This is a genomic window from Methanobacterium sp. (genome assembly GCA_030017655.1).
Lineage (GTDB): Archaea > Methanobacteriota > Methanobacteria > Methanobacteriales > Methanobacteriaceae > Methanobacterium_D.
In genome coordinates this window covers 58,093-114,648 of the sequence record JASEIM010000003.1, presented here as the reverse complement: position 1 = coordinate 114,648, position 56,556 = coordinate 58,093, and the positions used below count along the sequence as shown (strand labels likewise).

The window sequence follows — 56,556 nt, the reverse complement described above, 5'->3', positions numbered from 1 at the left end:
GAAATAATGGTTTGATCTCCTTCTGGAGCTACCTTTATAATTTGAGCTATTATATGATTATTTGTTATTCTTGCCACCATTCGAGCTTTATCCAATTCAATGAGCTTAAATCTCGCCCCATAATCTGTTTTTCCTTCTCTTCTTCTTCTAAATGCTACCTTGTATCTTGATCCGTGTGCCAATTATATTCCTCCTTTTACCTAAGCAGACCATGATCCCTGGCATAGGTTTTCATATAGGATTTACTTCTAAATGCGCCACCTTTAGCCATTTTATAGAGTTTCCTGTAGGTAGTCTTATTAATTTCCCTATTATCTCTCATGTCTTTTAGATCTGTTCTTAAAGCCCTTATAGTAGTCATCCATGCTTTTTTCTTTGGATTTCTAGCTCCTTTAGCTCCTTTTGTACTACCATGGCCTTTTCTTCTGCCTTTCTTTTTCTGTGCAGCTATTTTCTTTGATCTGTAGCTGCTTATTCCTTTTTGTGGCTTTGCTTTTATTGCTTTATTATTTATAAGTTGTTTAACACTTTCTCGAGTTATGGCTCTTGATACTTCCTCAGCCCTTTCAGGATCTATCCATATCCTGTTTTCCCCGACTTTCAGAATATCTGCAGCCAATCTCCTTTGAGTAGTAAGATTCATGAAGAAACCTCCTACGACCTTCACTTAAAAACATTCTTTGCTTAATTTTTCAAAGGTCGATCCAAAAACCTGTTTCAGGTTTTTAAAATTTTAATGCAATTGCAAATTTTGTCAGATAAACTGACTTTAAGTACCCTGCATTGAATACTTAAATCCCTTTGTTAAGAATTTTAATTCCTAATTCTTTCGCTTTTTCAAGCATGACTTCTTTTTTTCTTTTTCCAACTGTAGCACTGATTCTACCTGCTTGTGTAGCTGGATCAAGGTTTTCAAGTTCAGCAATATTACTTACAAGCACGTCTTTATATCCTGAAGGATGAAGTCCTCTTGTAGCTCTTGGAGAACCATAACCAATAGAAGGCATCGCAGGTTTTCCTTTTTCGTATCTTCTTGTTTTGCTTGTCTTTCCCTTTGGCTTTCTCCATTTTTCTCCAAGTTTTTTGTATCTGAACCATTCCTGTCTTTTAAAATTTGGTTTTTTCATCCTGCCACCGCCTTATTCCCTACTTACAAAGTATATTCCATCCTGGAATACCCTTGGATCTCTTCCCTTTATTTTAGTGGCCTGTTCCAAATTGGCCATTGTCTGTCCAACATCTTCTTTGTTAATTCCTGTAACAATCACTTCATCGCCCTTTACCTGGACTTTAGCATCCCCTACAATCTTTGCAGTTCTGGGATACCTTTCACCAAGGAAATTTTCTATTGTAACTTTATTCCCGGCAGCTTTAACAGTCATTGGGAAGTGAGCATAAACTATTTTCATATTATAGGTAAAACCATCTGTTAATCCTATAATCATGTTATTTATATGGGATTTTATGGTTCCGAGCATTGCTTTATCTCTTTTTTTAGGAAAATTGCTCTCTAATACCAATTTATCATCTTCTTTTTTTATGATAACATTAGGATAGTTAAACTTCCTGTTGAGCTGACCCTTTGATCCTTTAACAGTTACTCCGTCATCTAAATTGACATTTATCCCCTCTGGAATTTCTATTTCCTCTCTAAGGACTACTGCTTGAGCCATTTTATCACCTGTAAAAATTCCTCAAAAAGTCTGTGAAAATCTTTGATTTTCACGCCACAAAAACAAGGTTTTTGTTGGCTTAGATTTTTTGGGACGCAAAACTTTAGTTTTGCAAGTTTTGATTTTTACGGTTCAGAAAACCTTTGATTTTCATCACCTTTAAGTTTAATATATATACGCTAAGAGTCTACCGCCTATTCCTTTATCCTTTGCCTCTTTATGGGTCATGATACCTTCAGGTGTGGTGAGTATCATAATTCCAAAGGCTTTAGATGGTAAATATCTCTTTTCAAATTTTTCAAATTCATCTCTTTTTACTGCGTGTCTTGGCTTTATAACACCGCATTTGTTAATATTACCTTCAAGTTCTACTATGAACTGTCCGGCCTTGTTATCATCGACAAATTCAAATTCACCGATGTAACCTTCTTTTTGCATTGTTCTTAAAACGCGCCCTATCATTTTGGATGCAGGTACAATTTTACATCTCTTGTTTCCCTGCATTTCATTGTTTCTCATATTTGTGAGTGCGTTTGCTAGAGGATCCATAAGCACGAATAACACCTCTTAATTGTATTTTCTAAATCCTATTTTGTGTGCGAGTTCTCTGAAGCATTGTCTACATAACATAAGCCCGTATCTTCTAACCAGTGCAGAATGATCGCCGCATCTTCTACATTTTCTTGATGCTTTTCCATATTTTCTTGGCAAATATATCACCTATAAAAACTTTTCATTAATATTCGGAATCATCTGTTTCCTTTAATCCCCTAATCTTTACCTGGAAATTATTTTTCATAAACTCCATAGTCTCCTCTGGAGTTATTTTATGTTTATTATGAATTTTTTTCCTCTGGATTTTCCTTCTTTTTATCCTGTAACCTGGTTTTTCAAATGTTATGGATATATTCATCCCAAATATACCAATATCCGGGTCATAACGCATTCCAGGAATATCTATATGTTCTTCGATTCCAAATGAAACATTACCCTGAGCATCGAATTGTTTTTCTTTAAGTCTGTTTTCAATACCGTCAAGTATCATTTTAATAGCTTTATCAGCTTTTTCTCCCCTTAAGGTAACTTTACATGCTATGGGTTGTCCTTTTCTAATACCGAATTCAGGATTTGTGACTTTAGAATAAGTACGTACTGGCTGCTGGCCTGTAATGCTTTCAATTAACTTTTCAGCTCTTGCAAGCCTTTCTCCAGCTTCACCAACACCTATATTAATGGTTGCCTTGGCTATTTTTACTTCTTCCATAGGGTTCATTTATTTACCTCCTGGAAGTGTGATTGCTGGTTTTTCTTTACCAATTACAAAAACATAATCTTTTAAGGTAAGGAATATCTTTTTATCTTCTGTTTCCATTTCAACAGTGTTTGGCATTGAAGATTTTGTTATATTAATTTCTTTAATTCTACCAATTTCACCAATGTGTTTTCCACCAGTAATAAGGCCAATTGTGCCGTTTTCGAATTTTATTACTTCATTAATTTTCTGTTCTGGAACTTTAAGGATAACCACATCTCCAACTTTGTATTCATCTTTTTCTACCAGACAATTTCTTCCGTCATGAAGATTAAGTTGAGTTTTTCCACCTTTTACTGTGGTTTTATCTGTAATTTTACAGAGCTTGAATTCCTTGTTCTCTGCAGTTATCGGATGAAGTATTAATCTACCTTTTTCATCTGGTAGAACTCTGTAGACGCTTTCTGTTTTTGGTATTTCTATTACGTCCATGAATCCAACAGGATATTTGTAGTCCTTCCTGATTCTTCCATCAACAAGAATATCTCCATTGTTTATAATTCTTTTTGCTTCTCTGGAGTTATCTGCAACGCCAAGAATGTCACGAACTATAAGCATTAATGGTAATGATTCTTCTATAGCATGAGGACCTGCATTTGGTTTTACAGTCCACTTATTCTCTTTTGGATGGATTGGCCAGTGCTTAGGCGCTTTATAACGCTTGAGATGTTTTCTAGATCCCATTATTGCCATATTATCCCTTCCTCTCCATTATTTCATTTCTCTCATCATCATCCAGATCCAGCTCTACTATCATGAGTTTGGATGGATGTATTGAATGGTAAACCGGATTTCCGTCTGGTTTTTGTACTGAAGCTCCTTCAACCATGACCTTGTAATTTTTAAGGTCTACTTTTTCCACTTTACCTTCGTGATCTTTAAAATCGCCGCGCATTACTTGTACAGTGTCTCCTTTCCTTACAGGAATGGATCTTTTCCCATATTGTTCTCTGAGTTCTTTGCTCAGCATAACACTCATAAATTTACGGCGTACGTGTAAAGGTGCGTTGTGAAGGAATTTCCTTTGTTTTCTTGGTTGTTTTGACATATTAATCACCATAAAAATCTTTAACAAATTACACAATTACGCTTGCAGCACTTCCAATACTGGGCCATCTTTCAGCTGCTTCCTTTGCAACAGGGCCTCTTATCTCAGAACCCTTTAATGTACCCTCAGGGCTTACTATAACCGCTGCATTGTCTTCAAATTTAACTCTTAAGCCGTCTGCCCTTTTGAATTCTTTTTTCTGTCTTACAACTACTGCAGTCATGACTTCTTTTCTCATGTCTACAGTCCCTTTTTTAACGGTTATTATAATCATATCGCCTACGCCGGCAGTTGCAAGTCTTCTTCTTACACCCTTGTATCCTTTAACAGACACAATTTCAACTTCCCTTGCACCAGTGTTATCGATACACTGTAGTCTTGCGCCTATTGGTAAAACTCTGGTAACATTTGAACTGATAGCTTTCATCTTATTTATCTCCTTTAACCTCTACAAGCACAAAATGTTTTGTTTTACTTAATGGTCTGCATTCTGCAATTTTAACTGCATCTCCAAGATTTACATCAATACAATCAGGCTTATGTACATTTATTTTAGATTTTCTCTTTTCATATCTCTCATATTTTCGTATAAACTTGTAAAAACTTCTTTCTACTGTAATAGTCCTATCTGCCTTATTGCTTGTAACTATGCCTTCTAAAATCTGGCCTCTTACTGGAAGAGTCCCATGAAATGGGCAGTTAGGATCATTACATTTTTCTTTAGGTTCTTGAACGTCGATACCTATCATGTTATCACCAAAATTTCCTGAATTTCTTTTTTATCCTATCTTCAGGGCGAGCAATTATAATTTTACCCTCTATTTCAACAATTCTGCCGTCAGGCAAATTAAAATGAAAAGTTGCAACCCTCTTAGGGATCATTTTTTCAGTTTTATCCTTCTGCTCAATTAAGATAGTGTTTTTTGTTTCATCAACAACTTTTCCTTCTATTCCAATTAATCCCTCATGAGTACTGTCTGCAACTTTAACATGAAGCCCCACTAACTCATGACGAAAAATATTGTTTGGAGTTATCATTCTTAGTAACGTTTGAAAGTCATATTACTGGTATTAGTGATCTATTAATCTCGAATGGAGATGGATATATCTATACTGAATACCTGTGATTAATCTCTAATTTCTGCAAAATTACCTTATTTCAATTGTATCTGAAGAAAAGCCCATATTAGCCAGGACCTGTTTGACCTTTCGTTTATGATCCCCTTGAAGTTCAATTTGACCCTTTTTGGCAGTTCCTCCACAGGCACATTTTGCCTTGAGTTCCTTTGTTAATTCCCTTATATCAATATCGTGCTCATCAATACCTTCTACGATGGTCATAAGTTTTCCGAATCTTCTTCTTACTGTGTATACTTTAACTTTTTGAATTTCTCGGGCTATTTCCTCACAGACGCAAAGTTCTTCTGGAAGACCACATATCTCACAGACTTTCATCTATTTTCATTTCTCCTGCTTTTTTTCGTTCATTATGGTAAGGACACGTGCAATTGTTCTTTTAAGTTCCTTGATTTTTCCAGGGTTTTCGTTAATCCCTGATGCAGAACTTTTTGAAATATTTTTTGCATATTCCGCTTTTAGTTCATCCAGTTTCTTCTGGATGTCCTCGATTTCCATTTCACGTATTTCTTTGCTCCTTAATATTACCATGTTATTCCATCCTTTTTATATTTATGTATATCCAGTATTTCTATTCTGGCTTTTCTGACTCTTCACTTGCTTCTTTTGAATTTTCTTTCTTGTTTTCAGCTTCTTCTGTATTCTCTGGCTCTTCGGTTGTTTCTTCGTCTTCTGTTTCTTCTGACTCTTCAAGTGTTTCTTCTTTGTCTTCTTCTGTAGCTTCTGATGGTTCTTCAGCTGTTTCTTCTTCAGCTTCGGTAATGGAATCTTCTGCTGGTTCTTCCTCAACTTCTATTTCGCTGAGTTCTGTATCTTCAATCTCCTCTGCTTGAGGTTCTTCAGCTTCCTCTGTTTCAAGGGTGTCCATAATTGTATCAACTGCTGGCTCTTCCACTGCAGCCTTTAATATATCAACTTTATCCGGTAAAATCATTCCTGGAGGCATGATTCTAACATATATCCCTAAAACTCCTGGTTTCAGTTGTACTGTTGCAAATCCTTCTTTAACGAATCTTGTGGATGGTTCACCACATTTTTTTATGTAACCATCATTGAATTTGGCAGTTGCTGATCTTGCACCTCTTATTTTACCAGAAATTGTTACTTCTACACCCTGTGCACCGGCGCCCATTATTCTCCTTAGTGCTGTGTATGCTACTCTTCTGAAGTGCATGCCACGCTGCAGCATAGCTGCAATTTTATGGGCCATTATTTTAGGGTTAAGTTCAGGGACGTCCACTTCTTTAACTTCTACCTGTGGGTTTTCCAAGCCATAGTTAGTTTTTAAGGTTTGGGTTATGTTTCGGACGGTTTTTCCACCTCTTCCTATAACCATTCCAGGACGTTCAGCGTAAACAACAATCATTGTACCTAAAGGAGTTAATTGAATTTCCATTCCACCGTAACCTGCTCTTTCAAGCTCGTTTTCAAGGTATTCATCAATTCTTGTTCTTTTAAGACCTTCTGTGACAAAATCTTTTTCAATCATGTAAATCTATGCCTCCCCTAGGACTATCTGTATGTGGGTGGTTGGTGTGTTAAATGGGCTTGCTCTTCCAAATGCTCTTGGAGTCCATCCGCGTATTACATATCCCTTATGGCTGGATATATGCATTATCCTGAGATTTTCTGAATCAAGTCCTTTGTATTCAGCGTTTGCTTCAGCGTTATTAAGCACGTTAAGGATCTGAGCTGCAGCTTTAACTGGATATCTTCCAGTTGGCCATCCTTCCAGTCCTCTCCTGTGGCCTACTTTTTTGTTATGCTTTTTGAATGGAACTGCTTTTTTCATTTCAATTACGTCTTCAAGGTAATTTTTGGCGTTTTCTACCTTCATTCCCCTTATTTTATTACATATCTCAATAGCATGTTTTGGAGAGATCTTAAGAGATCTTCCAAGAGCCTTTGCTGTTTTAGTTTTATCGCCGTCTGTAAAAGCGTATTTAATCTTTGCCATTGTATTCTCTCCTTATTTAAGAGGTACGAACATAGATGACCTTGTAGCACCCATTCCGGGATCTCCGTGTTCTACTCGTTTTCTTGTAGGTGCAAATTCTCCAAAGTAGCATCCAATCATTTCTGGCTGCATTGTAACTTCGGTGAATTCTTTTCCATTGTAAATTCCAAAGGTTAATCCAATCATTTCTGGAAGTACAATCATATCCCTGCAATGGGTTTTAATTATTTGAGGTCTTCCGCCTTTTTTCCCTTCTTTTTTCAGTTTTCTAATTTTTTCAAGTACCTTTTTCTGTCTTGGAAGAAATCCCTTTTTTAGGGATCTTCTCTGCCTTGATGGAAACAGTTGTATAACATTATCCAAAGGCATTTGTTGTAATTCTTCTAAGGTATAACCGCGATATTTAAATACTTTTCTTGCCAATTAGTCGCCTCCTTATCTTCTTTTCCCTGTTCTTTTTGCAGCAATTGACCCAACTTTTCTTCCTGGTGGTGCATGCCTTGATACTGTGGTTGGCCTTCCTGGATGCTGTCTGTTTCCTCCACCGTGTGGGTGATCTACTGCATTCATTGCCACTCCTCTAACACTAACATTCTTTTTACCCTTCGCGTTTAAAGCGTAGAATCTATTTCCTGCTTTAAGGAATGGTTTTTCCTTTCTTCCTCCTCCAGCAACAACTCCTATTGTTGCCCTGCAGGCAGGGTTAAATGCTTTCAATTCTCCTGAAGGCAATTCTACAATTGCCTTTCCTACATCATGGGTTATTAAAGAAGCGTAAGTACCTGAAGATTTAACGAATTTTCCGCCATCTCCTGGATTTTTTTCAAGATTATATAATGGTGTACCTTCTGGAATCTGGGCAAGTGGTAATGCATTTCCAGCTTTTATTGGTGCTGAAGCTCCAAATTCTATTTCATCATTTATCTGTATGCTTTCAGGTGCTAATACAAGTAAATCTTCACCATTTTCAAATTTAATTAATGCTACTGGCGCAGTACGTCCAGGATCATGAATTATATCGGCAACTTTTCCTTTTAAACTGCCTTCTTTTTCTATATTATCATATGATCTGTATTCGATCTTTCCTTTAAAACGGTGCGATGCACTCTTGTAAGTGGGAGTTCCTCTCCCTCTTCTTTGTGATTTTAAACGTTTTCCCATTTATATTCCTCCATACATGACCTTAAAAGGTATTTGCGGATATTAATCTAATTGCAGCGATGAGTATTAGAATACACCCATTTTAACTGCTATATCCTCTGCGCTGTGTTCAGCTGCAAGTTTAATGTAAGCTACTTTCTCACCCTTTGAAGTAATCTGAGTGTTAACTCTTTCAACTTTTACAGCGTAAAGGTCTTCAAATGCACTTTTAATCTCAGATTTTTTTGCAGTTCGCAGTACGGTGAAAGTAAGTTCATTATTTTGATCAATTGCATTCATGCTTTTTTCTGTTAAGTGTGGTTTTATTATTATTGCATAAGGATCCATTTTTACACGTCCTCTTTATTATTGGAATAATTCACCTAACCTTTCAATTGCAGATCGGGTATATATTGTAAACCTTCCGGGATGTGTACCTGGAGCTAAAAGTTCTGTGTTCAGGTTTTCAACGGATACTATATCAACACCAGGATGATTTCTAGCACCTAAGCTTATTCCCTTATCTTCCCCAACAACTATGAGTGGTCCTTTTGGTACTTTGTATTTTCGGCCCCTCATTTTACCTTTTCCAGCTCTTATTTTCTTACCTGTTTTTGCTCTGACAATATCATCCATTATTCCAAGTTTTTTGAATATTTCTCTTGTTTCTTTGGTGCTTTTGATTTTTGCAAATTCATCGTCAACTACAAATGGAACCTGAGGTACGTTTTCGATTTTATGACCTCTGTTTTCTACCAGTTCTCTGTTTGTAGTTGCAGCAATAGCTGATCTTATTGCCAATCTTCTTTCTTTCCTGTTTATTTTTTCATGATAAACTTTCTGAGCCCTTGGTGGATGTGCTCTCCTACCACCTACAGCTTGGGGCACAAAAGCTGCCTTTGAACCTGCAGGGTGTCTGCTTCCCTTTACACGAGGTACCATTGCTGCACCACGGCCGGAACCATAAGATTCTGCAGTTGTTCTTTTTCCAGCCATAGGATCTGTCCCCCATGGTTGAATTCTTGCTGTTTGTGAGGAAATTACTGCTCTTTTAATGATATCTGGTCTGAATTCTTCGTTGAAAATATCAGGCAGCTTGATTTCATCAATGACTTCGCCTTCTAATGAATAAACTTTGATTTTTTTCATCTAATATCCCTCTTTAATTAATTCCAAATATGACTCAGACTCCCTGTTTTGAGGCAGTTGAGATAAATGATATTACAGGTGCATCGTTATGCTTTCTGTGAGGTCTCATTGCTTTTCTTAATATTACAAGTCTTTTTGAAGGACCTGGAAGTGATCCTTTAACTATAATATAGTTGTTTTTCACAAGACCATATTTAACAAATCCACCGTCGGGATTAACAGCGTCTGCTTCAGATGCATCGCCTATTTTAAGAATTTTTTTATTATATTCAGTTCTTTTATGATATCCCATCTGACCAGCTTGTGGAACAGTCCACATTGTTCTTTCCGGTGACCATGGACCTAAAGAACCAACATGCCTTCCTTTACTACTTCTTGCTGCTTTTCCATATTGTATTCTGACTCCCCACCTTTTAACTGGTCCCTGGAATCCTTTACCCTTGGTAATTGCTATAGAATCAACATGTTCTCCATCAGAAAAAACATCCGCTGCATTTATTTCTGTTCCAAGAATACTTGCAGCATACTCAAGTTTTTCTTCGACTGTAGATCCACCAACGCCGCATTCAATTATTTCAGGTTTCTTTTTAGGTACACTGGTCATTTTAGGGTTGGTATGTAATAAAACTCTTATATCATCAATATTTTCAATATTTTCTTTTAATTTATTTAAATTAGAATCAGTATCATATTTTTCTGGCAGAGGTATTTTCCGCCATAGGTCTTCACTCAATTCACTTGCCATGACATCCATCATGGTTTTAAGTCCGCGAGTGGTTTTTTTGTAAGCTCTTATACCCATTACAACAACAGGGGGAACTTCCAATATAGTCACAGGAGTTGAAATATCCATTCCTTCTGTTGGTGAGTTTTTTCTGTTGTCTGTCATTATTACATGAGTCATTCCCACTTTATATCCTGCAAATCCCAACAAACCCGTTTCTTCGGAAGTTGGCCAGGACTTGATCCTGGGGGATTGTTTGGAAGCTCTCTTTCGAGGGCTAAATGCAACTGATCCTTTTCGTGGTTGGTGATGTCTAGTCATTTTTAATATACCTCCTTACTTCACAATTCTTTCAATTTTCCGAGTTACTCTGCATCTAAAAATAGATTAAATGCAGATAAAGTTATTAAAACCGCCTCTTCAGTCCTTATAGTCTTAGTTCCTTGTGATGGGACTGTATTGACTTCAAGATCTATTATGTTTTTTCGGCCCTGAATAAGTTCATGCAAGCCTGAATAAGGACCACCAAACAAAATAGCCAGATGTCTGGCATCTTTTATCTTGCGCTTTACTTCATCTAAAATAGAAGTGATGGGCTGTGCATATCTGGAAGTACCAATAACAATATCTGGTTTTACTTCCAAAACGCTTTCATACAAGTCCTTATAAGTAGATAAAACCTCATAACCCCAGTAAAAATCGGGTTTATCTGGTTCTATTAATATATCTTTTTTTGAAAGCTTTACAATTCGAAAGCTAAATACCTTATTTATGCTGAGTTTTTCACGACAAAGCGCGGGTCTATCCGCTCCAATATCAACTATTGTACCTTTCTTTGTCCTTTTTAAAGTAAATCCCTGTCTGTAATCCCCCACAGCAGGTTCACCTGTAGGATGGTGGGGAGTTCTGAGTGGTGGAAGAATTCCAACGTTTTTTAATTCCTTTGAGATGGGAAATACCTTTTTTCTAAGGTATTGAGGTGTATTCATATAAGTGAGAACATCACTAATAAACTTTACCTCTTTCTCATCTGAATTATCGTTATAAATGACGATCTTGTCAGCTTTGAAGATAGCTGCAGATCTACCAATAAGCCCTACCTTGTAAGTTTTTATTCTTAAATCCTTGGTCTCAGCAATTATTGAGGCAGGTATAAAAATGGATAAATGTCTTAATGCCATTTTCCATTATCTGTTTTTATCTTCTTATATATATTGTGTATAACTTTTTTAGATTTGGTTAAAGTAGTATATAAATACAGAAGATAAAATTTCCCTAATTTTACCTTTTAAATATATCTTAAATATTTATGATCTAATTGTTTATAATATTTTTTGGTTATGGAATATAAATAAAGATTTGATTTCATATACTAATCATCCATATAATTAATTAATCACTCTTATTCATCTGCTTCAACTCTTAATACCACAACATCAATATTTATCTTTTCTTTTTGATGAAAATGATAAATGTGAGGTATGTAAAAGGTATAATAAAACTTGTGAGTTATGTTACCATTTAGTGATTTAAAATATTTATAAACAAATTCTTCAGTTTCACCCATATGGAGCGAATATATAACTGGAGCGGTTTCAACAGCTTTTTTCATGAATAATCTATCCGCATTTTTTGTTCCGGCTTTTTGAGCTCCAAAGGGAGGATTTTGAATTACGGTGTCTGCTCTCAGATTAAAGCTCTGAATGTCTCCACTCATAAATTCTGTTGTTTCATCAACACCCATTTTAGATGCATAGGTTTTTGCAGTTTTTATTACCTCATTATCTATATCTAAACCTATTACTTTCTCTGCTCCGAGTAATGCTGCTCCAATTGCAAATATACCTGTTCCACAGCCGAGATCAGCGACTATCTTACCATTTATATCATTTAAAGCATGTGCATTCCAGAGAATATCAGATGCTATGCTTGCCGGAGTTGTATATTGCTCTAAATGAACTTTTGGATCTTCATGAGGAGGTATATTTTGAAGCATCATTTCAAGATGTCTTTTTTTGGTAATATTTCCTTTTTTATTCATTTTAACAACACTATTTTTTGAATATTATAATATTTTTATTTAATTAATGAAATATAATGAAATAAATATAGGTTAGAATAATAATTATAATTAGAAATAAATGTTAAAAATAAATAAATTTGTTTAAAAATGATTTCAAAGTTTATCTTAAACCCAGTGAAATAGTAGAGGCGATATCATGTTTAATAAAATCCTGATTGCCAATCGTGGTGAAATAGCAATAAGAGTCATGAGAGCTTGTAAAGAACTCGGAGTGAAAAGTGTTGCAGTGTATTCTGATGCAGATAAAAATTCCCTTTTTGCAAAATATGCTGATGAAGCATATAATATTGGAAAACCAAGCCCTTCGGAAAGTTATTTAAGTATTGAGAAGATAATTGATGTTGCAGAAAAATGTGGCGCTGAGGGAATTCACCCAGGATATGGATTTTTAGCCGAAAACCCTAAACTTGGAGAAGAATGTGAAAAACATGGAATCAAATTAATAGGACCCAAAGGATCTGTTATAGAATCTATGGGGAGTAAAATTGAATCTAAAAAGTTAATGCGTGCTGCAGGAGTACCTGTTATCCCAGGTACTGCTAAAGGAGTAACTGAACTTGAAGATGCGGTTGATATAGCAGAGTCTATAGGATACCCTGTTATTGTGAAAGCTTCAGCTGGAGGGGGAGGAATTGGAATGCGTACAGTTTATGAAGAAGATGAGCTTGTACGTGCAATTGAATCCACACAATCAGTTGCAGCCTCAGCATTTGGAGATTCAACCATTTATATTGAAAAATATGTGGAAGAGCCCCGTCATATAGAATTCCAGATCCTTGCTGATGAGCATGGGAACACCATCCATGTTGCAGATCGTGAATGTTCAATTCAGCGAAGACATCAAAAACTCATTGAAGAATCACCATCTCCCATTATGACCGAAGAATTGAGGGAAGAAATGGGAGGGGCAGCAGTTAGAGCTGCTTCTTCTATAGGATATACAAATGCTGGAACTGTGGAATTTTTGTATTCAGATGGTGATTATTACTTCCTTGAGATGAATACCCGTATACAGGTTGAGCATCCGATTACAGAGGTTGTAACAGGAATCGATCTGGTAAAACAACAGTTGAATATTGCTTCTGGTGAAGAACTCTGTTGCTCTCAAGAAGATATTAAAGTAAGGGGCCATGCCATAGAATGCAGAATAAATGCTGAAGATCCCCTTAATGATTTCGCTCCAAATCCTGGAAAAATAACAGGTTACCGGTCTCCAGGAGGAATAGGAGTAAGAGTTGATAGTGGAGTTTACATGAACTATGTTATTCCCCCATATTATGATTCAATGATATCTAAACTCATTGTATGGGGAATGACAAGAAATGAAGCCATAGCACGTATGAGAAGGGCCCTGAATGAATACATCATTCTTGGAGTTAAGACAACAATACCTTTCCATAAATCAATGATGCTGAGTGAACATTTCAGAAAGGGAAAACTGCATACCCATTTTGTTGACCAGTATCGTGATGAAATCATGGGACATATGGCCGAAGTAATTAAGGCAGATGAAGAAACAGCAGCGAGACTTAGATCAACATTTAAACCATCTCCAAAAGTTGCAGCAGTTTCTGCTGCTGTAAACAGTTACATGGCAAATTCATTATCTAAAAAATCCCAATAAATATCATTTCAATCATTATATATTGAAATGCAGGTGTTAAAATGAAAAATAAAGTATTGGAAACACTTTATGAAAAAAAGGGAAAATATATCTCTATTGATGAAATCTCTTCAGAACTTGAAATTCCGGCATCCAGCGTATATGAACATATTAAATCACTTATAAATGAAGGATATAGTATTGAATCATATTCAGACAATGAATTTAAGCTTGATGAGGAATTAACCCTAATTTTACCCAATAAACTAAAAAATGAACTCAATACCACCTATATTGGAAAAGAAATTCATTATTTTAGAGAAGTTGATTCTACAAATGAAGTTGCAAAAAGGCTTGCCCAGGAAGGAGCTGCTGAAGGAGTTGTGGTAATAGCTGAAAGTCAGAAAAGAGGGAGAGGTAGGCGTGGAAAACCATGGATTTCCCCACTGGGCGGTGCATGGATGTCTATTATTCTAAGACCAGACACATTACCAATAAACGCCCCCCAACTAACATTTACTGCAGGTGTTGCTGCCGCAGATACTATTAAAGAAGAATATGGGCTTGATGTAGGCATTAAATGGCCTAATGATATTTTAATTGAAAATAAAAAGGTTTGCGGCATATTGACAGAGATAAGCACTGCAATAGACTCAATTGACTATATCATTGCTGGAATTGGAATTGATGCAAATGTTGATTTAGATTTACTACCTCCAGAACTGAGAGAAAATACAACATCCCTTAAAAATGAACTGGAAAAAGACATCTCCCGTATGATACTTGTAAGAAAATTCCTTGAGAACTTCGAAGAAATGTACAATGAATTTAATAAAGGAAATTTCAGGAATATATTAAATAGATGGCGTAAATACTCCAAAACAATTGGAAGCAAAGTAGAAGTTCGTACTGGCACAAAAATTGTAAAAGGCGAAGCTGTAGGAGTAAATAGTGAAGGAGCATTGATTCTAGAACTTAAGGATGGCTCACTTAAAAAGATGATTTCAGGGGAATGCAGGCATGTTGAGGACCTAAACAGAACCATTTAAATCTTTAACATTACATTCAGAGCATGAAAATTTAAGATAATTTAAATCAACCAATTTTTATAATTGCAGTTTTTCCAGGACTGCCCTCTATTTTAAACTTTTTTTTCATTATTTTTTCAGCCACATAAATGTTTGTAAGTGTATGATCTGTTAATTCTGCCGTTTGTACCATTGAATTACCGGCAATTGCCATATATGGGATTATCTGATCTCCCATATATTTATCGAGGGCAACACCCCTGGATATATGGTATAAAATTTCTTCTGCAGCTTTCTGTCCAACTCTTTCTGCTCTCAAGCCACGTTCTCCGATATAACTGCCACCAAGAGGAATATCTCCATCACTCCATAATGTAATTCCTGATCCGGGCCCTAAAACATTCTCAGAATGTTCGATTTCTATTTCTGATTCAATTCCACCTGCTTTAAGCAGTTTTTCTGCACCTTCTGCCTGCCTTACCGCAACATGTTCAGGCAAGTTTACTGCATGGGATATTCCTTTTATTTTATTAAATTGGAGATCAATGAGTTTTACTGGGTTTAATTTCTTAACAGGATTAATATTAACATTTACAACGCCACCTCCACGTGGATAATGGCCCCTACGTATTACATCAATTTTTGCATTGTATCCCATAATCTGCAGGATTTTAAGTGTTATATTCTGCAAATAATCTACTGGAGGCGACCATCTAACATCGGTTCCTCCTTTAATCATGATTTCAACCGGGAAATCTGCAAATGCTGCAGGTATCATAAATGCCTGAAGAACCATTGTGATGCTCCCTGCTGTTTTGATATCTATTTCAAATTTGCCTCCCTCAATACTTTCTGGCTTAAAGGAGATTTCAGTAGAACCTACCTTTAATTTATCAATTTTAGCACCCGATAACTGCGCAACCGCTTTTACAGCATTAAAATGCTGGGGCATCAAACCCGGTTTTGGTCTGTTTGCACGTATATTTTTGATAGTGATTGGTTTTGATGTTAAGGCAGATAGAGCCACAGCATTTCTTACAATGGCACCTCCACCTTCTCCAAAAGATCCATCTATTTCTATCATGAAACCTCCAATAAAAAATTATAAATAAAAAGAGTTACAGGCCATTTTCAAATAAAAGAGTAGAACATGCAATTTTATAATTTACTATTTCTCCAAGATGTGAAAAAGTTTCAATCATAGCCTTAACAATATAATCAACATTCACACGTTCAGCATCCTTTGATGACAGGTCAATTCTGATTGTTGCAGATGCTCCGGGCATTCCTACAGCAGGTATAGTTAAAATATGATAGTTTCTTAGTAGAAGTACTGAAAAAACACATGCCACATCATTAGACGTAAATTCGGTTTCTATACCTTTTTTATTTAATTCATCCACTAAATCATCTGCAGAAAGCATTATGCCGGTTGGAGTTTCCCTAATGTTAATAATATCTTTTTTTAGAACCTCATAAACTGTGTGTTTTTTCTTGAATGCTTCTAACATTCTTTCTCCGCTGAAATTCTCAATAGCCCTTATTATACCCACAATGGTGGAGCTTTGTGCCTCAAGGCCAAATTGATTGGCTTTTGCTTTTATTAGATCAATGATTTCCTTTTTTCCAGACATAAGCCCTGCTCTTGGACCGTCCATTAATTTATCTGTGCTTGTAATTACAATATCAGCACCCATATCCATAGCTTTAGGCTGATTATAGATCACCGTTCTTAATCTTGCTCCAGAGGCATCATCAACAAAAACCGGGATGTTTTTTGATTTTGAAATCGTAATTATGCTGGAAAATTCATCTTCATTTATTATATCATGATCCATGGTAGAACCAGTAATTATTACTAAAGAAGTGTTTTCATGGACTTCAAAGTCATTTATATCATCAAATTCCTTATACGAAGCTCCAACAAGTTCAGTACTCCTTGGAATGGATGGATGAGACGGGAATTTAGGTAGATAATGGATAACCTCATCACCCGGCTTTACAAGTGCCAGGACAGCTGCCAAAATCCCTGCAGTAGTCCTATTAAAAGCCAGTATTTTTTCCCCACCAAGATGCTGTTTTCCTGCTTCCTGTAACTGGCTTTCAAATATTGCTGGGCCGGCGTAGGTTTCAAGAAGATTGATATCATCAGGGCTTAAACGAAATCCTCCGGCAAGACCGGTTAAGTCGTAAAAATCTTCTCTTCCGTACTTTTTTAAAATAGAATTTATTATACTAAATGAGTTTTCCCTTTTTCTTACTTCATCCACTGATGAGTTAATAAGCATTTTCTTCCCTTAGATTATTATTCTGTTTGCCTTTGCTGTTTTCAGCTTTTAAGATAATTGCATGGTCTGATGAATTCTGTAGAGCCGCGCTGAATCCGGGTTCGGCCCCAATAACTATTGTTTCTTTTCCATTTTCCTTTGCTTTATTGATAATTGGTAAAAAATCAGCATCACGAGTCATAAGAGCAATAACATCGATATTAGGATTATAAATTAATTCCATGGCTTCAACAGCCATATAAACATCAGTATCACCAGCAACAACAACAGGTGTGAATCCCTGATTAACAATTGCTTCAATAAGTTTATCTGAAGCATACTGGTTCAATAAAACCTTACCAACTCTCATATCCCCATATTCAGATATAATCTGCCTTACAAGGTCAAGATTAAGGCTGAATTCTTTTCTTAACATATTAGGTCCATCAACAAGAAGACCTATATTTTTTCCTCCTGACTCCCTTCTTTTTAAAGGAATATAGTCCTTTAAGGAGGTCAGTCTTTCAAAACTGCGCATTTTAATCCTCCATGCTTGGTTTTATTAATATTACTTTTAACATTTATTGAAAAGTAATCATAGTAATCTGAAAGCTTTGTTTCCTGATCTACATGATTACATTTTCCTATTTTACAATGTAAATTTTAACAATCTATATTAATATGAATAATATTATGTTCATTTAGCTATATTATCTTATATATTTGGTTATAATTGGAAATTCAAAGTATAAATGTAGTTTATTGACCAAAAATCAAATATTGTTGATTACATTTATCTTCTTTAAATATATCTAATTCCATATAAAACTCTAAATTATTTTCATTTGACAGTTTAAGAATTTAATAGAATTTTTCTATTCTATTTCTAATGAAAATGCATCCTGAAATAGATCTTTTATCACCTGAAGATTATCGCCTTCCACCCTTGTAATTGCCCCATTACACGAATCTCTGAAGTAATAATCGGCATCAACGATTTCTCCGCTGTTGTTGATGTATAAATACAGCCCATCCATGAAGTTTTCTGGATCATCTGTGGGTAGATATATTTCAAGGCGAATAATTACTTCAGACCCTTGAATACTTTCATGAAGTTCTTCTCGCTTTTTTTCATTATCCAGCGCTTCCTTGAACCATTCCATTCTTGATTGAAGTTCCTGACCCACTTTTTCTTTATAAAATTCATCGTTAAATTCCATTATATCACCAATTTTTTATTAATTATATATTTATTCTTATTATTAATATATGTTTTATACAAAAAATAACCATAAAATCTATGTTTTTCAGGCTTTTATAGTTTTAAGTTAAAATAGCCGGAAAATATTCTTTAATTCTTATTATTTAAAAAGTAAGAGGGAATATCAACAAATTTATTCACATTATCTATTATGACGCTATCGCTTGTAGCTACAACCACATCTTCTCGGCTGGCTATTGCTTTAATTTCCATATCTACATTTTTTGAAAGTTTAACTATCCCTTTAAGCCCAAGATTATCCATAATATCCATTACAAGCCCGGCAAGTTTACCGCTGAAGCTTACAGGATTATCCAGAAAAAAAACAATATTTAAAGGTTTATATCTACTTATTAGAGTTAAAATCAGGTTTAATGCAATTTCTGTAATTTCGCTGAATTTATATTTCCCAAATACGGCCTTTAAATCCCTCACCACATTATCATCACATAAAACAATTGAATCAAAGTCCCCATATAAAATACTTTCTACAGTAATAAGAACGTTGTATCCGTCCACAATTAATATTTTACCCTCTATTTCATCTATATTAGTTATTTTAGCTCTTCTTTCATCTGATTTTGATTTAGAAAATACTGATCTTGCAAGGAAGTTTCTCTCCTGCCTGTTTAAAAGATATTTATTAGAAACAAATTCCAGAGCATTCTTTTTTCTGTATTTCCTGTTAAGAAGAAACCTTAAATCATGTGCTGCTTCTTTAACCTTTTCAATTTTAATTTGCATGAAAATTAATTTTTAAGTAAAGCTTTCTTAAAGCAGTGCTTATCCTCTTCTTTTTGCCACAATAATGGGAACGCGATCAGAGGCATCTTCTGCCCGATCTGCAATATTACCTATTTTTTCTGTAATATTTTTAAGTTCTATAAATTTAAGTATACTAATTTCCTTTTTCCTATATGCAGCGTAGAGTTTGCAGATTATTCTTCTTTCTATTATGTCTCCCTGTTCTTCTTTTGCTTCAACTTCATGTGCTTTAACAAGTGCAGCGCTTAAATCTGTATCAAGGGTTGACACACACTCTCTAAGTACTGAAACAGTTTCACAGGATTTTTCGGTTAGTTCTTCAAAATCTTCTTTAAAGCTTTGAGGAAAATTAATTTTTCCAAGGGATATTGCATAGGCTGCTGATTGGGATGCATCAGAAACTGCATCTACAAGTTCTGCAAGAATTATTCTATCTTCCCTATCAAATGGTAAAAATGCACCGTTATAAAATTCTATTTCCATTTTTCTTCTTATTTCATCGGCTTCATGCTCAAGACGGCTTAGTTCTTCAACTTCTTTATCCAATAAATCAAATTTTCCTTCATAAAAGTGTTTCATAACATCCTGAAGTTTACGTGCGCATGCATACACCAGTTCAACATGCAATTTGGAATATTTCTCAATATTGGTTTCTTTACCAAAAAATCTTTTCATTTTATCCCTTTTTCAGTAATAAATAAATTACCATTAAATTAATCCATGAATAAGCCGAATCGCATCAAGTAATCCATGAGCATAGGTTATACAGCCGAAAGATGTAATTAAGTCTTGTTTTTTAAGGTAGTAATCGGTATCTTCAAAGTAGCTTTTAGCCCTTTCAATGGTCTCAATTTCATTTTCATTTAATTCTATTGAATCTATTTCTTTTATATTTTTTGTAAATAATTCAATATCTTTCTTAATACGATTCACAGTGTCCTTTTCATCAGCCATAATATCTATTCCTGATATTTATCAGTTATTAACCTTTAATTGCTTCCATGCATGATATATTCGCTGGAAAACGGTTAAATATCCAAGTATAACTATTAAAATAACGGCATAATAAACAAAATTAAAGTTGAACACAACACTTAAGACAACTCCCATTATGAGAATAACAAGACGCTCAGCCCGTTCAGCTATCCCAACATTACATTCTATTCCCTCTGCTTCAACTCTAGCCCTTACATAACTAACACTGAGAGAGGCAACTATAGCTAATGCTCCAATAAACCAATCAACGAATCCACCGTAAATTATACCTATTAAAATGAATGCATCTGAAAATCTATCTGAAGTAGAATCCAGAATTCCACCAAATGGCGTTCTTGCGGAATGATTCCGTGCAACAGCACCATCCAGTATATCTACAATACCGCTAAGTGCTATAAAAATTCCTCCAAGCAATAAATCCTTTCGTGAAAACATATAAGCCGATAAAACACTCATAAGAAGTCCTATTATGGTAAGAACGTTTGGATTTATAGGAATTCGTTTTGCAACAGGATCAATTATGACTTTAAGCTGTGGTCGTAATCTGTTGAGCATATTGGTTAATTATAAATTCCAATAGATATAATTTTGGATAAAAAAGATAATATCTCGCAAATAGTGTTCAAACTATAAATTGTTGCTTAAAAATAATAAGGATATTTAATATAATTTATTACAGAACTAAGCCAGCACTTATGTTAAACTATAGAATTTTATCTAAAAACGGATGATTGAATGAAAACAATTAAAATAGGCTCACATAATCAAGAAAAAGTGATAAAAACTGCCCTCAATATTTTAAAGAATGGAGGCACTGTTATCTACCCAACCGACACAATTTATGGCATGGGTGCTAATGCCTTTAACCATGATGCTGTGAAAAAAGTATATGAGATTAAAAGAAGGTCATATAAAAAACCGATTTCTGTATGTGTTAGTGATGTTGAAGACATAAAAAAAATAGCCCATATAAACGAATTTGTTGAAAAAAAGATTAATCAACTATTTCCAGGCCCATTTACAGTTATTTTAAAGAAAAAAGATAATATTCCCCCAATATTAACATCTGGTAGTGAAAATATAGGTATAAGAATTCCTGATAATGAGATTTGTAGAGAAATTTCAAGGGATTTCCCAATAACAACCACAAGCGCTAATATTTCAGGCGAAAAAATACCGGGATCTGTAGAAGAAATTATAATGCAGCTTGATGATAAGGTTGATTTAATTATTGATGCAGGGGTTTATAAAAAAGGAATACATTCAACTGTAATAGATATGACTGTTTCCCCACCAAAAATATTAAGATCTGGAGCTGTAATACCTGATTTAGAATAATAGAATTAGTTATGTCATAATTAATGCTGCCAGAAGTATGGACTCTTTTATATCTTCAATTGAACAAAAATAATAATTAGACCATATTGCAATTAATGTAAATGCAAGGGCTTTATATTTTAAATTTTTACCGTGCATTATCTAACCAATATGATTTTTATTAATAGTATTATTAATATCTTAATATCTATTAAAAATTTTTCTAATTTTAAAAATCATTAAAATGCCGACAATATCCATTTTAAGCATTTTAAAGCAGATTAGTGTATACCAAAATTATTTTTATTATAATCCCTAAACAGTTACTAAGAAATAAAAATTCTTTAATTCATAAAAAATATTAAACCTATACTTTAGAACTTTTATGAGGAATTAGCATTGAATACATTATCAAACATGAAAAAAAGCAGTAAAATACCATTAGAGTGTTCAATAGATACTATACTTGGTGGAGGCGTTGAAAAGGGCGCTCTTACTCAGTTCTATGGCCCTCCAGGTTCAGGTAAAACAAATATCGCGCTTAAAATTCTTGTACATTGCGCTCAAAAAGGCAGGAAAGCCATATTTATCGATACTGAAGGTGGATTATCAATTGAAAGAATAAAACAGATTTCAGGAGATAGTTTCGATGAATTTGCAGGTAACATAATAGTTCTCGAACCTACAGACTTCCAGGAACAGGACGAGGCCTTAAAAAAGGTTGAAAGTATAATTAAATCTGGAAATGAAAAAGTAGATCTTATCATTCTCGATTCCGCTGTTGCACTTTATAGATTGAAGGATGGAGGGCAGACTCAGATTAATAGAGACCTTGGTAAGCAAATGGGGCTTCTTTCAAAAATTGCACGAAAATATGATATTGCTGTAATTATCACAAATCATATATATTCTGTTTTTGATGAAGAAGGTATAATTGAGCCTGTAGGTGGTACAATCTTAAAATACTGGAGTAAAAATATAGTTGAACTTATTAAAAATGAGAATGGAGAAAGATATGCCCTTTTAAAACGTCATAAAACACGGCCAGAAGGACAGAAAGTTAAGTTTGAAATTGTAGACAGCGGATTAAAATAGTATAAGAATATAAAAGATTATAAATAATCCAAAAATAAATATATTATTTAACTGTTTTATGAGGAAATAATGGCCATAAAATACAACAACGGTTTTAAATAATAGATTTTTAAAAGAATAATATACTTTAGACACATTTAGAATTACTATTATTTTAATGTGGTTGTGAGATGTATGATTTCACCAAAAAAATATGCAAAAGCAGCTAAGAGGCTACCTAAAGGATATGATACTGTAAATGAGTTCTTTAACTGCGTTTATAATGACGAAGAAATGGTCTGGATGGGTCAAAACACGAACCATTTACATGAAGAAAACGACATAATGCACGCAATGATCGATAGCGTTAAAAACAAGGATTACTGCAAGTATCCACCACCAGAAGGATTTCCAGAGCTCAAAGGTCTTATACTTCAAGATTTAGGGCTTAACGATGGGAATAACGATATCCTGATAACTGCTGGAGGTACAGAATCCCTCTATCTCTGCATGAACGACATATTAGACCCTACAGACAATGTTATAACCTGCGATCCAGGATACCTTATCATAGACAACTTTGCAAGCAGATTCGCAGATCATGTTAAATCCGTGCCTATTTACAGCGAAGAAAACGGATACAAGCTAACACCAGAACTTGTAAAACAAAATATGGACGAGAATACCAAGATAATATCCCTTGTTGACCCCTTAAACCCACTTGGTTCATGTTATACCAAAGAAGAAATCAAAGAATTTGCAGATTTAGCTATTGATAATGATATTTATCTTCTTCATGATATAACCTACAGGGATTTTGCAAGAGAACATCATCTTGCAGCTAAATACGTTCCAGATCATACTGTAACTGTTTACAGCTTTTCTAAAATTTATGGAATGGCAGGACTGCGTATTGGGGCAATGATAAGCACTCATGATGTTTTAGATTCAGTCAGGAGTATAGTTATAAATGACCTTGGAACAAATGTTGTTGCCCAAAAGGGTGCCATGGTGGCGGTAAGATCAAAACAACAGTGGATCGACAGAATAAGAAGTACAACAAGAAAAAATCAGGAAATCATTAAAGAAGCTGTTGACAATGTAGAAGGCGCATTTATCCCTGTCTATCCATCAGACGGTAACATGCTTGCCATTGACCTGTATGAAACCGGCGTGGAGCCAGTTGATGTTGCAGAATTCCTTCTTAAAAGAAAAATCTTTGCAAGGGAAGGAAACTACACAAGCAAGCTTTTCGGGCACAGATATCTTAGAGTGAGCTTCTCCATACCAACAAGATTCGTTGAAAAGTTTGCAGTTGATTTCCAGGATGCAATAAAATACTTAAGAACAAAATAACTTCTCTTTTTAATTATTTTTATAATCATACATGCTGCTTATTTTAAAAGTAAAAGTAAAATAAAGAATTAAAATAAAAATAAATCTGGAATCAGCTCTCCATTACCTTTATCTAACTAAATTTTATTTTAATCCATTGTTTTTTAATTATGTGAAATAATAGACAAATTACACGCCTTAAATTAAAAAAAATAAAAGTCTTTAAAAAAAGATTACATACTAAAGATTTCGTCCTTCCACAGCGAAAACTGTCAAAATTAAAAATTTTGACATTGGTGGAAACTTTGTTTCCCGAACCGCAAAACTCACAGTTTTGCGGGCAGCAAAAACTAGTTTTCGCATGCCTTGTTTTTTCGCGAGGCCGTCGAAAAATGAAATTTTTCGGGCCGAAAAATCGAAGATTTTGCAGGACTTTTTTAATCAATCCTTGAAAAATTCTGAAAAAATTTTTGAGCGGTTGATTCAGCTTTCCAGATAATAATATTCTCCTTTTTCTTTTTGTTCACGGTCAAGATAACTTTCGAACTTATTAACACGGGGTCTTTTAGTTTCCTTATCTCTTCTGAATGTTATTCCAACATCTGAAAGGAATTTATTCATTGCATTTCTAAGATCCATAGGCCTTGTGGCATGACCTTCAAACCCTGGTTCGCCGTAAAAGACCATTGCCCTGTCTGAAATATAATCAATAAACACGATATCGTGGTCGATTATGATGGATGCCGTATGGCGGCTTTCTACTATCTTTCGTATTGCTCTTGCAGCCCGCAGTCTCTGTTCAACATCTAAAAATGCGGTTGGCTCGTCAAAAAGATAGATATCTGCCTCTTTTGAAAGTGCAGTGGCAATTGCAAGGCGCTGAAGCTCCCCTCCACTTAAGTCTTTAACATTTTTATCCATGATCTCTTCTAGTGCAAATGGCTTAACAATTTCAGTTTTAAATAGGGTTGTGCCGTAATTAAAAGCTGTTGTCATTAAAAGTTCCTGTACTGTCCCATCATAATTGGAAGATAAATACTGGGGCTTATAAGCAATAGAAACCTTCTTTTTAATTTTTCCCTGGTCTGGTTTTATTACCTCTGCAAGCATCTTGGCAAAGGTGGTCTTCCCTATACCGTTCGGTCCAAATGCAGTTATAATCTCGTTATATTGAACCTCTCCTTCTTCTACATCAATTGAAAATCCTTTGAATGACTTTTTAAGTTCAGTGTATTCTGCAAGGATTTCACCCTCTGTTACCTCTGCAGGAGGCCGTATATCAAAAACGATGGGCTGTCTTCTGAATCTGACATTCTCTTCTTTTAAAAATCCGCCGATATATGTATTTATACCGACTCTTACTCCCCGCATCTGGGCTACAACACCATAAGCTCCCGGATGACCATATAAAATGTGCACATAATCAGATATTGCATCAAGTGCTGCTAAATCATGCTCTATAACCATTACAGACTTTCCCTCATCTGCAAGACTTCTTATAACTTTAACAGCGTTTAGTCTCTGTTTAACGTCAAGCCATGATGTTGGTTCATCGAAATAATAGAAATCGGCGTCTTTTAAGACTGCTGCAGATATTGCCACCCGCTGCAGTTCGCCCCCGCCCAATTTAGAGATATCTCTATCCAGTATCTGCTCTATCTCAAGGGTTTTTGCCACTTCATCCAGTTTATTCCTCTCATCAATACTTTCAAGGAGACCTCTGACTTCACCTTTAACCACCTTTGAGAGCATATCCACCATTTGTGGTTTATGAGAAACCTTTATATCTCCTTCAGAGAGCTTTTTAAAATAAGATTGAAGTTGTGATCCTTTAAAATAGTTTATTATTTCATCCCAGCCAGGTTCTGCTTCATAATTTCCAATATTGGGTCTTAATTCTCCTGAAAGTATCCTGACAATTGTGGATTTCCCTATACCGTTTGGACCTAAAATACCCACCACGGAACCTTCCTTTATGTTTGGAAGGCCGAATAATTCGAACATATTCTGGCCGTATCGGTGAATAGGCTCATCAAGAGCTTCTGGAAGGTTGATAATGGTTACTGCATCAAAATAACATCTTTTTGTGCATATCCCGCATCCGGAACATAATTCTTCTGAAATGATTGGTTTTTTTGTTTTAGGATCAACGGTGATGGTGTCTTCTTCCATTCTCACGCCAGGGCAGTATTCTATACATACATAGTTGCATTTTTTGGGCTGGCACCGATCACGATCCAGTATTGCAATTCTAGTCAATATATCACCAAAATAAGTTTTTAAATAGTTTATTGAATCTTTTTATTAACAAAACATTATTTTAATTATTCATTAAAAATGGATTTCTCATTATTATTTTAAATTTGTGCAATATAAACTTTTGATTATTATTGAGCCTGATTGAACAAAAATTCCAATAGATAAATTTATGGATAACACATTTTAATGTACCATAAATTAAAAATTTTACTTTTTTAATTATTTAATCCTACAAATTAAAGAGGATATATCAAATGATTCAAAAAATATGACTATACATGGCTTCTATTGTTTTCTAGAAACTTATAAGGCATTTTACAAAAAGAGCAATGAGTATAGAAGAACTGTTAAAAGAACAGCTGGAATTTAATTTGAATTCTTATTTATTTTTTAATCTCTAAACTTAAAGCATGAGGAAAAAATGTAAATAACTTTTCAAACCTTTTATTTTTCGATCCAAGAACTTTTAAAATCTTTAAAATATAATAGATCTATTTAATCTTTTATTAAGAGTATCTTAACCCTAAAATAGTCTGATTTAAGCTCTTTGATTCGTAGTCCACCAGTTCCACCTTTTTGAATTTCAATCCTAAAATAGTCTGATTTAAGCCTTGATGATGTCACAGTTATTTCGTCAAGGAATACATTTCAATCCTAAAATAGTCTGATTTAAGCCGGAAGAAAGTTCATAGACATAGCCTATGACGCCCCCATTTCAATCCTAAAATAGTCTGATTTAAGCTAGGCTCTTTCCAATAGTTAAACTGTAATATAGCTTCATTTCAATCCTAAAATAGTCTGATTTAAGCAGACAGAAAAGGCGAAGAAGAGATTTAAAATTTTTTATTTCAATCCTAAAATAGTCTGATTTAAGCCCAACTCTAAGACCTTTAGCTACAAATTTAGTCATTCATTTCAATCCTAAAATAGTCTGATTTAAGCCCCTCATCCCATGTTTTACCTTCCTCGTCATATGCTTCCATTTCAATCCTAAAATAGTCTGATTTAAGCCCCTCATCCCATGTTTTACCTTCCTCGTCATATGCTTCCATTTCAATCCTAAAATAGTCTGATTTAAGCCCACGTATTAGGATATAGAAGAAGACAAGAAGAATATATTTCAATCCTAAAATAGTCTGATTTAAGCCTTTAATATCTCCAGATTCGTTAAACCTTAAATATCTATTTCAATCCTAAAATAGTCTGATTTAAGCTTACTAATGACAATACGGTTGAATTTAGATTATTTAAATTTCAATCCTAAAATAGTCTGATTTAAGCCTATGCTGAGATTAAAAAGTTGCCTTTACAAAAATGATTTCAATCCTAAAATAGTCTGATTTAAGCCTTTTACTGGTAAAGAATATTATGTGCTAAACGAATTTCAATCCTAAAATAGTCTGATTTAAGCAACATTAAGTAACAACGTAGAAACTAGTATATGCGCATTTCAATCCTAAAATAGTCTGATTTAAGCATGAAACTTGACGGTTGTGTTATCAGTAGAGACGCTTAATTTCAATCCTAAAATAGTCTGATTTAAGCGCATTCAATCCCGTTATATTAAATATAATAAAAACTATATTTCAATCCTAAAATAGTCTGATTTAAGCATAGCAAACTGCGTAGACCTTTCATACTACTTATTTATTTCAATCCTAAAATAGTCTGATTTAAGCCGTATATCAAGAATATTTGCAGCTAATTTTATTTGATTTCAATCCTAAAATAGTCTGATTTAAGCTTTTTTTCCAAATTCTTTCAATTTCCCACCTTTTTTAATTTCAATCCTAAAATAGTCTGATTTAAGCAACTCTTCCTCGATAACCATATATACCAGCCAGTACGTGCATTTCAATCCTAAAATAGTCTGATTTAAGCCTACAAGTATCTGAACGGGTTAGACGACACTGTAGTGATTTCAATCCTAAAATAGTCTGATTTAAGCATATGGAATTATCTAATTGGTGCTGCGCAAAATACAATTTCAATCCTAAAATAGTCTGATTTAAGCAATCCTTATGAGTTTGCAAGTAAGTAAGTCTTTTAATTTCAATCCTAAAATAGTCTGATTTAAGCTATGATTATACTGTATCAATAGATAATCTATCTCTTGATTTCAATCCTAAAATAGTCTGATTTAAGCAATCATCATCATTAATTGCATCTTCAAATAATCTTAAATTTCAATCCTAAAATAGTCTGATTTAAGCGATTATAAAACCTATTATTTTTTATATTTCCTTTTTAATTTCAATCCTAAAATAGTCTGATTTAAGCAGCTTTAAAAGATAGAATAAAACTATTTGATGAAAATTTCAATCCTAAAATAGTCTGATTTAAGCCTAAAGGTACGGTAGTACAATTACAGAATAGTTAATTTCAATCCTAAAATAGTCTGATTTAAGCCAATGCCCGGATCACCTACTATGAGTATGTGAATACATTTCAATCCTAAAATAGTCTGATTTAAGCCACAGAGGCAAATACCTACACCAATACCGCCCCCCAGATTTCAATCCTAAAATAGTCTGATTTAAGCAAAGCATATCAGAAACAAAAGAAGCTTATAGTAGAATTTCAATCCTAAAATAGTCTGATTTAAGCATCAACTGTATATAATTATAATATTGCTGCAAATACAATTTCAATCCTAAAATAGTCTGATTTAAGCCTCTGTTTCATGCTTAAATAGTCTTCTCTCATACATATTTCAATCCTAAAATAGTCTGATTTAAGCCTGAAAGTCAAAATATCCTTTGGGATTATATAAGAAATTTCAATCCTAAAATAGTCTGATTTAAGCTGAGTAACACCTTTCCTAATATTTTAGAGCCTAAAAATTTCAATCCTAAAATAGTCTGATTTAAGCAGTTTAGCAAATAAGCTATCTATGAAGTCATAAGTATTTCAATCCTAAAATAGTCTGATTTAAGCTTGGGGTAAATCTAATAATCCTAATCTTGCTTCTATTTCAATCCTAAAATAGTCTGATTTAAGCCCATACATCCCGTCAGACTTATGTATTTGTTATCCGGATTTCAATCCTAAAATAGTCTGATTTAAGCTCTGCATCATCTACCGGCTCCATACCCTTAAATTCATTTCAATCCTAAAATAGTCTGATTTAAGCTTGCTGATTCGGTTTCTGAGAAAAATCCCCCAATCAAATTTCAATCCTAAAATAGTCTGATTTAAGCCCCACATTGGTCGCGGCAGTATTAGCATTCTTAGCTCATTTCAATCCTAAAATAGTCTGATTTAAGCAGGAATTCTGTGCATTCTGGCATGAACCAGAAGGAGTAATTTCAATCCTAAAATAGTCTGATTTAAGCGGTTTCTATCCATGAACAGAGATTATGCCAACCATAATTTCAATCCTAAAATAGTCTGATTTAAGCCCGAACTTTTGTTATTTTCCAGGTTATCGATGACTTCATTTCAATCCTAAAATAGTCTGATTTAAGCCAGGGCAATTGACCAATATAATTTATTAGTTGATGCATTTCAATCCTAAAATAGTCTGATTTAAGCCCATTCAGAGACCTGATGCAAGAAGGCCCCACACAAATTTCAATCCTAAAATAGTCTGATTTAAGCGCATCTCCATAGTCCCAATGCCAGACTGGAATATCATTTCAATCCTAAAATAGTCTGATTTAAGCTGTGAATATCTGATGTATCTGCCTTTGTGTTTCGCTGAATTTCAATCCTAAAATAGTCTGATTTAAGCAGGGCCGAAATTTGCCCCATTTTCCCAAATACATGCTAATATTTGGTCTATTGAATACTTAAAATTGTCGATCTCCCATTCCAGAATCCTTTTATATGGATCGACGACCTGCAAAATAGAGTTATTTTTTGAAAATAAAAATATAAATTGCTTTTTTATCCATCTAAATTTATAATAATAAGGTAAAAACTAAATTAAAGTGTTAAATATTTTTTAAAGCAATTTAAGAATATAATAACCTGAAGTAAGTTTAATATTGGGGTAAAAAATTCTATGACAAACGATCCGCTATCCTTGTCTAAAAATTCATAGAACTCATTAAAATACGATTAGATCAGGACAAAAAAAGTAAAATTAAAGTATTCCGTGTACAGGTGCTTTTTCAATACCCAGTACCTTTCTGTGAAATGCATCTTCAGTCCTGAACCTGTATATTATCACAGAATCCTCATTTTTATTGATTATATCCAGCAAACCTGTTTTTATCTCTTCAAGCTCGCTTTTGGTTACTTCACCTTCAAAAACAGAATTTTGAATCCAGTATAGATGTTTCCGAAGGAATCCTTTGACTTTGTTGACCCTTTCCACCTTAATATCATAGACTATTATCACATACATTTTGATCATCTTCCAAAAAATTAATTCACCACCACATTACAAATGGTTTATACTCTTTAGACCCTAAAAGATGTTTTATCAATTTATAAGCCTCCAGCCTTATAAGGCGTTTATAAGAAACTTTTCTGTTAAGCTCTCTATGCTTAATGGTCTTTTTAAGCCGTTCATCATATTCTTTAATGAAAATTTTTCTTCCATTGTCATTCAAAAGGCAGTAATTAAGGTCCTTTTCAAAGTCATCTTCTCTGAGCATTCGTTTATTTATAAGATAGAAAATAAGCCTATCAACAAGAATTGGCTTGAAAATTTCGCTTAAATCCAGTGCCAGGGAAAATCTCCGCTCTGAAGGCTCATGAAGATAAGAAACCGTGGGATTAAGTTGTGTATTATAGATTTCAGATAGAACTGTTGAATAAACCATAGAATTACCGAAGCTTATAAGTGCATTTATCATATTTTCTGGAGGTCTTTTAACTCGTTTATCGAAATTAAAGTTTTCAGGGAGAATTTCATTCATTTTCTGGTAATAATCGGCGCGCATCCTTCCCTCAACGTTCATAACCTCCGTTATCATGTTGCAATTCCCTAAATCAGGCAATATGCTACTTATCTTGTTTTCAAGGTTATAATATTTAAGGACTTTCCCCATATTCTTTGCAGCGCCTTCTACTAACTTTTTAGCTATAAAAATCCTTTTTTCATGGTCCAGATAGTGCTCAGCTTGTTTTATAATCAGATCTCCAGACAGGAGCTTTTCTCTTGGATAAAAACTGCCGTCATAATAGCCATAATAATTAAAAAAATGAACGGGTATGCCTTCTTTTGCAAGAAGATGTATTGCTTGTGAAGAAAAAGTTAATGAGCCGTAGGCATAGATGGAATAAATTTTATTGATTGGAATTGGCTTTTTGCCGTCTTTATTTACAAAGTATACGGTATTTTCCCTTCTTTTAAGCATTCCATCTGACAGTAAATAATAGTTCTTTTTCATTAGCTCACCAACATACAATATGATGTTCATCTAACGAAATATATTTTCATTTTATAGAACATTTAAATTTTTAGACCCAGCAGAACTCAAAATAGGCGCATTTCCTGCAAATCTTCGTTCTTTCAGGCTCTGGAGTGTCACCATTGATTACATTACCAATATCCTCAATTATATCCTTTAATTCATTCTCTTTAGATTTATTTAAATCTATAGCGATTTTCTTTCTCATTTTGGGATAGTTAATTATACCTTTGATCTTTTCAATGCCCTTTTTATGTTTTAAATAGTACATATAATAGAGAAGCTGGTATTCATGGGCTTTTTCCATTTTACTACTCTTTTTAACCTCATGAAGCTCTAAATAATCCTTCTTTTTAATAAAATCAACGCTGATTAAATTGTCAATTGTATATTCCTTTTCGTCCCCGTAGCTTTTTGAGTGAAGTAGTTTTCCGAGGGATACAAGATCAGACTCCTGTTCCATCTGGATGTGGCGGGAGAAAAGCCATAGTTTTGTCTTGCAGATGAAATAGTAATTTATTTGGGTTCCTATGATTCGGAGGTGTTTTTCTGAATCTGAAAGCATGTTTACCTCTTAATGTTATATAAATGAAAATGTGGTCAGAGGAATATGAATCACATCATCTTCAAGTGTAATCCTTTTTGTTTTATTAGACACTACTATACCATATTTCGAATTATATTTATTAATTGCTTTTTTTATTTGCCTTTTGTCTTTATTTCCAACTCCTACTTCAATAGGTATGATCTTGCCTGTTATATCACTTAATAGAAAATCAACTCCCTCTTTTTCTGGAGAATAAAATATTCCATGTGGCATATTCATAGTTTCTTTGAGCCTGAAGAAATAGGAAGCCACCATATTTTCTGTAAGTTCACCCAGAAATTCTCTCTTTTTAGGGTTATATTTGCCCAATTGGAAATTTATACTTGTTTTTATGGACGGAGATAAAAAATAATACTTCCATGCCTTTCTTACAGATGTTCTAGCACTTCCAGAATATGGCTTAATGTGAAATATCAAATGAGTTTTTTCAAGGATACTTAGTATATCTTTAACCAGGGCCGAAGAAATTCCTATATCATTTGCTAATTTGCCCTCAGATGTTTCACCTGCTTTTTGAAGGGCCAAAAACATAAGTATTCTAAAAATAGAACTTCGAGTTTCTGATCTAAAAGACCTGATAAGAGATACATCCTTTTCTATCACACGATCCAGCATATCAAACGTTTTTTCATGAATATCATGATTATCTAAGTGAATTCCAAAGGGAAACCCTCCACAGCACAGATAATTTTCCCATTCCTTTTCAAGAGGCATTGTTAGTTTCAACATTTTTCGCATTAGCTCGTTTTCTTTTTTACAGGCATCTTCTATCTCACCAGTGAAGATCAACTTTCTAATGCTTGCTGATGTTCCTTTTGGAGCGTAAATATCGTGTTTTAAAAGCAAATATTCAGAAAAATTCATGGGAAAAATTGACTCTTTTTTGGATCTACGGGCAGCATCGACATTTAATTCCAAACTTAATGCTGAAGAACCGGTAAATATCATGAAAATCTTTTTACTCTGGTCATATAAAATTTTACCTGCATTTGACCATTCTTTATCGTATTGTGCTTCATCTATAAGGATAAATAGTTCTTCATCTAATGTTACTGGCGTTTTTTGATGCACTTCGCTGATAAAAACATCTGCTGCATCGATTATTTTACCACCTAAATATTCGCTCATGTGATCAGCAGAAATATAAAGCACTCTACCCTGTTCAATGCCTTTTTCATTTGTTAAATAGTCATATATTTGAAAAAGTAATGTGGTTTTTCCAACACCCCTTAAACCAGGCATAATTATAAATCTGTTTTCATTATTAGCATCTAAAAAGTTATCAGCGTGCTTTTTAAGTTTAAAGAAAGCGCTTCTATGCCTGAATTTCTTTCCATTTCTTTGAATTTGATCTTGAGCTAATCTGGGTCCTTCCCTTAATCTTGCCAAAATATAATCTAAAAGGTCATCTGTGCTTGGTTTCATATTATCACCTTACTCAACTTTATGAGTAACCTTATATAAATAGTTACTCAACTTTATGAGTGATTGCTTATAAATGGTTGCTCAAGTTTATGAGTAACATTCGGAATGTTTATATAAAAAGTATGCCACAAGCTCTTCAAAGCCCCAGATTCTGCTCAAAGGTATCATCTTTCAATATATTTAAAGAATTTCAACTGAATCATTTTCTTCTTTCAAAATACTATCAAGCCCATATTCTTTCACAGAACAAACTTCTTCATCATTAACTTTATTCCAGATGTAAAATCCTCTAAATTCACGAGTATCTCTATTCCAGAAATCACTTTTATCTTCGTAATAGATAGGAACATTTACTGAATATTCATAAAGGATTTTCTTTAATTCCCAAATATCTAAATCTTCTCCCGTATATTCCTTTATTTTGGCCATTATTTCTTTCCAAGACTTCGCATTTTCTCTTATGGATTTTGTAAATACATTTTTCACAGTTTTATCATTACTTTCTTCCAATTCTATGAGTCCAGGAATTACAACTTTATATCCAGCGATATCTCTGAAAAGTCTTTGTGCTTGACTTTTCTTTTCAACTGTAAAGTAATTTAAATAGTCCAATGTTTTTTCAATTTCATCTTCGTAAATTTTTTTAAGTTTAATCCCATCTATTTCTCTTTCAAAAACATCATTTATCATTTTTCGTTCTTCTTCATAATTTAAGGAATCTTGCTTATTTTCATATTCTTTAAGGACTTCAAACGTCTTTTCAACTACTTTACTGTCATATACAAAGCTAGTTCCTCTATCAAGTTTTAAAGATCCATTTTCTAATTTTTCACCTGCAAATATAACAACATTAGGAATATCTTCATCATAATCTGCATCCCTATTTCTGTGTATTCTTCCCCATCTCTGTATTTGGCTGTCAACTGTTGATATTTCAGTTATCATTGCATCAAAATCAAGATTTACTGATGCTTCGATTATTTGGGTTGCTACAACAGTTACTTTTTCGCCATTCCTAATTTTCTCTTTTATTTCATTTATTCGCCTACTTTTTTCCAATTCAATTAGCCTTGAGTGTAAAAGGTAAACATTATCTTTTTCTTCATTTTCTAATGATTTAAACAAATTTATTGCCTTTTTAACATTATTAACTATTAAAAAAAGATTTTTGTCATTGAAAAGCTCTAAATAGTCCTCTAGTCCTGATTCTTCATTTAATTGAGAATTTTTGCTGAAAAGAGGTTCTTCAATTACTTTAATTTTATGCCTCCTCTGATCGAAATTTTTTATTTGACTTTTAGTATTTTCATCAAGCTTTGCAACATCGACAATTTCCAAATCTTCACCAAATATGTTTTTAAAGAACTTTTTAAAGTAAGGTGGGAATGTGGCAGTTATTATAAGGAGTTTTCCTTTGAGTTTGTGGATAATTTCAAGCGTTTTTATAATTATAGCTGCCATTTCTTCATTATATGTTTGTACTTCGTCAATAACTATGGATGAAAATGGATAAACAGAAATTACTTTATCAGAGCCATAATAATTCAAAGAAGTTAAAAATACTTGATCAGGAGTTGTTAGAAGGATTGGAGAAGAAATCATTTTCACTGAAGTCATCATTTTATCCATATCTAAATATTTTCCTTCCTTTTCTTCCTTAATATATTCAATAAATGCTGTTGAATGTAATATGTCCACAAATTCCTCTTTAAAATAACCATCCTCAGGATTTCGGAAACGTGAAAAAAGATCATTCAGTGCCACTCTCAACGGTAAAGTATAAATCAATTTTCTTTTATTCTTTTCAGCCCACAAAAGAGCAAATTCTGTTTTTCCTGAGCCTGTAGGAGCAATAAAAATAAGCGATTTGTCTGTATTGACATTTTCCAATACATCTTTTTGCCAAAGGTAAGCTTCTTCATTATCTTTAGTTATACTGTCTCTGATTTTATCGGATAATCCTTCAAAAACCTTTTTGAGTTCTCTACATTCAATATTAACTCCACCACTTGAAGAATAATCACATCTTCTAAGGAAACCAAGCAGAACTAAAAAATCATAATCTGGATTATCATTATCTATATCATAAAACTCTGCAAATTCAGATATGTCATCTTCACGAGAATTTATCTTTTCAAGGAGCAAATTTGTTTTTTCAATATTCATTTCTGCTTCTAGGAATTTAATTGCTGAACATGCTATTTCAGAATCAGAAAAATCATTTTTAATGTATTCAAACAAGTTCATGAGGAAATTATGTAAAATACCTGAATTTACATTAATAAATTCAAGATAAGAAGCTGTAGCCTTACGATAATTAGAAATTATCTCCATAAGATCTTTTTCTGCAATGAAATAATCATTATAATGATGAAGAAGTATTGCTGTTCTCAGTTTTTTGTCTAATTCAGTATTTCCTAATAAAAATGTGCTCCAAATTGTTGAAAGTATTTCATGCCTTGGATATCTTATTTGAGGATTATTAAGCGGCTTTAAAAAATTTTTTAACTTTTCCCAATCTTCACTATCTTTTTCAGAAACCTTTTTTTGAAAATTGTAGTCAATTTTACCTAAATCGTGTAATATTGCTGCAATAATAAGTTTTTCAAAAGTTTCATTGTTGGCAACCATATCATAATTAAATGAGTCTTTGTTTTCTTTTACAAATTCATTGAGTTCTAAAACTCTTCTTACAGCTTCTTTTAGGTGGTCTTTAAGTAAATAATTTTCCTGATCTACAGATTTAGCTCTTAAAATTTCAATTAATTCATTCATTATAACCACCCAAATTCTTCAGGTATTTTAAAAGTTAAATTTTTATCCTTTATACTGTAATTTTCAACTTTTACTTCGTCTTTAAGATAAATAACTTGATCTAAACCAGTATACATAACAGTTTCAAATTCTGGCACTCTTTTAGTAGATTTGGTAATCTCTGCCTTATTAGTGATTGAATTTTCCCCATTTTTGAACGCTACTTTCAATGGAATAGAGTAAACTGGGAATTTTTCAGTTTTAATTGGAAATTCTTTATCATTCTTAATTTTGAGTTTAATATAAGCCGGTTGGGTTAACCAAATATTTTTTCTTGCTATTTTTTCAGAAAAGGAGAGGTCTTGATCAGAATAAACACCCCTTAAGAATATTATATCTTCACTTCTTCCAATATATGGGATTTTACAAGGATTTAACAATGATTTTTCAATTTCTTCTATTAATTCCTGTTTTCCCTTAAGAAAAATGTAAAGATGGCCATTAAATAGTTCTTGCTGAAAGACAGGAGATCTTTGGGAGGTTATGCTGCTTCCATATAATGGAAATCCTTGATTCCACAGTTTTATTTCTCCATTATATTTCATAAGATTAATACCATCTTTAGTTCCTTTAATCAAGCCCTGATAGTTCCAGAAAAAGCTTTCAAAGCCTCCATGAATACTTACTTTGATGTTATAGAAATCTTCCTCATAGTATCTTTCTGTAATGTTCTGTAACATGCCAATTACTGTGGATTTAGGAGGTAACGGGTATGTTTGAGCATAATAAAAGGTGAATGGATTTCTATATTGTGCAAATGGCTGAAATATCTCAAGAAGGGTTATTTTTTCCATATAGAAACCATCCTACTGTTCTTTATTGTTGTACTTTACTTTGATGCTTGTGTCTGTGAATACTTTTATTTCCTCATATTCTTCACATGCATTTTGACTATTAAACAAGGGTTCTATGAATTGTAAAATTTTGGCTTCGTCTATAGATTCCGTGTCACTTACATCCATAATCTCAAAGAGCGGCTTTCTACTTTTGGTGGTTTTATGCCTAACCTTTACCAGTCTTCCACCATTTTCCATTGGAGTTTCTTCTATTTCGTCATACTCTTCTTCAACATATTCATCAAGAAGTACAATCTTATCTTTGAATGTTTTGTAGGGTAAATTCTTGTAAACACCCATAACAATTAGCTTAGGTGTTAAATCTTCTTCTCTTCCTTTTATACTTCTTTTGAGATTTAAAATCGATTTTAAAAGATCTTCGATTCGTTTTTTCTTAGTTTCTTCATCAAGAATGTAATGAATGATCATTGCACCTAAATTTTCATTGTATTCAATGATTTCAGGATTTTGGAATCCTTCAATCTTCACTTTATCATCATCTTCTTTGAAAGGAAGTACTATCTTTGAAATAGTTGTTTTAGGTTCTTTATCATTATTATGAGTAAAATCAATGGTTTTTTTAGTGTTACCTGTTCCATAAGAAATTTCAAAATTAATTAGATTTGTTTCATTCTTTTTTAACTGAATATTACTCATAGTTTTGTCTTTACCTCCGTCTTTAATCTTCTTTGCAAGATATGACTCTATACTACCAACATTATCTACATTGATAACTGTTGTATATTGATAAAATGTTTCATGTTCTTCAGCTGTGAACGGATTGGGTTTCATATCTCCAAATTGTTTTCTCATCCTATTAGCAAGTCCAATATTTGCATTAAAGAGTGCATCATAATTAAACGGAGTCATTGAAACAGCATGATTAATTTTTACAGGGGCTGTTCTAAAGTTCTGTGGCTGAGTATCTGTTATTAAATATCCAAATAAGTCAAATTCAGGGTATCCAAGAATCTCGCCAGATAAAAGAAACTCTGTTGCAGGTTGAATAACTTTTTTATCTCCACTTCCAGCAGTTATTAAATTGTTTCCTTCAGCTAAATTCCATAATCCTGCGTTTTTAGCAGTTTCCAACAAGCTAAATCTAAGAGCATATCTACTAACTAATGAATATTGCTGTCCGTCCCATTTTGTTATTTTTTTAAGTTCCTGATAGTTTCCACTACCTTGATCGTAGTTAAGAGAGTTGCCATAAAAAACTATATCCATAACTATATATTTTCCCATTTAATCACCTCTTTATTCAGATTTTGCTGACATAATTCCCATAATAATTGAATAAGCCACATTTTCAAAGTTTCCGGGAGTTAATGGATAAATCTCCATCAATTTACTGCTTAATTTTTTAACATCTTCATTATCTTTTTGTGCATTTAAAGTTCTCAGAAGAATTGAAAAAAAATCACTTTGATTGCTTACTTTGACTGTATTTAATAAATTATAAACTATTTTTTGCCTATAATTTTCAGAACCAATATTGCTAAAGGCTTTGTTAGTAAATTTTTTTATTTCCCACATTTTTTCATTTTTTTCCAATATTATTACCCCCTATAACAAACCAACAAGTATTGCTAGAGCATAATTTTGCCAATTAGTCTCATTTTGGATTATATTATTAAAAAGATAGTTATTTAGGTATTTAACGATTTTAGGATCCGTTTTTCTTTCCTCAAGTAATGCTTTTAAAATAGTATTCATAAATGCATGTTTATTCTGCTTTTTTATTGTTGTAATAAGTCTTGGAACGAATTTATCTCTGATGTCGCTTGAAAAAACTTTAGATGCATTCTTAGATGCCAAATTCATCCATTTGTAACTCTCTTTAATTTGAAAAACTGTATCTTCAAGTTCTAAGGAAAAATATTGTTCGAAAATTCTTCCTCCCTTATCCTTACTTAAAGATTTGATCTTAGCATCCACTGAAAGACCATATAAGAGTGGTTTGACTGCTTTTTGTTTTGTCTTGTTGTTTATTCTCAAAACGGCGTGTTTGAGAATGTGTGGATATATTGGTCTATTCTTGATGAATTCTTCAAGCAACCACACCCATTCGGAATTTTTACCGCTGTTTATTTGAATATTTGAGTTTAAAGCGTCTCTTATAGCGTCTTCAATGATTATACTTGCTCCAAGCTTTGTAATGCCAAGATATCTTACATCTTTCAATTTCTGGTCTTTTCCTATTCCTTCGAACTCTATTAAATACATATTTTCCAAAGAAAACTTAGCTTTATTTTCTATAAGCTCATCAATTATCGAAGACCATGTCATTTTAAATATTGAATCTCTTTTCCCCATTCTAGAAATTTTTGTTCTAATCCCACTATTAATAGAATAAGATAGTTTAAGGTTATTTGTGTAAAAAAGAATATTCCTTCGTGCGAAACGTTGGAAAGCATTACTAAAAGAAAGCAACAATAAATAAATCGGCAATTTTACTTTCAATCCAGATTCAATTTCGTCCAATGTAAGTGGTTTAGTATATCCTATATTAGAAAACTCAGTGGGAGAGTACAAAAAGGGATTTGCTGTAAAATCTGGAGAAACTTCGTATGAAAGTGATTCTCCTATTTTCCCATATTCCTTCTGTATCTTTATGTACCATTTCTTATTTATACTCTCCATGCTTTCTTCATCCAAGCAAAATTTCTCTCCACAAAAATTAATTATCTTTGATTTTTTCTTCTTTAGATACAACATTTTTTCTATCGTATCGATTAAATCCATATAATTGACACTAATATCTTGACAAAAGTTAATGAACTCTAATAAAGATTCTTGGTTTTTTAAATATTTTATTAATTTTATTTTGGAGAAATTTTTTCTCAAAAGAGAATGTAAATATAAAAAAGATAGAAAGATGTCTTTTTTTGGATTGTATAAGAAGAAATTTCGGTACCCTTGAGGAGTTTTTAAATCAAAATCCAGAATAATCCCATCAATTTTATCCTTCACATGTGTAAACATATTTTCCGAATCAGAAAGTATTTCATCTATATTAGATTCAATTTGAGTTGAAAATATCTGCTTTTCATGGCTTAAATTACTATTTAACTCATTTATTTTGGAATCTAACTCATCTATTTCAGTTTCAAATTCCAGAATCTTCTTTTTTAAACTTTTTATTTTATTTAAGTCTTTTTTAGGTATTTTATTTGAATTAGCATTCTTCATAGATTTAATAAATGTTGATAGTTCCTTTTGTTTATCATTCCTTTTTTCTATAAAATTCTTTTTTTTATTTCTTACATCTCCCATTTCTTTGAAATTAGTGCGAATTTTTGAATGATAAAACAAATAAGCAAACGGAAAATAACCATAATAAATTAATTCAGGGTTTTCTTTTATTCTATTTTTTAGTTCCTCAAGATTCCAACCATAAACTTCTTTCATTACATTTATAAAGCCCAAAATACCTGTATCAATGAACCAATTCCCTGTAAATTGAAGTTCTGGAATATTAATATCATTTTTCCCAGTAATTTCTTCTTCTAAAATATTTTCGCGATTTTCAACCATCATAAAGTCATCACCATTCCAAAACCCATACTGTTCTTCTCACCCAATCCACAATCATAAGCAAACTCTAAAAGCCTCTGATCTGCCTCAATCTCAAAATCCATCATATAACCCCTGTGATAATTCCCTTTAACCTCAATCCTGCGTCTTTTAGCCGTCTTCATATCTGGCCTTATCTTCACCCATCTATCGCCGTCAAAATCACCATAAAATGAAACATATTTATTAATCAGATTTTTCTGAACACTTTCATAAAAACGCTCATCTCCAGGCCCTAAATCCCATATATTAAGTTTCCCGTCAACTTCTCGCTTTATCCGGGCCATTACGGGTGACATGGTTTTCATTTTCATATTCTCCTTGAACATAGGCTTTTTTAGAAGCTCGATCTGTTCCACCAGAAGTTTATCGCCTTTAAAATTAACTTCAGAATTTTCAAGGTGGCCTTCAACGAGACTTTTTATTAAATCATCATTTGGAGAACTAACATAAAATTCGAGTTTGCCATCTCTTGAAATAATACCATTTTTTGTGCGCCTCCAATCAGGAGCGTAAATCTGTGAAAAAGTAAAAAACTTGAAATCTCGTGAAAAATGAAGTTTGCTGGCCAAATCTAAGTCAGCGATCTTTCTGTAGATAATAGCAGAAAGAATGTGGTTGTAATTATAAGGAATTAAATAATTACTGCTCCTTGATGATAGACTGATTTTTAATCTCATCTCTCTTCATATTCTAATTTAATAAATCATTATATAAGCTTTGGTTTTATTTTGTTATCCAAGAAGGCGTGCATTCATATATTAATGTATTTTTATCCCCAAATGTTAATAATAACTATCATGAGGAGTTAAGTCCCCCATGTAATGCTCCGTCTCAAGTAGTTTGTACTTCAAAATGAGTATGGTAAGTACCAGTATATAAATGTATATGTTTTTCGTTAACAGCTCCATAAATTACATAAAATAAAATCATCGGTACATTATTTTAAAAATAAATTTGAAGTTGGAAAAATTAACTCAAAAGACTTAATCAATTGTTTAAACTTTTAAATTAAAAACAGATGATTTAAAGCGTTATTTTTTTTATATTTAATAAACGTTCGAAAACAAAAAACCAGTTCAGTAATACTTTTCTGGAAAACAAAAAATAATAAAAATCCTAAACACATGGTGTTTAGGTTACCAAAAATCTACAATTCTCGAGTGAAAGAAAAAACCTATGAGGTCATTTTTGACCTAACAGCCAGAGTAATGTCTGACGCTTTTACAGTTTTTCTTCCAGCGTGTCTTGCAAGTCTAACAGCTTCTGAAGCTATTTCTTCGCCCATTTCTTCTAAGACTTTGGTAAGTTCATCCCTTGCGTCGTCACTAATTCTTTGGGCACCTGCATTTTTTATTATTCTTCCAACTGGAGCAATTGGTAATTCAGTCATGTTTTCACCTCAATCTTTTATTAGTAATCCATAGTATTTAAATTTGTCGATTTTATTGGTTTTTGATAATCCTTATCAAGATTGTGACTTCAATTAAATCTATAATCAAAGATGTGTCTTGAGCCACTTTTCATTTTTGATATGAATTCTAAAAAAATAATATATTCAAATTACAAAATCATTTGCAATTTCAACCTTAAAATAAACTTCAAATTTAATCTTTTTTCTTTTAAAAGGAGACAAAATAAAGTTTTAATAATAATAATTTAAGAAAAATAAGTGTTATTAGTTTTTTCCTGCGTTCATTTAAATGTATTTCTAAAATAGAGCGAGTAATAACAAATTTAAATAATAAATTTAAGGAGTAAAATATTAAATAATATCTGGGCAATATTATAAAATTGCTTAATGAAAACTGCAGATATAAATTGCAACATCACATGGGAGGAAAAAATATGGTAATTAAACTTATGAGTGATGCATTTGATGAAAATGGTTCAATACCCCCAAGATATACCTGTGACGATGAAAATATCTCGCCCCCTCTCCACTGGGATACGTTACCAGAGCACACCATAAGCCTTGCAATAATATGTGAGGATCCGGACGCCCCTGGCGGAATATTCACGCACTGGATTATTTCCAATTTAACATCAGACATCATGAATCTGGAAGCAGGGATAAAAAAAGAAGGAATGCTTGAAAATGGGGCTGTTCAGGGGGTAAATGACTTTGGATTTCTAGGTTATGGGGGGCCATGCAATCCTGGAGGCACAGAACACAGATTTGTCTTTAAAATCTATGCCCTTGATACCACCTTAAATCTGAACCCCGGATTCAAACGAGGAGAATTTTTAAGGGCATTAAACCAGAATATCCTGGATGAAGGACAATTAATAGGGCTTTATCGAAGATAAATTATTGAATAATGTAAAAATTTCTTTAATCTGAAAAAGCAATAAATAAATAACTATTTTATTTTCATCTATTTTTTAATGGATTTACATTAGGAGTTATTTTTAATAGATGTTTGCAAAAAATAAATTTAGTTATTCCTATGGTGAACAGAATTGAAACTATCAAAAAACAGAGTAATCGATGAAATATGCCGGATACGGAAAGAAATCGGGCATGAAAATGTGAAACCCGACATCCAGGAGATAAATTTTGATGAAAAAAATAGGAAATTACTGATAATAACATCAGACAGGCCTGAAAAATCAATAGTAATTGGAAAGGGAGGATGGGTTGTAGGAAGGTTAAAAGAAGAGCTTAATTTAAACTCTGTTCATGTAGAATCCTATCCCGATATTTTACTCAAGGAATATAAAATGAAACTAACATTAGATAAATTAAAAGAAATATTGAACATCCCTGAATTTAAGGATTCTAAATCCCTCCATAATTTATGCAAACTCCTGAAGCTTAGAATTCAAAATATTCACCATTTTGACATATTTTTAAAAGAAGATCTTGAAGAGTCTGAATCCAATCAGGCAGTTGTTGCACTTTCAGGGGGTGTTGACAGCAGTTTTTCGCTGATAATTGCTAAATTTTTAGGTTTTAATCCTGTTGCAGTTACAGTAAATCCCGGCAGTATAATTCTTCCCCGATATTTTCAAAATAATGTGGAAAACCTTTCCCGGGAGCTTCATGTAAAACACGAATACATAGAAGTTGATATGGATGAAATAATTCGAGAATCACTTGAAGGCAGATATCATCCATGCGGAAGATGCTCTAAAGTAATTAAAAAAGCCGTCTTAGAGTATACAAAAGAAAATAATATTCCTTTCTTAATTTATGGTGATCTTCTATCAACAGGATCCCAATCCATTGTTATCGAAGACGATGTTTTAAAAATAAACTTGCCTGCTATGCTATCTGCTACAAAGGGAGAAATTAAAAACTTAACTTCTAAATATGGTGTTTTAAAGAAAGGAGGATACGGATGCCCCTTAATTAACGAGGTGCACAAAAAATATCCTCATATGCGTAAATATTCCATTCAAAGGGTGCTTAGAGAAACACGGGCAGGCATATTAGAGCCTGGTGAAGCTCTTGAAATGATAATGAAGTCCCTATAATCTTTAAATCATGCCATGCCTTTATCTTAAATTAAATATAAAGGACTTTAACTTATTTTAAATAGAATAAAAGATCGGTAGAAATGAAGTTATTTTGCTATTTTATGACTTCTAATATCCCATATGCTATTAGTATAATTCCTACTATATACGCTACAAGCTGCGGATATATAATAATAAGAATACCAACCAGTATTGCAATTATTCCAATTAATTGAGGTGTTGCATTGCCTTTCATGACTATATATTTGATAATATATAATATATAAATATTATCAATTTGCTTTAAATAGAAAAACAGCCTTATCTAGTTAATTTAAACTATTTTTATAAGTAATCAATCAAGAAATAAAACAATAAAATCAAAAATTGTACGGTTTTTAATAATTTAAACCTATTTTTAGTATAATCCAGGTTCTACCAGAAATTATATATATATTTTATTTGAATAATATTAGATGACTCAAAAAATGAGGCTGGAAAAATGAAACATAGAAGAAAATATAGAAAAACTATTTTAGATAGGAAAGGTTTAATTGAGAGAATGCTTGAAGACACTTCAAGAACAATTGATACAATCAGACAGGATCTGGAAAAATCAGTTGTAGATTACACCTTTGTTCCAGGAAAAGACATAATTGAAACCGACGAGGACATTATCGTCCATGTTGACTTACCTGGAATTAAAAAAGAAGATATAGACCTGAGAGTTACAGAAAACAAGTTAAAGGTCAAAGCAGACTTTGACTTTGAGATGGAAGTCCAGAAAGGAAGTTACATAACTCTCCATGACAGAAAAAAAGGTGTTTTAAGGAGAACTGTAAGGTTCCCTAAAAAAGTGATGGCTGAAGAAGCTGAAGCTACTTTTGAAAACGGTGTTTTAACCGTTGAAGTACCTAAACAGGAAAAAGAAGAAAGCTTCAGTATTAAAATCAAATAATTCTCTAAAACATCCCTAATGGGATGTACTTATTAATTTTTTTAAATTAAATTACTATTTTTTACTGGAATTAACAAACTGTCTTAATTTTAGAATAGTATCTCCAGTTGCTTCTGGAGAAGATCCTCCAATTACCGTTCTTGCCTTAATGTTTTCCATTGGATCTAATGCTTTTTTTATGATATCATCATCAAGTTCAAGGGGTTTATTGAACAGATCAATTGCAACGTTATCTAAAAACTTTGAATCAATATCATCAATAGACACGTTGTTATCTAAAGCTTCCGTAACCATCCTTCCAACTATTTGATGTGCAGTCCTGAAAGGCATGTTTTTTTCACGAACCAGTATATCTGCTAACTCAGTTACAGTGGCAAAATTGGATTTTGCAAGCTCATCTGCACGTTCCTTGTTAACTTCAATTGTTGATAACATCCCATGCATGATACTGAGCATTGATTTAGCATTATCCACAGAATTCCAAAGATGAGGGGTTATTTCCTGTAAATCTTTATTGTAACTGTAAGGTAATGCTTTTAAAATAGTTAGTATAGTCATTAATTCCCCAGTAAGAATTGCACTTTTTGCCCTTACAAGCTCTGCAATATCCGGATTCTTTTTTTGAGGCATAATCGATGAAGTTGAAGAATATTCATAAGCTATCTTAACCACTCCAAATTCAAATGTGCTCCATATTATGAGTTCTTCACAAATTTTACTCATGGTTGAAGCAAGCATAGTAAGAGAAAATACTATTTCTGCTATAAAATCTCTTGAACTTACACCATCTATAGAATTTTCCATAACTTTACTAAATCCAAGAAGTTCAGTTGTCATTTCACGGTCAATAGGGAAACTTGTAGTTGTCAAAGCTGCAGAACCAAGAGGATTCATATCCGCCCTTTTATATGCATCTATCAAACGCCCGTAGTCTCTTTTAAGAGCATTTGCATATGCAAGTAAGTGATGAGCAAATGTAGTAGGCTGAGCATGCTGAAGATGAGTATACCCCACAAAAATAGTTTCTTTATGTTCATCAGCCATGTTAATGATTTCTTCAATAAAAAGAAGTATAGAATTACATATTACTTTAATTTCTTCCTTCATAGCTAATCTAAGATCCGTTGCCACCTGATCATTCCTTGATTTTCCGGTATGCATAAACCCTGCAACTTCTCCTATTTTAGAAGTTACATAATTTTCAACAGCCATGTGAATATCTTCTACAGAAGGATCAAGGTCGAGGGCTTCAATTCCTTCTTCTCTAAGTTCACTTAATGCTTTTAATATTTCTTCAGCAATTTCGTTAGATATTATTCCCTGTTTTGCCAGCATGGTTGTATGTGCAGTATTGAGTTTAATATCTGCGTCAAAAATACGTTTATCAGATTCTAAAGAAGAATTAAAAGATGCAGCTTCTCTGCTCATCTTCCCTTTAAGCCGTCCAGATCTTAAATTCAAGGTTTTCCACCTTATTTATTTAATAAAAATTAAAAAATTAAATATTTATTCTTTAGTTTTCCATTCTGTGTATCCGCACTTTCCACATGCGTATCTGTCTCCATGGTCTGCCATGAAAACACCATGTGAACATCTAACACATTCTGGATTTTTTCTGACGAGTTTATTATCTTTAACTTCATAAAGGTCGCATTTTCTCATTATTCTTCCTCCTGAGGTTCTTCACCTTCTTGAGGCTCTTGGTTTTTAGCTAAAACATGTTTAGCTTCGATCTTGTTTAAATTTTCTTCTGAATCATATATTTTTGCATATCCATCAGCTCTACCTTCACCAAACTTAGGTAAAACTTTATCAACTACAAGAAGCTTTTTATCTGCATCGAGCAATGCAACAAGCTTATTTTTAATATCCATAATTTTAGGAGTAGCTTCTCCCTGATATATGCAGTCAAAGTGTATTTCTGTTCTGTTTAAAAGTGGATTTTCATTTTTATCTTTAATTTCTATGTCCATTATTTGACCTCCAAATATGTATTATTGGATTCAGGAAAATTATATTCCTTCAACCTTTTCAAAGTAATTCAGCATCTCTTTTGCTATTTTCTTTATTTCATCAGCATTAACAACCACTAAACCTTCTCCAGGTTGTCCATACAAAATTATAATATTTTCCTCAGACATTAATGCACTTGGGATCACTGCCAGATCCTCTTCACCATTTATGGTGATTAAAACGTTTGATTTTCTGGCAATTTTAAAGGCTTTGTTTATTGTCTCCCATAGTTCATCAGTTATTGTTCCTGGAGGATTATTAGCTGTTAGCCTGATTGCGTTATATTCAATGTGGTGTTCTGATTTTTTTCTTTCAATTTTGTTATCTATAATTCCAATTCTCGGAATTATATGGGCATCTAAAAGATTTTTAGTTGTGGCATCCCCAATGGAGATTATGAAACCATCTTCAAGTAAACTCTTATCTAAATCATTTAAAGAAGGGTAAAGAGCACCTAAAGGCTTTTTAAAATATTTTCTTCCCTTTTTTTTTAATATTAACACTTTATAACCTGATTTTTATGAATTTATCTTACTCTTAATGCGTATTCTCCAGGAAGACTTATATTAAGTTCCTTTGCAATACCTGACTTTTCCGGGTCGATTATTATTAAAAAACCGCTCCAGTTTTTTGAAGAAGGTATATCACATATTGCACATCTTTCTGATTCCATCAACCTTTTACATCTTGTACATGCTTTTGTAACCATTATTTCTTCTTCCTTTTCTCTTTTTCAATCCATTCTTCTCTTCCAAGACCTGGCTGCCTCATTGTAAGACCTATTTTAGTTTCTTTAGAGGATTTTCCTTTAAGGCTCAGGGCAACAACCCTTGCACGAACTTTGTTTCCTTCTTCAAGAGTCTTTTTTGACTCTTTACCCAGCAGCGCCCCTCTTTTTGCATCATAATTTATGTAATCGTCAGTTACCTGTGATACGTGGACAAGACCGTCCATAGGTCCAATTCGGACGAATGCACCGAATTCTGTTATTTCTATAACTTCTCCTTCTACAATTTCTTGCAATTTTGGCCTGAAAAAGAGGGCTGTAAAAGTTACATCATGATATGCTGCGCCATCGCCCATTATAACTTTACCAACACCAATTTCTTCGATTTCTTTAACTGTAATCATTAATCCGAGCTTTTTATCTATTTTTCCAACATAATTTTCATTTAAAAGTTGGAATGCAACATCTTCCAATGGTTCTTCGAACAATGTTGGCGGAACTCTTACGGTATCTTCAATTTTAGATATTAAATACATTAAACCACTTCGGTCTATCCTTTTTATTTATTGAACATAAATTTAACGTTCAGGTGCTTTAGCCCTGCTTATTTTTCATTTTTATTGTATAAGTCTATGGAATGTTCAACTGCTTCAAATGCTTTTTGTTCATTTTCCCATCCCATTACTTCTGTAACTTTTCCTTCTAGTGTTTTGTATTCTTTGAAAAAGTGTGCAATTTCATCCAGTAAATGTTTTGAAACATCATTAATATCAGTTATATCATTGCATCTTGGATCATTAATAGGTACGCTTAAAATTTTGTCGTCGCTGTCTTCACCGTCCATCATCCTCATTATTCCAATAGGACGGGCTTCAATTACACATCCAGGGAATGTGGACTGATCCATCAAAACAATAATATCCATTGGGTCTCCGTCATCCCATAATGTTTGAGGTATTATACCATATTCTGCTGGATAATGGAATGGTGAGTAAAGCACCCTGTCCAGTGCAAATGCCTCCATATCCTTATCATATTCATATTTATTTCTAGATCCCTTAGGTATCTCAATAACAGCATATACAACTTCAGGAACTGAGGGTCCAGTTTTCAAATCCTTCCAAAGATTCATCTATATCTCCTCCTTAATTTTAACTAATTATTTTTTTATTTTAGCCATTTTTGGCATTTCCATTGATTTTTCTATACGTATTAGTTCGTTGAGTTTTGCTATTCTTTCTCCACCTAACGCCCCAGTCTTAATTAATGGACATGAAAAAGCAACAGCTAAATGGGCAATTGTTTCATCAGTAGTCTCACCAGACCTATGAGAAACCACAGGCACATATCCGTTATCTTTTGCAAGAGTTACTGTTTCATAAGTGTCTGTTAATGTACCTATCTGGTTAGGTTTAATTATAATTGAGTTTGCAGCGCCAATATCAATTCCTTCCTGGAGAATCTCCGCATTTGTAACAAAAATATCATCGCCACAAATAATACACCGGTTTCCAGCTCTTTTTGTAAGTTCTGTAAAGCCCTGAAAATCAGCTTCATGTAATGGGTCTTCCATGAAAAACATTTTATAAGTATCGATGATTTCTTCTACGAAATCTATCTGTTCACCGGTGTCTCTACTCACACCTTCCCTTTCATAAATGTATTTTTCTTTTGAATCATCCCATAGACTGCTTGCAGCTATATCCATAGATGGTCTAACTTTTACGCCAGTTTCATCGCTTACTTCTTCACATGCCCTTGCCTGAATTTCAAGTGCATCCTCGTTGGTGAGATTTGGTGCCCATCCACCTTCATCTCCTTTTCCACCGGTGAATGTGCTGTCCTTGGCCTTTATAAATTCTCCAATCTTTTTGTGAACACTGGAATTTGCAAATACCGCTTCAGTGATGTTTTTAGCGCCGACTGGAACTACTAAGAATTCCTGTATGTCTGGAGCATTTTTACCAGCATGTGCTCCGCCGTTTATCATGTTTCCCAGAGGGTATGGAATCTCATTTTTCATATTTCCTCCTAAAAAGCTGTATAATGGTAGATCGTATGATGATGCAGCGGCTTTTGCAGCGGCCATTGAAACAGCGACAATTATGTTTCCTCCTAAGCATGAAAGGTTATCTGTACCATCTATTTCCTTTAATAGGCTGTCTATGGTGTTTATTTCTTCTGCATATATTCCTATAATTTCTCTTGAAATATCCAGTTCTATTTCATCTATTGCATCAATACCATTTTCAGGGAAAGATACAACTTCACGTACTCCAGTACTTGCACCACTTGGGGCTGCTGCTCTTCCAAAACCTCTTTCGGTTAAAATTTCTACTTCTACTGTTGGATTTCCTCTACTATCTAAAATCTTTTTTATATTCATGTCTTCAATAATGCTGCTCATATCGACATCTCTCCTTGTTTAAATTCATAAAAGAAGGATTTAAAATGTACAAGTATTGAATAGAGATTATAATTCCTGATCCTAAAGTAATTAGCTTTAAGATAATTATATTCATTATTACTGATTTTGATTTTAAGTACATTGCTGACCTCCTTTATAAACTATTAATTAGGAGTCATCAGCTTAAAAGAAGCAGTTAGAAGGTGAACTCCATCACCTATAATATTGTTTTTGTTTTATCCTATTATATAATTCCTTTTATAAAATACTGTAATAATGCAAAGAATTATATCCGTTAAAATATGTAGCTAAAAGCGTCAAAATTTAACTAATTGAAATTTTAAACTTTGAAATAATAGAAATTATCCAGACTTAGGCTATTAAACTAGTCAATTTTTAAAAAAGATTAAAATTTAATTTTATTTATTATATTTCCTATTTATTGCTCTATTCTATAGCGATACATTCCCATGGTTGGGCTTCCGTATCAATAGTGGCGAATAAATCTTTTTCTACATCCTGGAATAAATCCTCACAACTGAATTTTAAATCTGCAGCTTTTTTAACGGTGTATATTCTGCCTCTTGCACTTTTAACAATTATATCGCCCTCTCGACTTATGCCCAATACTATTTGTTTTATTTCCTTTGCCATATTGCTCAACTCCATTAATTTAATTTTTTATTCATTAATTGCTAAAATTATCTAAAACTAAAATATCTTCAATCTATATTTATATACATCACATAATAAGTGTACTATTATTTTTCAATTATAATACAGTGAATGTGCACCCTAAAAAATATTATATAACTTAAAAACAATTTCAAGATACTTATAAACTTATGAGTTGATAAAAAAATGGATTTAAAAATTATAGGGCTAAGCGCTCTCGTAAATGCTGCTTTAACTATTGTCTTATCAATGATCTTCTTCCCTCTTTTAGTTTTAGGCCCGATTATTGGAGGATTCTTAGCATCCTATCCCAGCAAAAGGTTTGAAGATTATGATAAAATGGATGAAAAAGATGGAATGGTTGTTGGGGCAATTTCAGGATTAATTGGTGGTTTCCTGATAGGTTTATTATCTGTTCTGGGTATTGGAGATATAGGCACCACCATAGGAGTAATTACCAGCAGCAGGTTAATCAACGGATATATAATCCTTCAATTGTCATTAATCATGAGCTTAATTTTAGGTTTGGTGGGAGGAGTAATAGGAGTCCTTGTCAAAAAGTAAAATTCCAAAGAAATATCGTGTTTGAGTTAATTTATTATAACTATGGCGACATGTGGCTTAAAATAGTTGATTAAATGAACTAAATAACCATGTAATATAAAATAAACATTTGAAATGATATTGCTGAAGGTTTATTCTGGATATTTATTAAAGCATTTAATAGAAATTATCTTGATCCTCTCTTGTAATACAGTTTTTTAAAGTGTAGACACAAAAGGTTATTATTCTTTCTTACTTTTCTTATTCTCTTTACATGCAAATGAAAAATGAATAACATCCTCTGGAACCCCACCAATTTTCTTGTAAAAATCTATAGCATAATCATCTCCAACATCGGCTTGCAAGAATATTTCTTTATTCCCATTACCACAGGAAATCTTTTTTAATTCTTCAATTAATCTGGTTCCTACCCCCTTTCTCTGGAAATCCTGATGAACTGCAAGGTCATATACATATACTTCACTGGCTTAAAAATATGTCGATGCTAATTCATGGGCAGTTAATCCCCCTATGATCTCTTCTTTATACTTAGCAACCACAAAAAGGCCGTTCTCGTTTTTCAATATCTTCTCCATGTAATCATGAGATGGATACTGGAACGGTTCCATTTCAAAGACATTTTCATAGAGTTTTATTAATTTAATTAATTCTTCCAGATTATTTGCACTTAACTGTAAATATTCAATTTTGTTATCATCCACAAAACTACTCTTTTTTAATACAATCTCTTGTCTGCTTCGTACTATTTAATCTGATTTTCATATTATTTTAAAATAGAGCATTATGGCTAAAAATAATCTGGCTTTAAGAATTTCACCTTTCAAATATTGCAAAATCGTAGTTTAGCCTCTTTTATAGCTTAAAGAAGTTCTTTTTCTTAAATAATCCTTTTTACAAATATACACAAAAATTTAATTATATATTATACAATATTAATCCATGTTTTTATATTATCCAGAAGTATGAAAATGGAAATGGACAAAAAACTTTACTCAGTTCAAGAATCTTACTGGATATTTTATAATGGAATAAGAACGATGCAACATATGTTCTGCGCAGTCGCAAGCCCAATTCATTAACTGACAGTGCTTTTCCTTCCTTATATGTTCCCCAAGATGCTCTGCTATAAATCGTATGTCCCGCATTTTTTTCTCTAGATCGTGTTTTTAAAATAAAAAAATAAAAAGTCCATAAAATCGGGACATTCTGCATTTGAGTCAATTTAAAAATCTCTTTTATTTCTTAGCTGTTTTTTCCAAATGTTTTTTTATCTTTTTTGATTCTTTTATAAAAATTTCCATATCATAGTTTTGTGCATGTAGTAGGGCACTCCATCTGGAAGTGAAACTAGCCATATAATATAATTCAGCCAGTTCTTCCTCCGTTGTCCCGGCTAGTTTGGCTGCATCAAGATGATCATACTGACAATACGGACATTTTATATTAGCTGCCACAGCCAATCCAATCATTTCCTTATATTTAGAGGGAATTTTGGTTTCTTCAAAACTATATTTCTTATATAGAGCCCAATCATGTATAAGGACATCTTCTGGCAAGACCTTCATGTAGCCAGGGATTATACCTAAAGTTTCTTCAATGTCTTTTAAAACATCTTCATATTTACTCATCATATCCACCTGTAAATAATATTAAATATATTTTATTTATTATTAACTATTAATTTTCAAATACCATAATAAACTCCCATTATATTAAACTTAAAATACAGTTAAATAGCCAAAAATAGTCCAATTTAGAAATAATATGGCCAAAAAACAATTAGTTAAAGCGTAAATTATGATATAATTTAACTTTTAATATTAAAAAACACCTAAAACGCATAAGTATCCGTATATCAAAAATAGAAACAAATAGACTTTTCTTTAAATATATTATTAATATTATTAGTAATTATAATAATTTTTATATTGGTTAATGAACTTAATTAAAACTGTAAGAAAATGTGAAGAAATACGTAGTATTTCTAAGCCCAGAAATATAGTTGAGGTGATAAAATGGTTCATGGAGGTTTACCACCAGCACAAATTGGACCTTTTATAAATGATATCAACTTTCCAGCAGATAAAAAAGATGTTATTAAACATGTAAAAAATAGTAATGCTGATCCTGAAGTGATAGATACATTAGAGACCTTACCAAATCAGAAATTTAATTCATCTAAGGAATTAAAAAGAATTTTAGGTGACATTCAAAGAGAATTTTAGATAAAAAATATTTTTTAATAAATATGTAATTTCAAAATTTACCTGTTCAAATTCTTATAGATTTTTAGAAATATCTGGAAAAGAATAAATTAGGAAGATCTTACCTAATTTCTACTTTAATTTTGCAATACATAATGCATATGCTGAAAATCCTGAAACTATGGTTCAAAGCTGGGAAAAATTACTTAAAACGAATTTTAAGCTATTTATACCAGAACACGGCAGAGAAATTAGCAGAGAATTACTTGATAGGCTAATATCTAAAACATAAAATGTAATAATACAAAAACCCATAAATATATTCAATATCCCAAGGGTGGATCTATGAAAATTCAAAGAGGAAGCATATTCAGACCTGAAAAGGATTATTATACAATTGCAGGAATTATACTGTTAATAGGCTGCGTGCAGTTTCTTCTGGCAATTAACCTGGCTGAAATACTATTTCCAGGTTACAGCATTGCAGAAGATACCTTAAGCCATCTTGGAGGTTCAATACCTGTTGTAGAGCCCTCTGCTACTATTTTTAACTTCAGCATTATCCTCCTGGGTATTTTAAGCCTTGCAGCCGTATATTTAATTCTTAAAAGTGGCGGATGTCGTCTTTTCTCATCCTGTCTTGCTATTTCTTCCATAGGCGCTGTGGGAGTCGGAATATTCCCTGCATTCACTGGAAACATCCACATATTCTTCTCTTTGATAACATTCCTCTTTGGAAGTTTAGCGGTCATATTCAGTTATCGGCTTGGTCTGAACATCCCCATGGTCATTGTATCCATGATATTGGGTTTAATATCTCTTTTATCTTTAATTATCTTAGGTTTTGAAACTTCTAATCCCTTAATAACATATTTAGGCATTGGAGGCGCTGAAAGGTTCATTGCATATCCATCTCTCTTCTATATCACTGCCCTTGGAGGTTACCTTACAAGCCGGGGAAAGGACTGGGTCAGGATCAGATTTACTGATGGATACTGGTAACAAGCTTTTTAATTTGATATAGTATACTGTCGGCTATTTTGCGTTAAATGTCTTCTTTGAAGTCTTGATGGAATCAAATATCCCTATAGTCTTTAAAAATTTATTTTATCCCATATACTCTCGAATTTAATTATTTAAACATTTATTTTCAATTTATTCCTCAGATAAATGCTCAGTATCGGCTTCATGGTATTGGGAAAGCAATTTTTTCTCTTCTTCATTATTTGGGAATTTGAATATTATGGCAGCTCCAATGAGGATCGCGAAAATTCCAGCAAGATAAGCCCAATGATCTCCTGCTAAAAATGAGGATTTCGCTGCTGCTATTATCTGATTAGAATATTGCGGATACTGCTGTGCAAGGGCAGTAGCACTACCAAATGATTTCTGAAGTGTTGCCTCTATGTTGCCAGAAATTTGCTGCTGGAGTGAAGCGGGTAATCCACTAATTTGAGCGGCGATTGACCTCGAATAACCGGCTGCAAGTAATGCCCCAAATATTGAGGTCATTATTGCACCTCCAAAGTCACGCTGCAAGTCTGCTGTACCTGAGGCCATTCCCACACGTTTAACTGGAACTGAACCAGTAAGAGAATGAGATGCTGGAGTTCCAGCTAATCCAACCCCAATTCCAACAAGTGCATAAGCAAGTCCAACCTTCCAGTAAGGAATATTTTCTTGCCATAAAATCAACATAGTCAGGAAACCTAGCAGACAGAATACGTAACCAGCAAGGAGTGTAAATCTTGATCCAAGGGATTCAACCAGCTTGGCGGATTGTGGTGCAACAATAATCATGAGGACAGATGACGGTAAAATAGCCATCCCTGCCTCAAAGGTTGTGTAGCTAAGAACGTTTTGTAAAAACTGCTGACCAATGTACATGGCACCCATAAGAGCTCCAAAAACAATTGTTCCTGCAGTTGCTGCTATCCAGAATATACTGCGACTGGCAATTTTAAGATCATACAGTGGATTTTGAACTTTGCGCTGACGACTTATAAATAAGTATCCAGCAGCGGCTGCAATGCTTAATAAAGTAATTATTAGAATTCCAGAGTCAGGTACTGGAGCAAAGTTTATGGCCAGAATTAATGTTCCCAGCAGAATAAGGGACATAAAGCCCCCCATGTTATCAACTGATTCCTCTGTCTCATTTACATGGGAGGGAATAAATTTGATTGCCATAAATAGAGATATAACTGCTAATGGTAATGTAATTAGGAATACTGAACCCCAATGGTTAGACATGAGAAGGTATCCCGAGAGTAGAGGCCCAAGAGATGCAATAGCAGCACCTATAGCCGACCATAGTGCAATAGACCTTGTTCTTGCTGGACCTGACCATAAAGCAGCTATGAGTGCCAGGGTTGTTGGAAATGCCATTCCCGCTGCTAAACCGCCCAGGATACGGGCCCCAATTAAGATTTCAACAGTTGGTGCAAAACCAGCGATGACTGATGCAGGTATAGCAATTAGCGTTCCTAAAATAAGCAGCATCTTTCGGCCGTGATGGTCACCTAAAGCACCAAACCATAGTACTGAAGATGCCAGGCCCAGGGAGAAGCCTACCGCCACTAGATTAATCTGAACCTGTGAAGCATTAAAAGCTAAACCTATGGAAGGAAGAGCTACATTAGCAACTGATAAATTCAAATTGGCAACCGCAGCCACCAGAATGAGAGTGGCAAGAACTATCATTCCAGGTTCAGAATTCTTTTTTGTTGATTGTTTGACATTCATTTTATTACTCCTTAAATTCAGTTATGGATCCCAAACTACTCAAATATTGTGG

68 protein-coding genes, 2 pseudogenes, 1 CRISPR repeat array and 1 riboswitch (1 of these 72 only partly in view) are annotated in these 56,556 nt (G+C 33.2%); of the genes and pseudogenes, 11 read left to right on the top strand and 59 right to left on the bottom strand.

The annotated features are described in order from the left end of the window. The 23 genes and pseudogenes from QMD61_02720 to QMD61_02610 form a co-directional block, all read right to left on the bottom strand. Positions 1-182, bottom strand: the 5' portion of a protein-coding gene (locus QMD61_02720; protein MDI6723542.1) for a 50S ribosomal protein L18. Its footprint begins 400 nt before the window's first position; the window shows 182 of its 582 coding nt (coding positions 1-182); the start codon lies at positions 180-182; its stop codon lies beyond the left edge, outside the window. Between the two features lie 14 nt (positions 183-196). Next, positions 197-643, bottom strand: a complete 447-nt coding sequence (locus tag QMD61_02715) for a 50S ribosomal protein L19e (GenBank protein ID MDI6723541.1) — start codon at positions 641-643, stop codon at positions 197-199. Between the two features lie 148 nt (positions 644-791). Further along, on the bottom strand, positions 792-1,127 hold the full coding sequence (locus QMD61_02710; GenBank protein MDI6723540.1) for a 50S ribosomal protein L32e: 336 nt from the start codon (positions 1,125-1,127) through the stop codon (positions 792-794). A gap of 12 nt (positions 1,128-1,139) precedes the next feature. Further along, entirely contained in the window at positions 1,140-1,673 is a 534-nt protein-coding gene (locus tag QMD61_02705; protein MDI6723539.1) for a 50S ribosomal protein L6, read from the bottom strand. Between the two features lie 165 nt (positions 1,674-1,838). Beyond that, positions 1,839-2,222 (bottom strand): 30S ribosomal protein S8, encoded by a 384-nt coding sequence (locus QMD61_02700; protein MDI6723538.1) that lies wholly within the window; start codon positions 2,220-2,222, stop codon positions 1,839-1,841. A gap of 18 nt (positions 2,223-2,240) precedes the next feature. After that, positions 2,241-2,393: a 30S ribosomal protein S14 gene (locus tag QMD61_02695; protein MDI6723537.1), complete on the bottom strand. Its 153-nt coding sequence runs from the start codon at positions 2,391-2,393 to the stop codon at positions 2,241-2,243. 16 nt (positions 2,394-2,409) lie between these two features. Continuing rightward, complete coding sequence (locus tag QMD61_02690; GenBank protein MDI6723536.1) at positions 2,410-2,946, bottom strand: 50S ribosomal protein L5; 537 nt, start codon at positions 2,944-2,946, stop codon at positions 2,410-2,412. Next, complete coding sequence (locus QMD61_02685; protein ID MDI6723535.1) at positions 2,947-3,678, bottom strand: 30S ribosomal protein S4e; 732 nt, start codon at positions 3,676-3,678, stop codon at positions 2,947-2,949. It lies immediately after the preceding gene. A 1-nt stretch (position 3,679) separates the two neighbouring features. Further along, positions 3,680-4,033 carry a 50S ribosomal protein L24 gene (rplX, locus tag QMD61_02680; protein MDI6723534.1) on the bottom strand — a complete coding sequence of 118 codons (354 nt, stop codon included), beginning with the start codon at positions 4,031-4,033 and terminating at the stop codon, positions 3,680-3,682. A 28-nt stretch (positions 4,034-4,061) separates the two neighbouring features. Beyond that, a complete protein-coding gene (locus QMD61_02675) occupies positions 4,062-4,460 on the bottom strand; it encodes a 50S ribosomal protein L14 (protein MDI6723533.1) in 399 nt (132 codons plus the stop codon). 1 nt (position 4,461) lies between these two features. Next, on the bottom strand, positions 4,462-4,782 hold the full coding sequence (locus QMD61_02670) for a 30S ribosomal protein S17 (GenBank protein ID MDI6723532.1): 321 nt from the start codon (positions 4,780-4,782) through the stop codon (positions 4,462-4,464). Between the two features lie 4 nt (positions 4,783-4,786). Continuing rightward, entirely contained in the window at positions 4,787-5,071 is a 285-nt protein-coding gene (locus tag QMD61_02665) for a ribonuclease P protein component 1 (protein ID MDI6723531.1), read from the bottom strand. A 111-nt stretch (positions 5,072-5,182) separates the two neighbouring features. Continuing rightward, positions 5,183-5,488, bottom strand: a complete 306-nt coding sequence (yciH, locus tag QMD61_02660) for a stress response translation initiation inhibitor YciH (GenBank protein ID MDI6723530.1) — start codon at positions 5,486-5,488, stop codon at positions 5,183-5,185. 6 nt (positions 5,489-5,494) lie between these two features. Beyond that, positions 5,495-5,701, bottom strand: a complete 207-nt coding sequence (rpmC, locus tag QMD61_02655; GenBank protein MDI6723529.1) for a 50S ribosomal protein L29 — start codon at positions 5,699-5,701, stop codon at positions 5,495-5,497. 208 nt (positions 5,702-5,909) lie between these two features. Next, a pseudogene (locus tag QMD61_02650) lies at positions 5,910-6,659 on the bottom strand (30S ribosomal protein S3). A gap of 6 nt (positions 6,660-6,665) precedes the next feature. After that, the gene (gene rplV, locus QMD61_02645; GenBank protein MDI6723528.1) at positions 6,666-7,127 is read right to left on the bottom strand and encodes a 50S ribosomal protein L22; all 462 of its coding nucleotides are present in this window, start codon (positions 7,125-7,127) and stop codon (positions 6,666-6,668) included. Between the two features lie 12 nt (positions 7,128-7,139). Continuing rightward, positions 7,140-7,550 (bottom strand): 30S ribosomal protein S19, encoded by a 411-nt coding sequence (gene rpsS / locus QMD61_02640; GenBank protein MDI6723527.1) that lies wholly within the window; start codon positions 7,548-7,550, stop codon positions 7,140-7,142. A 12-nt stretch (positions 7,551-7,562) separates the two neighbouring features. Next, complete coding sequence (locus QMD61_02635; GenBank protein ID MDI6723526.1) at positions 7,563-8,288, bottom strand: 50S ribosomal protein L2; 726 nt, start codon at positions 8,286-8,288, stop codon at positions 7,563-7,565. A 66-nt stretch (positions 8,289-8,354) separates the two neighbouring features. Next, positions 8,355-8,615, bottom strand: coding sequence for a 50S ribosomal protein L23 (locus QMD61_02630; protein MDI6723525.1), 261 nt, complete (start codon positions 8,613-8,615; stop codon positions 8,355-8,357). A gap of 18 nt (positions 8,616-8,633) precedes the next feature. After that, a complete protein-coding gene (gene rpl4p / locus QMD61_02625) occupies positions 8,634-9,416 on the bottom strand; it encodes a 50S ribosomal protein L4 (protein MDI6723524.1) in 783 nt (260 codons plus the stop codon). 34 nt (positions 9,417-9,450) lie between these two features. Then, entirely contained in the window at positions 9,451-10,461 is a 1,011-nt protein-coding gene (gene rpl3p / locus QMD61_02620; protein MDI6723523.1) for a 50S ribosomal protein L3, read from the bottom strand. A gap of 44 nt (positions 10,462-10,505) precedes the next feature. Next, positions 10,506-11,321: a putative RNA uridine N3 methyltransferase gene (locus QMD61_02615; protein MDI6723522.1), complete on the bottom strand. Its 816-nt coding sequence runs from the start codon at positions 11,319-11,321 to the stop codon at positions 10,506-10,508. A 221-nt stretch (positions 11,322-11,542) separates the two neighbouring features. Beyond that, positions 11,543-12,181 (bottom strand): METTL5 family protein, encoded by a 639-nt coding sequence (locus QMD61_02610; protein ID MDI6723521.1) that lies wholly within the window; start codon positions 12,179-12,181, stop codon positions 11,543-11,545. Between the two features lie 178 nt (positions 12,182-12,359). Here QMD61_02610 and QMD61_02605 point away from each other — a divergent pair, with 178 nt between their 5' ends. Together QMD61_02605 and QMD61_02600 are read left to right on the top strand one after the other, a co-directional pair. Then, the gene (locus tag QMD61_02605; GenBank protein MDI6723520.1) at positions 12,360-13,847 is read left to right on the top strand and encodes an acetyl-CoA carboxylase biotin carboxylase subunit; all 1,488 of its coding nucleotides are present in this window, start codon (positions 12,360-12,362) and stop codon (positions 13,845-13,847) included. Between the two features lie 41 nt (positions 13,848-13,888). Then, entirely contained in the window at positions 13,889-14,875 is a 987-nt protein-coding gene (locus QMD61_02600; GenBank protein MDI6723519.1) for a biotin--[acetyl-CoA-carboxylase] ligase, read from the top strand. A 46-nt stretch (positions 14,876-14,921) separates the two neighbouring features. Here the strand turns inward: QMD61_02600 and rtcA are convergent, their stop codons facing one another. From rtcA to pgsA, 8 genes are all read right to left on the bottom strand, one after another. Next, positions 14,922-15,938 (bottom strand): RNA 3'-terminal phosphate cyclase, encoded by a 1,017-nt coding sequence (rtcA, locus tag QMD61_02595; GenBank protein ID MDI6723518.1) that lies wholly within the window; start codon positions 15,936-15,938, stop codon positions 14,922-14,924. A gap of 34 nt (positions 15,939-15,972) precedes the next feature. After that, positions 15,973-17,142 (bottom strand): TIGR03576 family pyridoxal phosphate-dependent enzyme, encoded by a 1,170-nt coding sequence (locus QMD61_02590; protein ID MDI6723517.1) that lies wholly within the window; start codon positions 17,140-17,142, stop codon positions 15,973-15,975. Then, a complete protein-coding gene (locus QMD61_02585) occupies positions 17,132-17,659 on the bottom strand; it encodes a TIGR00288 family NYN domain-containing protein (GenBank protein ID MDI6723516.1) in 528 nt (175 codons plus the stop codon). Before QMD61_02585 ends, QMD61_02590 begins: the two co-directional genes overlap by 11 nt. 337 nt (positions 17,660-17,996) lie before the next feature. After that, a complete protein-coding gene (locus QMD61_02580) occupies positions 17,997-18,341 on the bottom strand; it encodes a hypothetical protein (protein ID MDI6723515.1) in 345 nt (114 codons plus the stop codon). Between the two features lie 131 nt (positions 18,342-18,472). Beyond that, a complete protein-coding gene (locus tag QMD61_02575; protein ID MDI6723514.1) occupies positions 18,473-19,126 on the bottom strand; it encodes a DUF434 domain-containing protein in 654 nt (217 codons plus the stop codon). A gap of 39 nt (positions 19,127-19,165) precedes the next feature. Next, entirely contained in the window at positions 19,166-19,822 is a 657-nt protein-coding gene (locus QMD61_02570) for a TIGR00153 family protein (protein ID MDI6723513.1), read from the bottom strand. A gap of 33 nt (positions 19,823-19,855) precedes the next feature. Then, a complete protein-coding gene (locus QMD61_02565) occupies positions 19,856-20,101 on the bottom strand; it encodes a DUF357 domain-containing protein (GenBank protein ID MDI6723512.1) in 246 nt (81 codons plus the stop codon). 21 nt (positions 20,102-20,122) lie between these two features. Then, positions 20,123-20,698 carry an archaetidylinositol phosphate synthase gene (pgsA, locus tag QMD61_02560; GenBank protein MDI6723511.1) on the bottom strand — a complete coding sequence of 192 codons (576 nt, stop codon included), beginning with the start codon at positions 20,696-20,698 and terminating at the stop codon, positions 20,123-20,125. 180 nt (positions 20,699-20,878) lie between these two features. Here pgsA and QMD61_02555 point away from each other — a divergent pair, with 180 nt between their 5' ends. Then, positions 20,879-21,481 (top strand): L-threonylcarbamoyladenylate synthase, encoded by a 603-nt coding sequence (locus QMD61_02555; GenBank protein MDI6723510.1) that lies wholly within the window; start codon positions 20,879-20,881, stop codon positions 21,479-21,481. A gap of 9 nt (positions 21,482-21,490) precedes the next feature. Here QMD61_02555 and QMD61_02550 read toward each other — a convergent pair whose 3' ends face one another. Next, entirely contained in the window at positions 21,491-21,619 is a 129-nt protein-coding gene (locus QMD61_02550) for a hypothetical protein (protein MDI6723509.1), read from the bottom strand. A 240-nt stretch (positions 21,620-21,859) separates the two neighbouring features. Between QMD61_02550 and radB the strand changes: the two genes are divergently transcribed. Next, positions 21,860-22,555, top strand: coding sequence for a DNA repair and recombination protein RadB (radB, locus tag QMD61_02545; GenBank protein MDI6723508.1), 696 nt, complete (start codon positions 21,860-21,862; stop codon positions 22,553-22,555). Positions 22,556-22,729: 174 nt separating this feature from the next. Beyond that, entirely contained in the window at positions 22,730-23,890 is a 1,161-nt protein-coding gene (locus tag QMD61_02540; GenBank protein MDI6723507.1) for a pyridoxal phosphate-dependent aminotransferase, read from the top strand. A 462-nt stretch (positions 23,891-24,352) separates the two neighbouring features. Here QMD61_02540 and QMD61_02535 read toward each other — a convergent pair whose 3' ends face one another. The 12 genes from QMD61_02535 to QMD61_02480 form a co-directional block, all read right to left on the bottom strand. Next, a complete protein-coding gene (locus QMD61_02535) occupies positions 24,353-26,128 on the bottom strand; it encodes a ribosome biogenesis/translation initiation ATPase RLI (protein MDI6723506.1) in 1,776 nt (591 codons plus the stop codon). Positions 26,129-26,642: 514 nt separating this feature from the next. Continuing rightward, positions 26,643-29,861: a CRISPR direct-repeat array (repeat unit 30 nt; unit sequence ATTTCAATCCTAAAATAGTCTGATTTAAGC). 354 nt (positions 29,862-30,215) lie between these two features. Next, positions 30,216-30,479, bottom strand: a complete 264-nt coding sequence (gene cas2, locus QMD61_02530; GenBank protein ID MDI6723505.1) for a CRISPR-associated endonuclease Cas2 — start codon at positions 30,477-30,479, stop codon at positions 30,216-30,218. 25 nt (positions 30,480-30,504) lie between these two features. Next, entirely contained in the window at positions 30,505-31,470 is a 966-nt protein-coding gene (cas1b, locus tag QMD61_02525) for a type I-B CRISPR-associated endonuclease Cas1b (GenBank protein ID MDI6723504.1), read from the bottom strand. A 70-nt stretch (positions 31,471-31,540) separates the two neighbouring features. Continuing rightward, a complete protein-coding gene (cas4, locus tag QMD61_02520; protein MDI6723503.1) occupies positions 31,541-32,056 on the bottom strand; it encodes a CRISPR-associated protein Cas4 in 516 nt (171 codons plus the stop codon). Positions 32,057-32,071: 15 nt separating this feature from the next. Beyond that, positions 32,072-33,523 (bottom strand): ATP-binding protein, encoded by a 1,452-nt coding sequence (locus QMD61_02515; GenBank protein MDI6723502.1) that lies wholly within the window; start codon positions 33,521-33,523, stop codon positions 32,072-32,074. Positions 33,524-33,703: 180 nt separating this feature from the next. Next, the gene (gene cas3, locus QMD61_02510; protein MDI6723501.1) at positions 33,704-36,298 is read right to left on the bottom strand and encodes a CRISPR-associated helicase Cas3'; all 2,595 of its coding nucleotides are present in this window, start codon (positions 36,296-36,298) and stop codon (positions 33,704-33,706) included. Further along, the gene (cas5, locus tag QMD61_02505; GenBank protein ID MDI6723500.1) at positions 36,298-37,131 is read right to left on the bottom strand and encodes a CRISPR-associated protein Cas5; all 834 of its coding nucleotides are present in this window, start codon (positions 37,129-37,131) and stop codon (positions 36,298-36,300) included. The genes cas3 and cas5 overlap by 1 nt, the downstream gene beginning before the upstream one ends. Positions 37,132-37,143: 12 nt before the next feature. Next, positions 37,144-38,418 carry a type I-B CRISPR-associated protein Cas7/Cst2/DevR gene (gene cas7i / locus QMD61_02500; GenBank protein ID MDI6723499.1) on the bottom strand — a complete coding sequence of 425 codons (1,275 nt, stop codon included), beginning with the start codon at positions 38,416-38,418 and terminating at the stop codon, positions 37,144-37,146. A 12-nt stretch (positions 38,419-38,430) separates the two neighbouring features. Then, positions 38,431-38,727: a hypothetical protein gene (locus QMD61_02495; protein MDI6723498.1), complete on the bottom strand. Its 297-nt coding sequence runs from the start codon at positions 38,725-38,727 to the stop codon at positions 38,431-38,433. A gap of 12 nt (positions 38,728-38,739) precedes the next feature. After that, positions 38,740-40,713, bottom strand: a complete 1,974-nt coding sequence (locus QMD61_02490; protein ID MDI6723497.1) for a hypothetical protein — start codon at positions 40,711-40,713, stop codon at positions 38,740-38,742. Further along, complete coding sequence (gene cas6, locus QMD61_02485) at positions 40,710-41,321, bottom strand: CRISPR-associated endoribonuclease Cas6 (protein ID MDI6723496.1); 612 nt, start codon at positions 41,319-41,321, stop codon at positions 40,710-40,712. Before cas6 ends, QMD61_02490 begins: the two co-directional genes overlap by 4 nt. Positions 41,322-41,926: 605 nt before the next feature. Next, on the bottom strand, positions 41,927-42,142 hold the full coding sequence (locus QMD61_02480) for a histone family protein (GenBank protein ID MDI6723495.1): 216 nt from the start codon (positions 42,140-42,142) through the stop codon (positions 41,927-41,929). A 455-nt stretch (positions 42,143-42,597) separates the two neighbouring features. Here QMD61_02480 and QMD61_02475 point away from each other — a divergent pair, with 455 nt between their 5' ends. Both QMD61_02475 and QMD61_02470 read left to right on the top strand, forming a co-directional pair. Next, complete coding sequence (locus QMD61_02475; GenBank protein ID MDI6723494.1) at positions 42,598-43,059, top strand: YbhB/YbcL family Raf kinase inhibitor-like protein; 462 nt, start codon at positions 42,598-42,600, stop codon at positions 43,057-43,059. A gap of 153 nt (positions 43,060-43,212) precedes the next feature. Further along, complete coding sequence (locus QMD61_02470; protein ID MDI6723493.1) at positions 43,213-44,229, top strand: ATPase; 1,017 nt, start codon at positions 43,213-43,215, stop codon at positions 44,227-44,229. 97 nt (positions 44,230-44,326) lie between these two features. On the opposite strand, the gene QMD61_02465 is transcribed toward QMD61_02470, so the two are convergent. After that, positions 44,327-44,467 carry a DUF3096 domain-containing protein gene (locus QMD61_02465; protein MDI6723492.1) on the bottom strand — a complete coding sequence of 47 codons (141 nt, stop codon included), beginning with the start codon at positions 44,465-44,467 and terminating at the stop codon, positions 44,327-44,329. A gap of 246 nt (positions 44,468-44,713) precedes the next feature. On the opposite strand from QMD61_02465, the gene QMD61_02460 reads away from it, so the two are divergent. Further along, a complete protein-coding gene (locus tag QMD61_02460; GenBank protein ID MDI6723491.1) occupies positions 44,714-45,169 on the top strand; it encodes an Hsp20/alpha crystallin family protein in 456 nt (151 codons plus the stop codon). 54 nt (positions 45,170-45,223) lie between these two features. Here QMD61_02460 and argH read toward each other — a convergent pair whose 3' ends face one another. The 9 genes from argH to QMD61_02415 form a co-directional block, all read right to left on the bottom strand. Further along, the gene (gene argH / locus QMD61_02455) at positions 45,224-46,630 is read right to left on the bottom strand and encodes an argininosuccinate lyase (GenBank protein MDI6723490.1); all 1,407 of its coding nucleotides are present in this window, start codon (positions 46,628-46,630) and stop codon (positions 45,224-45,226) included. 45 nt (positions 46,631-46,675) lie between these two features. Next, the gene (locus QMD61_02450) at positions 46,676-46,831 is read right to left on the bottom strand and encodes a 30S ribosomal protein S27ae (GenBank protein MDI6723489.1); all 156 of its coding nucleotides are present in this window, start codon (positions 46,829-46,831) and stop codon (positions 46,676-46,678) included. After that, complete coding sequence (locus QMD61_02445; protein MDI6723488.1) at positions 46,831-47,142, bottom strand: 30S ribosomal protein S24e; 312 nt, start codon at positions 47,140-47,142, stop codon at positions 46,831-46,833. The genes QMD61_02450 and QMD61_02445 overlap by 1 nt, the downstream gene beginning before the upstream one ends. A gap of 39 nt (positions 47,143-47,181) precedes the next feature. Continuing rightward, a complete protein-coding gene (locus QMD61_02440; protein ID MDI6723487.1) occupies positions 47,182-47,685 on the bottom strand; it encodes a GTP-dependent dephospho-CoA kinase family protein in 504 nt (167 codons plus the stop codon). A gap of 23 nt (positions 47,686-47,708) precedes the next feature. Beyond that, positions 47,709-47,891 carry a transcription elongation factor subunit Spt4 gene (gene spt4 / locus QMD61_02435; protein ID MDI6723486.1) on the bottom strand — a complete coding sequence of 61 codons (183 nt, stop codon included), beginning with the start codon at positions 47,889-47,891 and terminating at the stop codon, positions 47,709-47,711. Then, positions 47,891-48,445 (bottom strand): DNA-directed RNA polymerase, encoded by a 555-nt coding sequence (locus QMD61_02430; GenBank protein MDI6723485.1) that lies wholly within the window; start codon positions 48,443-48,445, stop codon positions 47,891-47,893. Before QMD61_02430 ends, spt4 begins: the two co-directional genes overlap by 1 nt. A gap of 68 nt (positions 48,446-48,513) precedes the next feature. Continuing rightward, positions 48,514-49,041: an inorganic diphosphatase gene (locus QMD61_02425; protein ID MDI6723484.1), complete on the bottom strand. Its 528-nt coding sequence runs from the start codon at positions 49,039-49,041 to the stop codon at positions 48,514-48,516. A 27-nt stretch (positions 49,042-49,068) separates the two neighbouring features. Further along, positions 49,069-50,316, bottom strand: a complete 1,248-nt coding sequence (eno, locus tag QMD61_02420; protein MDI6723483.1) for a phosphopyruvate hydratase — start codon at positions 50,314-50,316, stop codon at positions 49,069-49,071. A 162-nt stretch (positions 50,317-50,478) separates the two neighbouring features. Beyond that, a riboswitch (Fluoride riboswitch) is annotated at positions 50,479-50,543 on the bottom strand. 220 nt (positions 50,544-50,763) lie between these two features. Continuing rightward, the gene (locus QMD61_02415; protein ID MDI6723482.1) at positions 50,764-50,970 is read right to left on the bottom strand and encodes a hypothetical protein; all 207 of its coding nucleotides are present in this window, start codon (positions 50,968-50,970) and stop codon (positions 50,764-50,766) included. A gap of 207 nt (positions 50,971-51,177) precedes the next feature. On the opposite strand from QMD61_02415, the gene QMD61_02410 reads away from it, so the two are divergent. Further along, a complete protein-coding gene (locus tag QMD61_02410) occupies positions 51,178-51,555 on the top strand; it encodes a DUF5518 domain-containing protein (GenBank protein ID MDI6723481.1) in 378 nt (125 codons plus the stop codon). A 221-nt stretch (positions 51,556-51,776) separates the two neighbouring features. Here QMD61_02410 and QMD61_02405 read toward each other — a convergent pair. The 4 genes and pseudogenes from QMD61_02405 to QMD61_02390 all read right to left on the bottom strand — a co-directional run bounded on the left by QMD61_02405 (position 51,777) and on the right by QMD61_02390 (position 53,183). After that, positions 51,777-52,001, bottom strand: a pseudogene (locus QMD61_02405) (GNAT family N-acetyltransferase). A gap of 21 nt (positions 52,002-52,022) precedes the next feature. Further along, complete coding sequence (locus QMD61_02400; GenBank protein ID MDI6723480.1) at positions 52,023-52,256, bottom strand: hypothetical protein; 234 nt, start codon at positions 52,254-52,256, stop codon at positions 52,023-52,025. Positions 52,257-52,547: 291 nt separating this feature from the next. Beyond that, entirely contained in the window at positions 52,548-52,700 is a 153-nt protein-coding gene (locus QMD61_02395) for a hypothetical protein (protein ID MDI6723479.1), read from the bottom strand. A 90-nt stretch (positions 52,701-52,790) separates the two neighbouring features. Then, the gene (locus tag QMD61_02390) at positions 52,791-53,183 is read right to left on the bottom strand and encodes a carboxymuconolactone decarboxylase family protein (protein ID MDI6723478.1); all 393 of its coding nucleotides are present in this window, start codon (positions 53,181-53,183) and stop codon (positions 52,791-52,793) included. Between the two features lie 387 nt (positions 53,184-53,570). Between QMD61_02390 and QMD61_02385 the strand changes: the two genes are divergently transcribed. Continuing rightward, positions 53,571-53,780, top strand: a complete 210-nt coding sequence (locus QMD61_02385; protein MDI6723477.1) for a DUF2795 domain-containing protein — start codon at positions 53,571-53,573, stop codon at positions 53,778-53,780. A 324-nt stretch (positions 53,781-54,104) separates the two neighbouring features. Beyond that, positions 54,105-54,761 (top strand): DUF998 domain-containing protein, encoded by a 657-nt coding sequence (locus tag QMD61_02380; protein MDI6723476.1) that lies wholly within the window; start codon positions 54,105-54,107, stop codon positions 54,759-54,761. 153 nt (positions 54,762-54,914) lie between these two features. Here the strand turns inward: QMD61_02380 and QMD61_02375 are convergent, their stop codons facing one another. Further along, positions 54,915-56,504, bottom strand: coding sequence for an MFS transporter (locus QMD61_02375; GenBank protein ID MDI6723475.1), 1,590 nt, complete (start codon positions 56,502-56,504; stop codon positions 54,915-54,917). Between the last annotated feature and the right edge of the window lie 52 nt (positions 56,505-56,556).

Excerpts from the sequence above, each read along its gene's own strand:
- QMD61_02715 (MDI6723541.1), bottom strand. The coding sequence starts at position 643 with ATGAATCTTACTACTCAAAGGAGATTGGCTGCAGATATTCTGAAAGTC.
- QMD61_02710 (MDI6723540.1), bottom strand. The coding sequence starts at position 1,127 with ATGAAAAAACCAAATTTTAAAAGACAGGAATGGTTCAGATACAAAAAA.
- QMD61_02705 (MDI6723539.1), bottom strand. The coding sequence starts at position 1,673 with ATGGCTCAAGCAGTAGTCCTTAGAGAGGAAATAGAAATTCCAGAGGGG.
- QMD61_02700 (MDI6723538.1), bottom strand. The coding sequence starts at position 2,222 with ATGGATCCTCTAGCAAACGCACTCACAAATATGAGAAACAATGAAATG.
- QMD61_02690 (MDI6723536.1), bottom strand. The coding sequence starts at position 2,946 with ATGAACCCTATGGAAGAAGTAAAAATAGCCAAGGCAACCATTAATATA.
- QMD61_02685 (MDI6723535.1), bottom strand. The coding sequence starts at position 3,678 with ATGGCAATAATGGGATCTAGAAAACATCTCAAGCGTTATAAAGCGCCT.
- rplX (MDI6723534.1), bottom strand. The coding sequence starts at position 4,033 with ATGTCAAAACAACCAAGAAAACAAAGGAAATTCCTTCACAACGCACCT.
- QMD61_02675 (MDI6723533.1), bottom strand. The coding sequence starts at position 4,460 with ATGAAAGCTATCAGTTCAAATGTTACCAGAGTTTTACCAATAGGCGCA.
- QMD61_02670 (MDI6723532.1), bottom strand. The coding sequence starts at position 4,782 with ATGATAGGTATCGACGTTCAAGAACCTAAAGAAAAATGTAATGATCCT.
- QMD61_02665 (MDI6723531.1), bottom strand. The coding sequence starts at position 5,071 with ATGATAACTCCAAACAATATTTTTCGTCATGAGTTAGTGGGGCTTCAT.
- yciH (MDI6723530.1), bottom strand. The coding sequence starts at position 5,488 with ATGAAAGTCTGTGAGATATGTGGTCTTCCAGAAGAACTTTGCGTCTGT.
- rpmC (MDI6723529.1), bottom strand. The coding sequence starts at position 5,701 with ATGGTAATATTAAGGAGCAAAGAAATACGTGAAATGGAAATCGAGGAC.
- rplV (MDI6723528.1), bottom strand. The coding sequence starts at position 7,127 with ATGGCAAAGATTAAATACGCTTTTACAGACGGCGATAAAACTAAAACA.
- QMD61_02635 (MDI6723526.1), bottom strand. The coding sequence starts at position 8,288 with ATGGGAAAACGTTTAAAATCACAAAGAAGAGGGAGAGGAACTCCCACT.
- QMD61_02630 (MDI6723525.1), bottom strand. The coding sequence starts at position 8,615 with ATGGATCCTTATGCAATAATAATAAAACCACACTTAACAGAAAAAAGC.
- rpl4p (MDI6723524.1), bottom strand. The coding sequence starts at position 9,416 with ATGAAAAAAATCAAAGTTTATTCATTAGAAGGCGAAGTCATTGATGAA.
- rpl3p (MDI6723523.1), bottom strand. The coding sequence starts at position 10,461 with ATGACTAGACATCACCAACCACGAAAAGGATCAGTTGCATTTAGCCCT.
- QMD61_02615 (MDI6723522.1), bottom strand. The coding sequence starts at position 11,321 with ATGGCATTAAGACATTTATCCATTTTTATACCTGCCTCAATAATTGCT.
- QMD61_02610 (MDI6723521.1), bottom strand. The coding sequence starts at position 12,181 with ATGAATAAAAAAGGAAATATTACCAAAAAAAGACATCTTGAAATGATG.
- QMD61_02605 (MDI6723520.1), top strand. The coding sequence starts at position 12,360 with ATGTTTAATAAAATCCTGATTGCCAATCGTGGTGAAATAGCAATAAGA.
- QMD61_02600 (MDI6723519.1), top strand. The coding sequence starts at position 13,889 with ATGAAAAATAAAGTATTGGAAACACTTTATGAAAAAAAGGGAAAATAT.
- rtcA (MDI6723518.1), bottom strand. The coding sequence starts at position 15,938 with ATGATAGAAATAGATGGATCTTTTGGAGAAGGTGGAGGTGCCATTGTA.
- QMD61_02590 (MDI6723517.1), bottom strand. The coding sequence starts at position 17,142 with ATGCTTATTAACTCATCAGTGGATGAAGTAAGAAAAAGGGAAAACTCA.
- QMD61_02585 (MDI6723516.1), bottom strand. The coding sequence starts at position 17,659 with ATGCGCAGTTTTGAAAGACTGACCTCCTTAAAGGACTATATTCCTTTA.
- QMD61_02580 (MDI6723515.1), bottom strand. The coding sequence starts at position 18,341 with ATGGAATTTAACGATGAATTTTATAAAGAAAAAGTGGGTCAGGAACTT.
- QMD61_02575 (MDI6723514.1), bottom strand. The coding sequence starts at position 19,126 with ATGCAAATTAAAATTGAAAAGGTTAAAGAAGCAGCACATGATTTAAGG.
- QMD61_02570 (MDI6723513.1), bottom strand. The coding sequence starts at position 19,822 with ATGAAAAGATTTTTTGGTAAAGAAACCAATATTGAGAAATATTCCAAA.
- QMD61_02565 (MDI6723512.1), bottom strand. The coding sequence starts at position 20,101 with ATGGCTGATGAAAAGGACACTGTGAATCGTATTAAGAAAGATATTGAA.
- pgsA (MDI6723511.1), bottom strand. The coding sequence starts at position 20,698 with ATGCTCAACAGATTACGACCACAGCTTAAAGTCATAATTGATCCTGTT.
- QMD61_02555 (MDI6723510.1), top strand. The coding sequence starts at position 20,879 with ATGAAAACAATTAAAATAGGCTCACATAATCAAGAAAAAGTGATAAAA.
- QMD61_02550 (MDI6723509.1), bottom strand. The coding sequence starts at position 21,619 with ATGCACGGTAAAAATTTAAAATATAAAGCCCTTGCATTTACATTAATT.
- QMD61_02540 (MDI6723507.1), top strand. The coding sequence starts at position 22,730 with ATGATTTCACCAAAAAAATATGCAAAAGCAGCTAAGAGGCTACCTAAA.
- cas2 (MDI6723505.1), bottom strand. The coding sequence starts at position 30,479 with ATGTATGTGATAATAGTCTATGATATTAAGGTGGAAAGGGTCAACAAA.
- cas1b (MDI6723504.1), bottom strand. The coding sequence starts at position 31,470 with ATGAAAAAGAACTATTATTTACTGTCAGATGGAATGCTTAAAAGAAGG.
- cas4 (MDI6723503.1), bottom strand. The coding sequence starts at position 32,056 with ATGCTTTCAGATTCAGAAAAACACCTCCGAATCATAGGAACCCAAATA.
- QMD61_02515 (MDI6723502.1), bottom strand. The coding sequence starts at position 33,523 with ATGAAACCAAGCACAGATGACCTTTTAGATTATATTTTGGCAAGATTA.
- cas3 (MDI6723501.1), bottom strand. The coding sequence starts at position 36,298 with ATGAATGAATTAATTGAAATTTTAAGAGCTAAATCTGTAGATCAGGAA.
- cas5 (MDI6723500.1), bottom strand. The coding sequence starts at position 37,131 with ATGGAAAAAATAACCCTTCTTGAGATATTTCAGCCATTTGCACAATAT.
- cas7i (MDI6723499.1), bottom strand. The coding sequence starts at position 38,418 with ATGGGAAAATATATAGTTATGGATATAGTTTTTTATGGCAACTCTCTT.
- QMD61_02490 (MDI6723497.1), bottom strand. The coding sequence starts at position 40,713 with ATGATGGTTGAAAATCGCGAAAATATTTTAGAAGAAGAAATTACTGGG.
- QMD61_02480 (MDI6723495.1), bottom strand. The coding sequence starts at position 42,142 with ATGACTGAATTACCAATTGCTCCAGTTGGAAGAATAATAAAAAATGCA.
- QMD61_02475 (MDI6723494.1), top strand. The coding sequence starts at position 42,598 with ATGGTAATTAAACTTATGAGTGATGCATTTGATGAAAATGGTTCAATA.
- QMD61_02465 (MDI6723492.1), bottom strand. The coding sequence starts at position 44,467 with ATGAAAGGCAATGCAACACCTCAATTAATTGGAATAATTGCAATACTG.
- QMD61_02460 (MDI6723491.1), top strand. The coding sequence starts at position 44,714 with ATGAAACATAGAAGAAAATATAGAAAAACTATTTTAGATAGGAAAGGT.
- QMD61_02450 (MDI6723489.1), bottom strand. The coding sequence starts at position 46,831 with ATGAGAAAATGCGACCTTTATGAAGTTAAAGATAATAAACTCGTCAGA.
- QMD61_02445 (MDI6723488.1), bottom strand. The coding sequence starts at position 47,142 with ATGGACATAGAAATTAAAGATAAAAATGAAAATCCACTTTTAAACAGA.
- spt4 (MDI6723486.1), bottom strand. The coding sequence starts at position 47,891 with ATGGTTACAAAAGCATGTACAAGATGTAAAAGGTTGATGGAATCAGAA.
- QMD61_02430 (MDI6723485.1), bottom strand. The coding sequence starts at position 48,445 with ATGTATTTAATATCTAAAATTGAAGATACCGTAAGAGTTCCGCCAACA.
- QMD61_02425 (MDI6723484.1), bottom strand. The coding sequence starts at position 49,041 with ATGAATCTTTGGAAGGATTTGAAAACTGGACCCTCAGTTCCTGAAGTT.
- eno (MDI6723483.1), bottom strand. The coding sequence starts at position 50,316 with ATGAGCAGCATTATTGAAGACATGAATATAAAAAAGATTTTAGATAGT.
- QMD61_02415 (MDI6723482.1), bottom strand. The coding sequence starts at position 50,970 with ATGGCAAAGGAAATAAAACAAATAGTATTGGGCATAAGTCGAGAGGGC.
- QMD61_02410 (MDI6723481.1), top strand. The coding sequence starts at position 51,178 with ATGGATTTAAAAATTATAGGGCTAAGCGCTCTCGTAAATGCTGCTTTA.
- QMD61_02395 (MDI6723479.1), bottom strand. The coding sequence starts at position 52,700 with ATGCGGGACATACGATTTATAGCAGAGCATCTTGGGGAACATATAAGG.
- QMD61_02390 (MDI6723478.1), bottom strand. The coding sequence starts at position 53,183 with ATGAGTAAATATGAAGATGTTTTAAAAGACATTGAAGAAACTTTAGGT.
- QMD61_02385 (MDI6723477.1), top strand. The coding sequence starts at position 53,571 with ATGGTTCATGGAGGTTTACCACCAGCACAAATTGGACCTTTTATAAAT.
- QMD61_02380 (MDI6723476.1), top strand. The coding sequence starts at position 54,105 with ATGAAAATTCAAAGAGGAAGCATATTCAGACCTGAAAAGGATTATTAT.
- QMD61_02375 (MDI6723475.1), bottom strand. The coding sequence starts at position 56,504 with ATGAATGTCAAACAATCAACAAAAAAGAATTCTGAACCTGGAATGATA.